Here is a 53293-nt window from a genome sequence, read left to right on the forward strand (position 1 = left end):
CGCGTACCGTTCCTCCTGTCCTTCGTCCTCCTGATCGTCGGCATGTTCGTCCGCCTCCGCGTATCAGAAAGCCCGATCTTCGCCGAAGCCGTGGCCAAAGAAAGCGCGCAAAGCACCAAGCGCAAAATCCCGCTGCTGGAGGTCCTGAAGCGTCCCAAGGCACTCATCATGATCATGTTTGCCGGTGCTGCAGGCTTCGGCCTCCAGGTTGTGCTGCCCACGTTCTCCGTGACATACGCAGTGTCAAAGGGCGCTCCGCAGCAGGGCGTGCTCTATGCCTTCGCGGGAGCCTCGGCCATCTCCATCCTGTTCGTCCTCCTGGGCGGCAGGTTATCCGACCGCTTCGGACGGCGCCCAGTGATGGTCACCGGATTGGCCCTGTTCATCCTTTACCTGTTCCCGATGTTCGGGATGCTCAGCTCAGGCAACGTCGCCCTGGTCTTCCTGGCGTTCACCGTGGCGCTGGTCCTGCACTCGTCCCTGTACGGACCCCTTGCAGCGTTCGTTTCAGAGCAGTTCGGCACCACCAACCGCTACACAGGTGCCGCCGTCGGCTACCAACTGGCAACCTTGATCGGCGCGGGGTTCACGCCCGGGATCGTCGCCGGACTCTATAAGGACGCAGGGCAGAGCATCATCCCCGTGGTGGTCTTCCTGTCCGCTATGTCCCTGGTGTCGATTGTCTTCATCCTGCTGACGCGGGAGTCTAAGAACAACGACCTCTCTACGGTCAGTTAGGAGAAAGCACCATGGACAACAACGGAGTTGGATCCTGGCTGCACCGCCGCCGAGCCAAGTCGGGGTCAAAAACAGCCTTGATTTCCGGCGCCCATGCCCTGAGCTACGAAGAGCTCGCCGAACGGACCGCCCTCTTGGCCGGTGCCCTCAAGAACAGGGGTGTGGCCAAAGGCGACCGGGTGGCCTACCTTGGCGAGAACCACCCATCCTTCGTGGAAACCTTCTTTGCCTGTGGGCTGATCGGAGCCATCTTCGTTCCGCTCAACACACGGCTCGCCGCACCCGAGCTTCAGTTCCAGCTGCAGGACTCCGGGGCACGGCTGCTGGTCAACGCCCACGCGCTGGAGGAGGTGGCCGCCGCGTCGCTGAAGGACACCGAGGTAACCCACTGTCTGGTGGTGGCTCCCGACGGCGGCCCCGAAAGGTCCGCGGTTAAGCTGCCCACCGGCGTCGAACACTATGGCGAGGTGATGGCCGCGGCGGCCGGAACGCCGGTGGACGAAGCCGTCACGCTGGACGACGCCGCCATGATCCTGTACACCTCCGGCACTACAGGGAAACCCAAGGGTGCGCTGCTGACGCACGGCAACATCACCTGGAACTGCATCAATACCGTGGTGGATATGGACTTGAGCCGCAACGACATAGCGCTCATGATTTCGCCGCTCTTCCACGTCGCATCCCTGGACATGGGTTTGCTCCCGATGCTGCTCAAGGGCGCCACGGTGGTCCTCGAATCCAAGTTCGACGCCGGTCGCGTCCTGAAACTGATCGGGCAGCACAAAGTCACCACCCTCAACGGCGTCCCCACCACCTTCCAGATGCTCTGCGACCATCCGGAATGGTCGACGGCGGACCTCAGCTCCCTGGACAAACTCACCTGCGGCGGTTCCGCCGTTCCGCAGCGGGTGTTGGACGCCTATGAGGAACGTGGCATCGGATTCACCGCCTGCTACGGCATGACCGAAACCGCGCCGGGAGCCACCATGCTCCCGGTCTCCGCCTCCAAGATGAAGGCCGGATCAGCGGGTTTGCCGCACTTCTTCACGGACGTTCGGATCGCCGACCCCATGGGTGGGCGCGCTCTTCCCGGCGAGGTGGGGGAGATCCAGATCTCCGGGCCCAACGTCATCAAGGAATACTGGAACCGGCCGGAGGCCACTGCCGACAGCTACGCGGACTCCTCCTGGTTCCGCTCGGGGGACATGGGACACCAGGACGAAGAAGGGTTCCTGTTCGTCTCGGACCGCATCAAGGACATGATCATTTCCGGCGGCGAGAACATCTACCCAGCGGAGGTGGAGGCTGCCATTGCGGAATTGCCCGCCGTGGGAAGCGTGGCCGTGATCGGAGTCGCCGACGACAAATGGGGCGAAGTCCCGAGGGCGATCGTGACTTTGCGGGAGGGCGCTGCCTTGACCGAAGAGCAGCTGCGCTCGCATCTGGACGGACGATTGGCGCGCTACAAGATCCCCAAGTCCGTGGTGTTCGTGGAAGAGATGCCGCGCACGGCCAGCGGCAAGATCCGCAAGACCGATCTCCGGAAGCAATTCGCACTGTGAGCGCTGTTCCGGAGACTTCCGGATCCTCCGCAGCGCCGAACAGACCGAGCTGGAGGCCGGATATGCCGTGGAACTTGAGGGCGGCGCCGGCCTGGTTCGGTGGAGATCGACGTCTTCAGCGTCGCCTAAGGAAACGATTCTTGGTGAAAAGCTAAATTACGCGGGAGCATTTTTTGGCGACATATTCCGTTACTGGGCTAAATCCGGGTTAATTTCTTCCATCGCCCTGCCTCATTGGCTCCGGGGGCACTACGATGAGCACGACTCATCACTGAGTACGACTCATCTCAATGATTCACACCTAGCCCGGGGGAAATACAAATGACCAGCTATCCGCAACAACCGCAACAGGCCCAGCCCTATGCTCCAGAGGCCGGCGAGCCGCCGCTGTGGGCTCCGTACTACGGCGCCCCGATCGGCGCAGCAGTCAAGCGATTCTTCAAGAAGTACACGGACTTCACCGGACGTGCGAGCCGCAGCGAGTACTGGTGGACGGCCCTCGCTTTGGGTGTTATTGGCCTTGTGCTTGAATTCATCTTCCTCGCACTGGCTGCCGCCGGCGCGACGGTTTCCGATGACGGAACGTTGGTCCCTGGCGCTGGTTTTGTTGTGGGGATTATTCTGCTCATCGCTTTCGGCCTGGCGGTCATTATCCCGTCTATCGCCCTGCTGGTACGTCGCCTTCACGACGGCAACTTCAGTGGATGGGTCGCACTGATTGGCTTGGTTCCTGGCTTGGGCGGCCTTGCGCTCTTCGTATTCGCGCTCTTGCCTTCCAACCCGGCCGGTCAGCGCTTCGACCAGCCGAAGGCGTAGTAACAACAGCACATAAGTAAAAGGGGGCGGCACGCGATGTGCCGCCCCTTTTGCATACCCGCACAACCACGCCGTGAAATGCTGTGGAGTGACGCGGACCGACCCCAACGACGAGGAGTGCCATGTCTACTGGAACCATCAAGCGCTGCGCCGTGGTTGGCGGCGGGATCATCGGGGTTGCCGTGGCGAGGGAACTTGCCAACACGCTGGACGACGTTCAGGTCACCGTCTACGAGAAGGAAGACCGCCTCGCCGCGCACCAGACGGGGCATAACTCGGGTGTGGTTCATGCAGGCCTCTACTACGAACCGGGCGGCCTGAAGGCTCGGCTCTGCCGCAGGGGAGTGGCACTGCTGCAAGAGTTCTGCGCGGCGAAGGGCCTTCCCTACGAGGCCTGCGGCAAACTGGTCATCGCCCAGTCGCCCGAGGAAGCGGGGCGGCTCGATACCATCTTCGCCCGAGCCACAGCCAACGGGGTTCCCGGCGCACGAATGCTGTACGGCGACCAAATACGCGAGGTGGAGCCGAACGCCGTCGGGCTTTCTGCTTTGCACTCGCCGGAAACGGCCATAGTCGACTATACGGCGATCACCAACGCACTGGCCGACGACGTCAGAGACTCGGGCGGGACCATCCGGCTGGGGCAGGAGGTCACCTCCCTTGAGCCGCGCAGCAGCGGCGTGGTGGTTCACACGAAGGACGGTGGAGAACACTACGACCTCGTGGTGGCGTGCGCCGGCCTGCAGTCCGATCGATTGGCCGAAGCCACGGGTGAGCCGGCCATGCCCCGGATCGTGCCGTTCTTCGGGCAGTATTTCCTTCTCGGCCAAGAATCCCGTCAGCAGGTAAAAGGTTTGATCTACCCGGTGCCAGACCCCAAGCACCCATTCCTGGGGGTTCACTTGACCAAGCGCATTGACGGCGAAATGATGCTTGGACCAAATGCCTTTATCTCCTTCGGGCGCGAGGCGTACGGGTGGAATACCGTGAATGTCCGCGACATCCTGAACTACGCGCTGTTCCCCGGTTTCTGGAATTTCGCCCGGCAGAATGTGCCGTCCGCTGTCCGCGAATTCCAGACGGTGGTCAGCCGCAAAAAGTTCATTCGCGAGGCCATGCGCTTTGTACCTTCACTGGAGGGCGCCACTGTCCTTCCCGGCACCCGCGGGGTGCGCGCCCAAGCGATGAACGGCGACGGGTCGTTGGTGGACGACTTTGTGATCGCACGACGCCGGGACACCGTGATGGTGCGCAACGCACCGTCACCGGGGGCTACGTCGTCCATGGCCATCGCGGAGTACATCGTGGAGCAGGCTTTGCGGGACTGATGCGGGACCGACAGTTAACAAGCCCGTGACGCGGCGGAAACGGTGCCCGAATCCAGGCTGGATACCGTTGCCGCATGATCGCATCATTGGCCTCGTTGGCCACCTCAATCGGCACCACCCTGGCGGCGTGGATCGAGGCCGCCTATGTTGTGGATTGCGCTGCCCCTGACGCAGCGGACGTTTCCGAAGCCGGACGCGGCACACCCACCGACTGGACCTGGCTCCCTGCCCTCAGCGGCGTTACGGTGGCCAGCGCGCAGGCCATCCAATCCCATGCGGAGATGGCTCGAACAAAGCCCTAGGAATCGCCGGAAAAGCTGCACAATGTTGCGTTGGGCACACTATTCGTTTCTCGCGGGTACTATGCCCTAAACTGCTTCACTGAGGTGCCGGTATAGGCACTATGCAGCAACGAAAGCGAACCCTCAATGGCTACTGATTACGACGCCCCGCGCAAGACAGAAGAAGAGTCTCCCGCCGAATCGCTTGAGGCCCTTCAGGCATCCCGTGGGAACAGCGCCCAGACTGCAGTCATCGACGTCGAGGAAAACGATACCGCCGAAGGAATCGACCTCCCCGGTGCCGATCTTTCCGGCGAAGAACTGACCGTTATTGTGGTCCCCGAGCAGTCCGACGAGTTCACGTGTGGTTCCTGCTTCCTGGTCCGTCACCGGTCCCAGATTGCGCTGGAAAAGAATGGCCTCAAGTTCTGCAAGGACTGCGAAGGCTAAGTAACGCCCGGGTCACGTTATCTTCGATCACGAACATGTGCGCGAAGACCCTCAAAACCGCCGGAAAATGCGGTTAAACACGCCTTCCGATCACCCTCCTGTGACCACTCGCCAGCCCTCTTAACGGTTATGCGCCGAAGCGGCCACAACCCCTCCAAACCCTCGCCTCCGCTCCTACTGTTGAAGTATCAACTTCGCCTGAAGGGGGCACAAAAAATGAGGAAAATTGGAGCGGGTGTGGCAGCGGTCCTGACAGCTGCCGGGCTCGGTCTGGTGGTACCGGGGCCAGCCTCGGCAGCATCATACTGCGGCATCATGTGGGGTTCGTTGGCTAAGGCCGACCCCGACATGAGCTCCGCCAACGTCACCAATGTCCGCGCCGGCCAGCAGCCCTGCTATGACCGCCTGGTGATCGACATGACCGGCAAGGTGGCCGGCTATTCAGTGCAGTACGTTCCGGTGGTCACCCAGGATGCAACGGGCTTCCCCATCCCGGTGCTCGGTGACGCGGACCTGCAAGTGGTGGTGACGGCGCCGTCGTACAACCAGTACAGCCAGCCCACCTACGTGCCGGCAGCCAAGGCAGAGCTGTCCAACGTATCGGGCTACCAGACATTCCGTCAGGTGGTCTTCGCGGGCAGCTTCGAGGGCACCACGAGCATTGGCCTGGGCGTCCGTGCCCGGCTTCCGTTCAGGGTTTTCACCTTGGACGGGCCCGACGGCGGGTCTCGCCTGGTGGTGGACGTCGCCCATCGCTGGTGACTGAGGTCGCCGAAAGACTGCCAGAACGCGCGAAAGCGGCCAGTTCGCCGGATAGCTCCGGCGAACTGGCCGCTTTTCGGCGTTCTCGCTGTGTTCCTACTCAGGCACCACCAAGGCCGGGGTGTCTTTGCGGATGGTTTCACCACGGAAGAAGCCGGGCCGGACACGGGACATGATCAGCATGACCACAGCGCCCAAAGCGAGGATTCCGATGCCAAGGACGAACACCAGTCCCACCCCGAAGATCTCCGAGCCACTGCCAAATTCAGGAGCCCAGCTGTCCACGGCGGTCTGCAGGAAGACCACGAACAGGCCGACTCCACCCAACAACGGGCAGACGAGTCGCAGGAAGAAGTTCCGGACGCTGGTGAACACGCTGTTGCGGAAGTACCACACGCAGGCGATGGCCGTCAGCCCGTAGTAGAAGCAGATCATCAGGCCGAGGGCCAAGATGGTGTCGTTCAGGACGTTTTCGCTGATCACGTGCATCACTGCGTAGAAACCCGCGGACAGGACGCCGGCCGCAATGGTGGCGAAGCCCGGCGTCGAGAATTTCTTGCTCATGTGGCTGAAGCGCTCAGGCAAGGCGCCGTAGTGCGCCATGGCCAGCAGGCTGCGCGAGGGCGAGGTGAACGTGGACTGCAGCGACGCCGCGGAGCTGGACAGCACCGCGAGTGACATCAGGATGGCGAACGGCCCCATCACCGGTGATGCCAGTGCGGTGAACACGTTGGCGTGGTTGTCGGCGTTGTTCAGGCCGATTCCGGTGTCTCCCACGCCGGCGAACATCATGGTGGCGATGGTGACCAGCAGGTAGATGCCCAAGACGATGACCGCTGTCAGCGTGCCTGCGAGGCCGGCGGTCTTCTTGCCGTTGGCTGTTTCCTCGTTCACGGTGAGGCAGACGTCCCAGCCCCAGTAGACGAAAATCGACAACGAGATGCCGGCAGCGATCTGACCGAAGGTTTCGATCTTGGTGACGTCAAACCAATCCCAACTGAACGGGACCGCGGTCTCTGACGTAGACCAGTTGGCGAACGCCATTCCTACGAACAGGCCCAGCACCAGCAGCTGGAATCCGACCAGACCGTACTGGACAATCTTGGTGGTGTGCAGGCCCCGGTAGCTGATCCAGACGGCCAGCGCCACGAAGACGAAGCAGGTGGCCACGTTGAGCAGCTTGTTCGAGGCGAGGTCGGCGAGCTCGGGCGAGCCCGTTGCCTGCGCCAGGAACAGGTAGAAGAAGTCCACTGCAACGCCGGCCAGGTTGGACAGGACGATGATATTTGCCGCGAGAAGACCCCAGCCACCCATCCAACCCACCCACGGGCCGAACGCTTTGGTGACCCAGGTGAACGTGGTGCCGCTGTCCGGCGAGTCTGCGTTAAGCTCCCGGTAGGCGAGCGATACCAGGATCATCGGGATGAAGCCGATCAGGAAGATCACAGGCAACTGCAGCCCGACTTCATTGACGGTTGGACCGAGCGCGCCGGTGAGGGTGTACGCCGGGGCGATGGTTGAAATGCCAAGAACGACGACGGCGAGGAGCCCCAGCTGCCCCGTCTTCAGTCCCTTGCCGCTAATGTCGTGCGACGGTGCGGGTGCACTGCCGCCGCGGCGGATTGTCTGGCTCATGTGAGGCCCTTTCTAGATGGCCGAAGGCTGCTGCTGCGTGATGCAGTGGATACCGCCGCCCCGGGCAAAGAGTTCGCGCGCGTCAACACTGACCACGCGTCGGCCGGGGTAGGCATCGGCGAGAATGCGGAGGGCTTTCTCGTCCATGGGGTCGTTGAAACTGCAGGCGATGACGTCGTCTGGGACGGCATGCACCTAGCGCTCACTCGAAGACTTCCTCGGGTTGGGCCTGTGCTGGCGCGGTGCCGAGTGGGGTTTTCAATCATGGTGGCAAATACTCCGTGAGACGACAATCACTAAATGAATAGCGTTCATTTAGTATGGCGGGAGTCACGCTTGAGCGCAAGAAGGGTCCACAATGCCATTCGTTTATGACTGGTGCGGGGTGGGCGTTGGCTGGGGTATACAGGAGGCCGCTAATAATGTCGGTGCCCTCTGGGAGAGTGTGGACATGGAGCAGATTCGGGAACGGCAAACGGGGGCAGCAGTCTCCGCTGCGCTTGTTCCTGCGCCAGTTCCTGCCTCTCTTCCGGGCGCATTGGCGGTCGATTCCGGGTGAGGTGCTCGGCTGACAGATCCACTCGTTGACGAATCCGGCCCCTCCGGTCCTATCAGCGGTGATCTGATCGATCAATTGCGGGCGCTGGAGGCGATGAAGTCGGCCATCGTTGCTTTGCAGGCGCGGATTGCCGTGGCTTTTGATCTGGCGCAACGCCAGGAACAAGCCGAGGCCGGTGTTCCTTCGTCCGAGCGAGGCCAGGGTGTCGGGTCGCAGGTGGCGTTGGCCCGGCGGGAGTCCCCGAACAAGGGTTCCCAGTTGCTCGGCCTCGCGAAGGCATTGGTGACGGAGATGCCGCGTACGTTGGCCGCGTTGGAGTCAGGTCAGCTCAACGAGTGGCGGGCCACCCTGCTCGTGAAAGAAACAGCCTGCCTCAGTGTCGAGGACCGGGCTGCGGTCGACGAGGACCTCGCAGCCGATACCGGTACGTTCGAGGGGAAGGGCGACAAAGCGATCGTTGCCGCGGCCAAAGCCGCCGCGTACCGGCGTGATCCGCGGTCGGTGGCCCAGCGTGCCAGTCATGCCGCGACCGAGCGGACCGTAAGCCTGCGTCCGGCGCCGGACACCATGACATATCTGACGGCCCTGCTTCCGGTCGCCCAGGGCGTGGCTGCCTACGCGGCTTTGACCCGGGCTGCTGATTCGGCTCGTTCCAGTGGGGATGTCCGGGGCCGTGGCCAGGTCATGGCGGATACCCTCGTCGAACGCATCACCGGCACATCCGGCGGCATCACAGGGGTAGATCTGCAGCTCGTCATGACCGACCGGACACTCTTTCAGGGCGACTCCGAACCAGCCCGCCTCAAAGGCTACGGAATCGTCCCGGCGGAATGGGCCAGAACGCTTATTGAAGCCGAAAGGGCGGCCCCATCAGTACACAAGCCGAAGGCAGGTCCCGAGTTCTCGCAGCAGCAGGGCCTGCAGCCGGGCTTCGGGTCCTTGCCGCACCAAAACTCGCGGACGGCACGGTCTGGGCCGCCGAGACAGGAAGTCGCGGGGAGGCCGTCGGGCATGGAAGTCCCGCCGACCGTAGCTTAGACGGTTCATCGAAACCCGCGACGACACCTGCCGCACTCCTTACTGCGACGCGCCCATCCGCCACATCGACCACGTCGTGCGGTGGCACTCCGGCGGGACTACTACAGTGACCAACCGGGCTGGACTTTGCGAAGCCTGCAACCACACCAAGGAAAACCCCGGCTGGACCGCGAGCCCGATCAACGGACATGTCCACACATTCGAACTCCGCACGCCCACGGGGCATGCCTACCGTTCCCAAGCCCCACCTTTGCCGGGGAGGGATCGCTCCGCAGGCGATGGGCGTGCCGTGGTTGATGCTTCGTCCGAAGATACGGATCGGGCCGTGCCAGACTTTGCCCGGCAAGAGCGGCAGAACCTTAACCGTTTTTAGGTCCCAGAGCCCACGCCTGGAGCGCTCTCTTGTCGGGGTGCCTACGAATCGGCGTCAGTCCACCATGGCGGGCATGGCAGGACCAATCCAGTCAGCTGCCTAGGGGAGTGTCGGCAGCGTGAGGATTTCGGCTCCGTCCTTAGTAATGGCAATCGTGTGCTCGCTGTGAGCCGTGCGGCAACCGGTGACGCTTCGGAGCGTCCATCCGTCGGCGTCAGTGACCAGTTCGGCGGTGTTGGCCATGACCCAGGGCTCCAGTGCAAGAAGCAGGCCGGGGCGCAGCTTGTATCCGCGACCGGGCCGTCCCATATTGGGTACGTGGGGATCCTGATGCATGGTTGAGCCGATGCCGTGGCCGCCGAACTCAGTGTTGACGGGGTAGCCGGCCTCGCTGAGGACTGAGCCGATGGCGTACGAGAGGTCGCCTATGCGGGCGCCGGGGCGGGCGGCTGCGATCCCTGCACGCAGGGCGCGTTCGGTCGCGTCAATCATGGCCACGCTTTGCGCAGGTTTGGATTCGCCCACGATGAAGCTGATGGCAGAGTCTGCAGCGACGCCGCGAAGGGAGACGGCGAGGTCGAGTGTCAGCAGGTCGCCGTCGGCGAGGGCGTAGTCCCTGGGCAAGCCGTGCAGGACGGCATCGTTGACTCCGGTACAGATGTAGTGGCCGAAGGGCCCGCGCCCGAAGGAAGGAGCGTAGTCGACGTAGCAAGATACGGCTCCCGCTTCAAGGATCATGACCTTTGCCCACTGGTCGATGTCCAAGAGGTTTGTCCCCACCGTGCAACGGCCCTTTAGGGTGTGCAAAATGTTGGCGACCAGAGCACCCGCCTCCTTTGCGCGGAGCAGTTCAGCTGGGCTAAGGATCTCGATCATGCGGCAACTTTCTCTCATGTGACCAATAACTATCCCGGCCATATTATCCCGGTATTAGAATTGGAGCCATGGTCAGGTTGCCGCTTACACCCGCAGAGGCCGAGCGCGGACAGCGTCTTGGTGCTCTTCTGCGTCGCGCTCGGGGCGAGCGCTCCATGTTGGAGACAGCGCTCGATGCCCGCGTCTCTCCCGAGACCCTGCGAAAAATCGAGTCCGGCCGCGTGGCAACCCCGGCCTTCCCCACTGTCGCTGCGATCGCCGATGTCCTGGGCCTTTCCCTCGATGAGGTGTGGGCTGAAATCAACCGGCCTGAACATGGTGTCGAGCCAGTTGGCGCCCGAAGAAACGCTCGGGAGTGGCTGGCCTCCTAGCCCTGGCGCTTGGGGCGGGCCCGTACGTGAAGGCGTTCGCCTTGCTGGCCGAACAGGGTAAGGAGCTCCACCGGCTCTGATGTGGCACTGGCAAACCAGTGCGGCGTGCGTGTGTCGAATTCCGCTACTTCGCCCGGCTTCAGGACAAAGTCTTTCTCTCCCAGCACCAGCCGCAGCTTGCCGTTGAGGATGTACATCCAGTCGTAGCCCTCATGCGATTGGGGTTCTGGAATCTCCTTGCCCGTCCCACTCTTCAGGACCATCTTGAACGCCTGGATTCCGCCGGGGCGTCGGGTGAGGGGGAGCGCGGTGCCCCAGTGATGCACGTGCGGCTTGAGATGGATGCGGGGGTCTCCTGTCTCCGGGGCGTCGATCAGTTCTTCTAGGGGGACCTGGTGCAGTCGCGCAATCGGAAGAAGGAGTTCGAGTGTTGGTTTTCGCTGTCCCGACTCCAGCCTTGAAAGCGTGCTGACAGAGATGCCTGTTGCCTCCGATGCTTCCGCGAGCGTTACGTTGCGTTGGGTGCGCATGGCGCGAAGGCGGGGACCGACGGCGTCGAGGAGTGAGCTGAAATCGGTAGTCATGCGTCCAGTTTGCCATAGCAGCAAAAATCCTTGCTGATACTGCCGGGGGTATCAAACCATGGAAGGAGCGGCATGCAGTCGCCCGAAAACCGTGGAGGCATAGTGAGTGAACAATCAAAACAGAGCCACATAGCTGAGGAATATGACGTCGTTGTGGTCGGAGGTGGCCCAGCTGGGTTAAGTGCGGCCGTCACGTTGGGAAGGGCCCTTCGGTCCGTCCTCGTTATCGACGCCGGCGAGCCGCGGAATGCGCCAGCTGCGGGCGTGCATGGGTTCCTGTCGAGGGACGGAATCAACCCTAAGGAACTACTGGCCCTGGGACGCGCAGAGGCCAGCCAGTATGGAGTCGACATTGTTAAGGGCGTCGCCGTTGCGGCACGTTCGACGGCGGACCCGGCCGTCGGCCCGGAACTGGCCTTCGAGGTGGACCTGGCCGATGGGCGGATGGTGGGGGCGCGCCGTTTGCTCGTCACCACCGGGCTGGTGGACAAACTGCCCGACGTGGAAGGCCTTCGCGAACGGTGGGGCAAAGATGTTCTGCACTGCCCCTACTGCCACGGTTGGGAGGTCCGGAACAAGGCCATTGGCATCCTGGGCTCCGGCCCCATGGCTTTGCACCAGACTCTTTTGTTCCGGCAGTGGAGCACCAATATCACCCTGTTCCTGAACGATGTTGTGGAGCCGACGGAAGAGCAGTGGGAGCAACTTGCTGCGCGTTCCATCACCGTAGTGGACGGCAAAGTGCGGTCCTTGGAAGTGAGCGACGACGTTCTGAGCGGAGTCGTACTGGCCTCCGGCACGGTAATCCCCGTGGAAGCTGTTGTCACCGGACCCCGCATGGAGGCACGGTCCGCAGTACTGGAATCCTTGGGAGTTCCGTCCGTCGAGCACCCCATGGGGGTAGGGACCCATGTCGAAGTGAATCCACAAGGCGGTGCCACGTCCGTGCCTGGTGTCTATGCGGCGGGCAACGTAACGGACCTGACCGGGCAGGTGATGGCGTCAGCCGCGGCAGGTGTCATGTCGGGAGCCCTTATCAACGCCGAGCTCATCACCGAGGAGACCGGCCTTGCTGTAGAGGCAGCACGGCTGTCAGCCGTGTCACGATGAGGGCTTGCCGTGTAGAACGGCGCCCTGACCCGACTCGCAGCGCCGCGGCGAAATCATCGGCAATGGTGGTGCTCCGTTGGCTGATCCAGCGCGATGTTGTGGTCGTTCCCAAGTCTTTTCGGCCGGAGCGGATGGCACAGAACCTGGATGTCTTCGACTTCACCCTGATGGAAGATCAGATGGGCCGGATCGCCATGCTCGATACCGGGGTCAGCTTGTTCTTCGATCACCGCGATCCGGCCATGGTCAGCTGGCTGGGCGGACGCAGGATCGACTGAATCCACCGCCCGGTCCCGAAAAACTGTCGACTTGCACCGCTGACAAGAGGACCATTAAAGGACAGCCGTTGAAGGAGGTTGGTATGTGCTACGCGTACTATGACGACTTCGAGCGGCGCACGAAGAAGGACTCCGCGCGCAAGCCCGAGATGCACACGTCTGATGCGAGCAAGGACGAAGCACCCGCAGGGAAGCGTCCGCAGACAGAAGGAACGCTGTGGACTTTCCTGGCCCGCCGTCGCAGGGATGTAGAGGTTCCCGAACCGAAGATCGACCGCATCCGCGAGAAAGTCTAGGCACGCCCTGGGCAGGACCGAAGAACACCGAAAAGCACGAAAGGCGCTGCGCCCGCAGTGCCTTTCGTGTTCGTAGAGCCTTTCGTGTTCGTAGAGCCTTTCGTGTTCACAGTGCCTGTCGTGTTCCTGGAGTGGAACAGGCTACCGCGCCAGCTCTGCCCGGAGCGGATACTTGGCGCCATCCAGAATCACCTGGAGGCAGACGCCGTTCGCCGGATTCAGCACGATGGGTGCCATGAGGTTCACCGTTGTTTTCTCCGGTGTCGGGTTGACCACCACCAACACCGTCATCTCCGAAAGGGAGGCAACGCCCAACGCCTCCAACACGTCAACCTGAACAGTGGGCTCGTAGTCAGGTACGTACACGGCGGCATCAGCCACGAACATGCGCACACGCGGTTCGGCAACTTCCAAGGCGTACAACCCCTCGGCGCCGTAAACACCGCGCAGGGAGAAACCCTCAGCCGACTCCAAACCCGGCATGGGGGCGGCAAACGTCAAAGTGTCGAACGCCAGTGCCGTGCTCATCGAAGGAAGTCCATGAGCGTCGGCTGCAGCACTTTGGCCGTGACGGCAAGCGCCACCTGGTAGTTGGTTTCCTGCAATTTCAAATCCATGACCGCCTTTCCCAAGTCCGTGTCTTCGACGCGGGCCCTTTGAGTTTCCAGCGTAGCCTTCATCCCTTCCAAAGAATCCTGGGCCTGGCCCAGGCGCGTTTGCCGCATGCCCACATCGGCCCTGCCATCGATCACCGTCTTGATCCGCTCGCCGATGGCGGCCAGCCGCGCGTTGGGATTCGCTCCGGAGCGGATGTCCGCGACGACGTCACTCACCAAGGCGAAGACGGAGCCGGCGCCGTCACCAAAGATGGCAGCGCCGTCGGAATCCACCCGGACGGTCCGTGCCGCATCAACGCGGCGTTCCACCGAGCTGCCGCCCGGGCCCACAAACGATGGGGGAGCGGTGTTGGTGAAAGCGCCCACGGTGTCCGAGCTGCCGGCGAAGACGTTGCGGCCCAAATACTGCGTGTTGGCTTGCGTGAGGAGGTCCTTGCCCAAGCCTTCAAGCTCGACGGCGATCGCCTCCTTTGCGGTGCTGTTGAGTGTTCCGGTGGAGGCTTGGACCACCAGGTCCCGAACCCGGTTGAGGATGTTGGTTGACTGGCCCAAGGCTGTGTCGGCGGCGGCCAGCCAGCCGTTGCCGTCGCTGATGTTGGTGCCGTACTGCGCGGCCGCGCTGAGCTGTGCGCGCATGGCGATGGCCTGCGCCGCGCCGGCGGGATCGTCCGACGGGCGGCTGATGTTCTTCAAGGTCATGGCCCGTTCCTGCAGCTCGGCGAGCCGGGACTGGGCAGACTGCAGGTTCCTCTGGGCAGAGGCTGACATCATCTGGTTGGTGACACGATTGAGCACGGCTTACCTTCCCACCAATCCGGTGCGGTTGATCAGGACATCCAGGGCTTCGTCGATGGCGGTCATCACGCGGGCCGCAGCCTGGTAGGCGTGCTGGCTGGCGAGCAGGGCAACATTTTCTTCGTCAAGGCTGACCGATGCACCGGAAGAACGCTGTCCGACGGCGGCCACACTCGCCGCGTCCGATAACTGGGAGTGCTGCTGGGCTGACCTGGAGGCCATGCCAATGCCGGCCACGACACCGCTCCAAAAGGTGTCGGGGGCGCCCGGGCCGGAACCGATCTGTGCCACGGCGTCGGCGATGCTGCCATCCAATGAGCCCGAGCCTGCCGCGCCTGTCGCGATTCCGGCTGCGTTCGTGGGAACCACACGGAGGGACAGTGCAACGGGAACTCCCGGTGTACTGGTGAAGAAATCCAGGTTGCCCACACCGCTGGAGGATTGGCCAGTTCGGTGGACGGCATTGACGTCGTTCATGAGCTGCGTGGCAAAAGCGTTGTAGGCCGCGGCTGCTTCAGCGATCGCTCCGCCCGTGCCAGCTCCTTTGCTTCCGGCGGCTGCGGGGGCCAGGAGTGACACCGCCCCGGCGAGTTGTCCGCCGTCGAGGTTTACTGCGACGCCGGAACGGTCCGCCCATTCCAGCTGGACCGGCTGCCCGGCCGCGCCCATGGAGGCCTGTCCCGCCAGCTTCAGTTCCCGGTGCGATGTGCCCGAGACCAAGGCGTTGCCACCGATGAACACGTCAGCGGTGCCGTCGGCATTTTCACGAACTGTGCCGCCCGCCAGCGCCGCTATGGATTCCGTCATCTGGTTCCGGGCATCGATGAGTTCGTTCGCGGAACCGCCGGATGCCAGCACGGAACGGATGGTGGCGTTGAGGTCGGCCACCCGGCCCGCCGCAGCGTTCAGTTCATCCACCGTGGCCGACGCTTCGCCGCGCAGACGGCTCCACTGGGAATCCAGCGCTTTATAGCCTGCGGAGACGGATTCGCTGAGCGTTGCGGCCGCTTCCAAGAGGACCGACGCCGGAGCGGACTCCCCGGGGTGGTTGGAGACTCCCTGCCACGATGCCCAAAGGGTGTGCAACGCCGTCGAGATCCCATGCGGGCCAGGTTCCTGCAGCGCATCTTCCAGCCGTTGCAGTTCCGTGGACCGGATTCCGGCGAAACCGGACTGTGCCGCGGTGCTTCGGACTCCGGCGTCGAGGAAGCTGCTGCCCAGCCGGGCAATCCCGTCGACAGAGACGCCTTGGCCGGCCTGGCCGGTGGTCGGGTTGAGCCCCACCGGCCTGGGTGCGCCGATGGCGGATTGTTCCAGCCGCTGCCGCGTGTAGCCGGCGGTGGTGGCGTTGGCGATGTTCTGCCCGGCCAGGTTGATGGCCTGTTGCGCTGCGGTGAGTCCACGGTATGCCGTGTTGAGTCCGCCGAAAGTGCTCACGTGAATGTCCTTTGCTGGTCCAACCGCTTGGTCAGAATTGCCGGTCGACGAGGTGGGCTGCCGACGATTCCCCGGTCCTGCCATGGGAGTCGTACGTACCCGCTGCAGGTTTCAGGTCGGCCAAGGTTTCCTGGGTGGATCGGACGGCCGCGCGAAGGAATTGCTCGTTGGCGTCACGGAGTTCCTTGATGGCAGCTGCCTGCTGGCGCATCGCCGTCACATGGGAGGTGAGGACTTCGGCCCAGGCAGGGTCCGGTGCTGCCGCAGCCAGTTCGGCCAACGAAGAATCCGCCGAGACGCCCCATTGCTCCGCCACGGCTGCGATCTCCACTGCGCGGGCGAGCCCTGCCTTGGAGACCCGGTCCAGGACCTGTTCCACTTCGCGGGTGCCGTGGGGCAGCCAGCGGGACTTCCCGGCCGTCAGCAGCAACTGCTCTTCTTCGAGCTTGAAGGTCAGGAGATCCAGGAGTTCGCGCTCGCGCCACAGCAGGGCTGACAGTTCATGGATGGCCACGGGGGTCAACTCCAGTTCTGGTCGGTTTCGGGTGCGGGATGTGATGGCGTACCTCCCGCCAACTCCCCACTAGCTATCGGCCGCCGGCGCGCTGTCGTTAGGCGGCCCCGTCCTTGTAACACTGAATTCTTTTCCCGAAGTTTTTCCTAACGCGTCCGTCAAGGGTTGTCGATAGTGGGGTGTGACGGCCCACGGATGGGCTGCCGCACCGTAAGTCCACATCATGGAGGAAATAACATGGGCATGCAGATCAACAACAACCTGATGGCGAACAACGCGTACCGCAACCTGAACGCCACGCAGGACACCCTGTCGAAGTCGATGGAGAAGCTCTCCAGCGGCCTGCGCATCAACCGTGCTGCGGACGACGCAGCCGGCCTTGCCATTTCGGAAGGCCTCAAGTCCCAGGTCAGCGGCTCCGCGGTTGCCGCACGTAACGCCCAGGACGGCATCAGCCTCATCCAGACCACCGAAGGTGCCCTCGGCGAGGTTCACTCCGTACTGCAGCGCATGCGCGACCTCGCAGTCCAGGGTGCATCCGACACCAACAACACGGCAGCACGTGACGCGATCAAGGATGAGGCCGACTCGCTGGGCAAGGAACTGGACCGCATCACCCAGTCCACCAACTTCAACGGCATCGACCTGCTCAAGGGTGGCTCCAAGAACATCCAGGTTGGCACCGCAGGTACGGCCAACGACACCATCGCCGTTACCCTCGGCGACGTTGCAACGGCTGCGGGCACCTTGTCCTCGGCCACCGGTGCCACCGGCTTCGACGTCAGCACCAACGCCGCAGCACAGACCACCATCACGGCTATCGACGCTGCGATCACCACGGTCTCGGCACAGCGTTCGGACCTCGGCGCCAACCAGAACCGTCTGGACCACGCGATCAAGACGCTGAACGTCTCCGGTGAAAACCTGCAGGCGGCACAGTCCCGCATCGCTGACACGGACATGGCCGCTGAAATGGTCAAGTACACCAAGGCCAACATCCTGTCCCAGGCAGGTACGGCAATGCTGGCCCAGGCGAACCAGTCCGGCCAGGGCGTTCTGTCCCTCCTGCGCTAAGCCTTCACCATCTACAGCCGCATGAGTTGACGTCGGCCGGCCGGGCCCCCTGCCCGGCCGACCGACGTCGGACATTTTTGAACTGCACGTCATCCGGAAGGGACACCCGTGGCAACTGCCATCGACGGCCTCGCGAGCGGCCTGAACACCACCGCGATCATCAACTCGCTGATGTCCGTCGAAGCCCTGCCGCAGACCCAGCTCAAGACCAAGCTGGCTTCCAACCAGACCATCATTTCCACGCTTCAGTCGTTCAACACCAAGCTCACGGCACTGAAGGGCGTGGCTTCCGGCAATGCCGCCGCGGGAGCCCTGAACCTCTTCACCGCTACCAGCAGCTCACCTTCGGTCACGGCGAAAACGACGACGGCGGCCGTCGGCGGGTCGATCGACCTCACCGTCACGCAGCTGGCCCAGACGCAGGTCAACGTTACTGCCGCAATGACCTCCTGGCCGACAGACGGCGCCGGAGCTCCTGCCCGGCTCACGATTGTGGATTCCACGGGTAAGAAGACCGAGATTGCTCCAGCGAGCACTTCCTTGGATGACGTGGTCTCGGCGATCAACGCAGCGTCCGGGGGCGCGCTGGCCGTGAAAGTACCGGCCGGGAACGGAACGTACCGCCTGCAACTGACAGCCGCCGCTTCGGGCGCGGCAGGTGCCTTCACCGCCTACCAGGGAACCTCCGCGCAGGTTACCGCCGGCACAGCGGTGGACTTGATGGCTGACCCGAGTGCCGCCGTCGTGAAGTCCGCCCAGGACGCGAAAGCGACACTGTACGCCGGAACGCCCGCCGCGCAGGTGCTGACGTCCGGCACCAACACCTTCGCCGATGTCCTTCCCGGTGTCTCAGTGACGGCGTCGGCCGTATCCACCGGCCCCGTGACGATCACTGTGGCGAGCGACGTCCCCGGCATTACCAAGAAGGCCGAAGAGCTGGTCAAGTCCGTCAACGACGTCCTGGGGTTCATCGCCATTTACACGGCGGTTTCCCAGACGACCGATGCCAAGGGTGCCACTGTTCCCAAGGCAGGTATCTTTACGGGCAATAGCACCGTCCGTGCCGTCAACGACCAAGTCCTCGCCTCGCTGTCCCGGCCGATCAACGGCAAGTCGCCGGCTGAGTACGGCATCAACATCACCAAAGACGGCGACTTCACGTTCGACGCCGAAAAGTTCTCCAAGGCCCTGGCTGCCGACCCCGCCGGAGCCCAAGCTGCCGTGCAAGGCCTCGCGGTACGTGTCGCAGACGCCGCGACGGCGGCCGCCGATCCGTACAGTGGGTCTGTGTCCGGCCTCATCAAGGGGCGCGAGTCTGAAGTCCGCGATCTCGGCAACAGGATCGCGGACTGGGACCAGCGCCTGATCACACGCCGCGCCACCCTCCAAGCCGTGTACACCAACATGGAAGTGATGCTGGGCGGGCTCCAGTCCCAGTCGGCCTGGCTGTCCGGCCAGATTTCCAGCCTCTCTAAGCAGTCCACAGGAGAATAAGCCATGACTTACAGTGCACTCCGCGCGCAACAACTCTCCCGTTACAACGACGACGCCGTCCTGTCCGCACCGCCCGCGCGGCTGCTCACCATGCTGTACGACCGACTCCTGCTGGACCTCAAGCGCGCCCAACTCGCGCAGGAGTCCACCAGCTGGGACGTGGCCCGCGAGAACCTGTTGCACGCCCAAGCCATCGTGGCCGAGCTCCGGGCCACCCTCCGGACCGATGCCTGGGACGGGGCAGCTTCGCTGGCGAGCATTTACGACTACTCCATGGAAGCGCTGATCGGCGCCAACATCTACCGCGACGTGGAGCGAACCAAGGAGTGCATTGAGCTCCTCGAACCGCTGCGCCAGGGCTGGCATGAAGCCGCGGCGCAGTTGTCGGCAGAGACGCCGGCCACCGCTGTTCCGAGCGGCAGGGCACTTGGTGTCGCCTGATCCCTGGTCCGCGATTCTGGACGGCTTCGAACGCGACATAGCCTTGGCCGTTTCCGGAAAGGTTGTTCCGCCGTGGACGCCGCCTTTGGACGCAGGGCCCTTGCCGGCGTCGTTGGCTGACCGCGCCCGCCGGGTCTTGGACGCCCAAGCGGACGCGGTCGCCATCCTCAATCGCGCAAAGCACGACGCCGGCACTCAGCTCAGTGCCATCGACGCCGTGCCGTCGGGGCCGGGCTCGGACCGTCCGCTGCTGCTGGACGTGCGCGGCTGACCCAACTGGCTGGCATTAGTGGTTGTTCCGAGGCCGCTGAACAACCACTAATGCGAGCTACTTTGGGCTGCCCAGGAATTCCCGTGCTGCTGTCACCAGTGCCTCGGTGCCGGCGGTCAGCGTCGGCTGGATGATGGGCGCAAAGTACGGCGAGTGGTTGGACGGAATATCCTCCGGAAGCCGGCCTGTTTCGGCCCAATCCTTGAAGTAGGACGCATCCACTCCGCCCAGGAACCAGAAGACCAGGGGAGCGCCAGCAGCGGTTGCGAGCTCTCCAACGTCTTCGCTGCCGGACACGGGACCCGGATCAATGATCTTGGCGTCGCCGAATTTCGCACGGAACGCCGCTGTTACCCTCCCGGCGGCAGACTCGTCATTGACTGTCAGCGGGAAGCGCTCCTCGTAGTCGAACTCCGGTTCCTTCGGTGACCCGGACGCCGTCGATTCGCTACGCACAATGCGCTCGATCGAGCCCAGGATCTTCTCCCTGATGGGATCGCTGAACGTGCGGATGCTCAGTCCCAGGGTGGCGGTCTCGGGAATGATGTTGTTCTTGGACCCCGAGTGGATCTGTCCAACGGTCACGACGGCAGAATCGCTGGCCGCAAGCTCACGGGACACGATTCCCTGCAAGCGAACGGTTGCTGAGGCCGCCATCAGCACCGGATCAATGGTGGTTTCCGGCCGGGAACCGTGACCGCCACGGCCATGCAGGGTCACGTTGAGGGAGTCCGCGGACGCCATGGTGACGCCGGGCCGGATGCCGAACCATCCTGCGGGAAACGGCGCCACATGCTGGCCCAGGACGACGTCGGGCTTCGGGACGAGGCCGTAAAGACCGTCGGCAACCATTGTTTGGGCGCCACCGCCCCATTCTTCGGCCGGCTGGAACACCGCAATGAGGGTGCCTTGCCAATCCTGCTTTTGGCCCGCGAGGGCCTCCACTGCGCCCACGAGGCAGCTCACATGGACGTCGTGCCCGCAGGCGTGCATGACTGGAACGTCTTTGCCTTCATGATCGACGCCGACTGCCATGCTTGCGTAGTCCAGGCCGGTAGCCTCCTTGACGGGCAGCCCGTCCATGTCCGCACGGAGCATGACCACCGGTCCTGGCCCGTTGTCGAGGACACCCACAACGCCGGTTTTTCCTACGTTGCGATGCACGGTGAAGCCCAGGTTTTCGAGGTGCCCGGCCACGATCCCGGCTGTCCGGACCTCTTGAAAGGAAAGTTCGGGGTTCGAGTGCAGGTCTTTGTAAAGCTCTTCGAGGTCAATGGTCATGGGTTTGCCCTTTTCGTTCGACGCCGTCCGTTTGGCCAGTGTATCCACACGAATATCTTCGCGGGCTGGGAAAAGCCGGGCACACTGGGTGGCATGAATGATTCCGAATCAGTGACGACGCAGATATCCACGGTGGAGGATTGGACGCTGGCTCTGGCGGAGTCCACTGGTTCTCCTGGCGGTGGTGCCGGGACAGGGGTGATGCTGGCCATCGCCGCGTCCCTGACCTCCATGGTGGCTGGGTACACGGAAGGAGGCCACGCGGAGTTGGCAGACCTTCACGGGCGGTCCCGGGCGCTGCGTGAAACCGCCCTGCACCTGGCCGATGAAGACGCCGCGGCTTCCAAGGCCTTCGGCGCTGCATTCCGGCTGGCCCCTGGCCCTGAACGTGAAGACGCGATTCACCGGGCATCCGTGGATGCGGCGAAGGCCTCCGCTGTATTGGGCGAGCGGGCCATCGAAGCCATTGAAGACCTGGGGTGGCTGGCAGAAAACGGCAATCCCGCGCTGATAGCTGACGTCGTAGTGGCCTTCGGAGCGCTCAGGGCGGCGATCGCCGGTGCGCGTACCAACGTCAGTTTCGACCTTTCCTCCCTCACCTCGGCTGGGGCCGACCTGGAGAAAGTTCGGGAAGATCACCCACACCTCTGGGAAACCGTCAACCGGCTGAGCAAAGCCCTGGATCGAATTGACGAGCTGACGGCAAGCGTGGACGGTAAGGCGGCACCGACCACGGCAGGTTCTTAAAAGCGCACCACGTTTGCAAAATTAGCCTGCCAATTTTGCTAACGGGCTTTTGAACACTGCCGATAGCTGATGCTGAGCAGGGATCGCTCGAGGCATGGCCACGGATTGGCCTTACGACACCACCAGGCAGGACTTTGTGCTTGAATCCGTGACTTCCGCCGCCTTGGCAAGCGCCCTGGACGCGCTTTCCTTGCGCCAGCGCACCATCGCGAACAACATCGCGAACGTGAACACCCCCAACTACCAGGCCAAACGGGTCTCCTTCGAAGATCAGTTGGCGGCCTCGGTGCGCTCCAGTGACGGCACGGTGAAGGCCTCGATCTCCCCGTCCGATGAGCCAACCCGGACAGACGGCAACAACGTCAACCTGGACACCGAAACCCTGTCCAACATTGACACCGTGCTCCGCTACCAGTTCGCCTCGAGGGCCGCAGCCGGCGAATTCACCTCCCTCCGCACCGCGTTGAGGACCAACTGATGACCTTCGACGCAATCGGAATCGCCGGCTCGGCGCTGACCGTCCACCGCAAATGGCTGGATGCGGTCTCGGACAACCTTGCCAATATGAACAACGCATCGCGGACCGACGGCGCGGCTTTCCGTGCCCGCTACGTCGAGGCCGCCGAGGGCAACAACGGTGACGGCGTGTACGTCAAGAGCACACCACTCGGTGACGGTGAGGGCAGGATCGTCCATCAACCGGACCACCCCTTGGCTGACGCCGACGGCAACGTCCGGTACCCGGACATCGACATGGCAGAGCAAATGGGCACTTTGATCATCGCCCAGCGCGGATACCAGGCCAACGCACAAGTGGTGGACAGGGCCCGCGAGACGTACCTGGCCGCCCTCGAGATAGGAAAATCCTGATGGCCTTGGGCCCTCTTGAAGCCATCCAAGGTGTCACCGGCACCGGCTACGTCGGCGCTGGAAGGGTGGGAACGGCACAGCCAGCCTCCACCGGCGGCGACTTCGGCACCGCCCTGACTGGCGCCGTCGACAATTTGCAGTCACTGCAGTCAACGTCCAAGGAACTGGCGGTGTCCGCGGTGACGGGCAACCTGGACGACATTCACAAAGCAACCCTTGCGTCGACGCGCGCCCAGGTCACGTTCGAGCTGGTGGCCGCCGTGCGGAACAAGGGCATTGACGCGTTCAACGAGATCATGAGGATGCAGGCCTGATGCCACCCGGGATTTCCCAGTTCTTCCGCAAGCTTGGCAGCGGCATCCAAGCGTTCTCGCCCGCGCAGCGGACCCTCGCGATCCTGGGCGTGGCCGTGCTGGTCCTTGGCGGCGTCGCGCTGACGGCATGGCTGGGAAAGCCTGCCTACTCGCCGCTGTTTTCCGGGTTGAAGGACACTGACGCCAACAGCATCGTGGAGCAGCTCCGCAAGGACAACATTCCCTACGAGCTGAGCAACGGCGGCTCCACCATCCTGGTCCCGGAAGACAAGGTATACGACGAGCGCCTCAAGGCTGCCGCCGCGGGGCTCCCGTCAGCTGCGGCCACCGGCTATTCCCTGCTGGACAAACTGGGCGTCACATCCTCCGAGTTCCAGCAGTCGGTCACGTACAAGCGGGCCCTTGAGGGCGAACTCAGCACCACGGTCCAGGCGATGGACGGCGTCAAGAGCGCAGCGGTCCGGCTCGCGATCCCTGAGAAGTCGGTCTTCGTTGACACCACCCCGGAGGCCACGGCGTCCGTGTTCGTGGAAACCCAACCCGGCACCACGTTGTCCTCGGACAAGGTCCAGGCCATTGTGCACTTGACGTCGGCGGCCATCGAGAACCTGAAACCCACCAACGTCTCGGTTGTCGATTCACAGGGCAACGTCCTCTCCACTGTGGGCGCGGGAGCCACGGGGTCCTCTTCCAAGCAGGCCGCCGACTACCAGCAGCGCACCTCGGACGCCGTCCGGGCAGTCCTGGACAGCGTGGTGGGTCCAGGAAACGCCACTGTGGCCGTCGCAGCAGATGTCACAGCCGAATCCGCCCAGCAGCGCAGCGAAACGTTCACACCCGCCGCAGACACCCCTGCCCTGAGCGAAACCACCAAGACTGAAAAGTACACCGGCACCGGTGGCGGCGCCGCGGGCGTCCTGGGCCCGGACAACATCGCAGTCCCGGGCGGCACTGAAGGCAACGGAAGCTACGACTCCAGCGACACCACCAAGAACAACGCCGTCAACAAAGTCACCGAAGACCGGACCATCCCGCAAGGAGCCGTGAAGCGCCAGACCATTTCCGTGGCCATCAACCAAGCCGCGGCGGGCGGCGTCAACGTGGACTCGGTCCGCGCACTGGTCACCTCCGCGGCCGGGATAGATGCCGCCAGGGGGGACGTGGTCACTGTGGAGGTCCTCCCGTTCAGTACCGCCGCGGCAGACAAGGCAGCCGAAGCCCTCGGTGCTGCGCAGGCGGACGCGGAAGCAGCCAAGGATGCCGCGCTGATGAACACGCTCATTCTTGCCGGCAGCATCATGTTGGCTGCCATCGCACTCATCGTGGCGGTGCTCATCACCCTCAAGCGCCGCCAGCGCCGTGAGCCTGTGGACCTCGGCGAACGGACCGATTACGACGCCTTGCCGGAAGCCATTCCGACGCCGGCACTCACCGGACCGCCGACCACCGCCATCGAACTGAGCTCCATCCAGCCGCCGACCCCGATCGCACCCACTCCCGCGTTGCCGCTCCCGGGTTCGGAGGCACTGGACGGCGAGCTGAAGCGTGCCCAGATCGAAGCCATGGTGGCGGACAATCCGGCTCGCACGGCCGAGTACCTGCGCGGACTCATGGATGAAAGGCAATCCGTATGAGCCACACCGTCCCGGAAGCCTCGGCATTGAACGGAGTGCAGAAGGTGGCGGTGGTGCTCATGCAGATGAGTCCCACCAGCGCAGCCTCGGTCATGGCCCAATTCTCGGAAACCGAAGCCGAGGACATTGCCGCTGAAATCGTCCGGCTCCGCCGTGTGTCCTCAGTAGTGGCGGACCACGTCATCAACGAGTTCCACGGACTGGCCGTCAGCGGTCGCCGGACTGCCCGCGGTGGCCAGGAATTCGCCGTCGGACTCCTCGAAGCGTCCTTCGGCGCAGACAAAGCCGCTGGATTCATGGATCGCCTCGCGTCCACCATGGCCGGGAAGTCCTTCGAATTCCTGGAAATGATGGATCCCGGCCAGATCCTGGCGCTGATCGACGGGGAACTGCCGCAGACCATCGCCCTGGTCCTCGCCCACCTGCGGCCGGGCAAGGCCTCCGCGGTGATGTCCGGCCTGGGTGATACGCAGCGGATCGAGGTTGCCCGGTGCATCGCCACCATGGGCTCCGCCTCCCCCGAAGCGGTGGGCATCGTGGCCGAGACCCTCAAGATCCGGGCCGGCGCTGTGATGTCGCAGCGGAAATCCAACGAGATCGTCGGCGGCATCCAACCCCTGGTGGACATCATCAACCGCTCCGACGTCACCACAGAACGCTCGGTCCTGGACGGCCTGGGCACCCTCGACCCTGAGCTCGCCACTGAAGTCCGCGCACGCATGCTCACGTTCGTGGACATCGTGAAGCTGGAACCGCGGGACATCCAGCAGATCCTCCGTGGGGTCAGCGCCAACGTCCTGGCCGTGGCCATGAAGGGCGCCCCACCGGTGGTCCTGGACACCGTCCGCGCCAACATGTCAGGCCGCAACCTCGAAATCCTCGAGTCCGAGATGGCCGCGTCCGGCCCCGTCCGGGCCTCGCAGGTGGAAGAAGCGCGGGCCGAGATTGTCCGATCCATCCGCGAGCTCGAAGCCGAAGGCGCGATCGTGGTCCGGCGTGGAGACGAGGATGACTTTGTCTACTGAGCACTTCACTCGCGTCACATTCCCGTCGGTTGCCTCCGCCGACCGTTCCAGCGAATCCGACCGTGGCTTCGTCCAAGGGCACGCCGCCGGTTACGCCGCAGGGATGCAAGCCGCAGCCGCTGAACAGCTCCACCTCCAAGCCAGGTTGCGCGCTGAGCATGAGGAAACGCTCGACGCCGGCCGCTCGGCTGTGGCTCGGGCCGTCCAGCTTCTGCAGGCAGCGGCCAACGCGGCGCAGCGACGTCAGGAAGTCGCCATGGACGAAGTTCAGGATGTGCTGGCCGCCGGAGCAATCGAACTCGCTGAGGCGATCCTTGGCTACGAACTTGCACAGGGGCAGAACACCGCGCGGGCCGCGCTGGAACGCGCGCTGGGAACGCAAGGGCGCGGCAGCACCGGCGTCGAACACGTCACCCAAGTACGCCTCAACCCGGGCGACCTCGCCACGCTCGCGGCCTCCGGCGTCGTGGACGTTGCCGGAGTTGAGCTGAAGGCCGATGCCGCGCTCAACCCGGGCGACGCCGTCGGGGAGTACCCTGACGGCTGGATCGATGCCCGCATCGGCTCCGCACTGGAACGGGCCAGGCAAGCGCTGCTCGGGGTGGAGCGGTGACGGCGTACCGGCCGCACGCAGGGCGCTTCCACGCAGCCGTGGCCGTAGCCGCTCCGCAACGCGTCGGGACGGTCACCTCCGTCCTCGGCCTGGGCCTTGAGATCGCGGGGCTGAACTGCGCGGTGGGTGAGCTGATCACGGTCGGCTCGGGGGTTGAAACCCTCGACGCCGAAGTGGTCGCCTCGGTCAGTGGGGCTGTGCGGTGCATGCCCCTGGGCCGTTTGACCGGAGTTGCCGCCGGAGCTCCCGCGCGGGCAAAAGGCACCCCTATGCTGGTGCCCACAGGTACCGGGCTGTTCGGCAGGGTGCTTGATGCCCTGGGCCGGCCGATCGATGGCAAGGGGCCGCTGCCGCCTTCCCTGCGCGTCCCGCTGGACCAGGAAGCACCGTCCGCCATGAGCAGGGCACGCATCGACACGCCCCTGCAGACCGGAGTCCGCGTCCTGGACACCATGACCACGTTGGGTCGTGGGCAACGCATGGGCCTGTTCGCAGGGTCCGGCGTGGGCAAATCCTCGCTGTTGTCCATGGTGGCCCGCGGAACCGACGCTGAAGTCTCCGTGATTGCCCTGGTGGGGGAGCGCGGCCGTGAAGTCCGCGAATTCCTCGAGGATGACCTCGGACCCGAAGGCCTGGCCCGCTCCGTAGTGGTGGTTGCCACCTCCGACGAACCCGCCCTCATGCGGCTCCGGGCTGCCGTCACCGCCACCCGCATCGCCGAGTCCTTCCGTGAAGCCGGCAAGGACGTGGTGCTCATGATGGACTCCCTCACCCGGGTGGCCATGGCGCAGCGCGAGATCGGCCTCTCCGCAGGTGAGCCACCAGCAACGCGCGGCTACCCGCCGTCGACCTTCTCCGTCCTGGCTCGGCTTCTGGAACGCGCCGGAACCGCGGAAACCGGCTCCGTCACGGGAATCTACACCGTCCTGGTGGACGGCGACGACCACAACGAACCCATCGCCGACGCAGCCCGCTCCATCCTGGACGGCCACGTGGTCCTGGACCGGAAACTCGCCGTCACCGGACACTTTCCCTCCGTGGATGTCCTGGGCTCGGTGTCGCGCGTGGCGTCCAAAGTGAACCCGCGGGAGCACACGGCGCTCGCCATCACGCTCCGGAAGGTGCTGGCGGCGAGGCGCAGCGCGCAGGACCTGATCGACGTCGGCGCCTACCGGCACGGCAGCAATCCGCTGGTGGATGCCGCCCTGGACCACGAGGCCGCGATCAACCAGTTCCTGCGGCAGCCCATGGACGAATCGACGCACCACAGCGATGCCTGGGCACAGCTTTCCCGACTTTCAGCGCACTTTGGACACTTTGAAGGAGCCGCGTGAACCGACAATTTTCCCTGGCCGGGCTCTTGAGGCTGCGGCAAGCCGAACAGAAATCTGCGGAAAGCGGGTTGGCAGCAGCCAACTCGAGGTCGGCGTCGTTGCGTGTGCGGCGGGCGGAAGCCCGTGAAGCCTTGGCAGAATCCGCCGGGAACGCCGGCGATTCAGCGTCCCTGCTGGCTATCGCCGCCGCACGCGCATCGTCGCAAAGCATGCTCGCGGAGCTGGAAGCCCTGGCCGCGAGCGCCGAGGCGGAAGCTGCCGGGGCGCGGGCCGAATACACGGAGGCCAAGCGCAGGGCCGTGGGACTGGAGAAGCTCGAAGTCCGGCACGACGCCGAGTACGCCGCAACCGTGCTCCGTGCCGAGCAAGGTGTCCTGGACGAGATTGCCTCCACGGCGTGGCATAGGAAGGCCGGCTCATGAGCATGACCGAGGCCATCGGGCGAATCCACAGCATCGAAGCCTCGCTGCAGCAGTTGGCCCAGGGCACACGTGCTTCCACGGCTTCCTCGCCGGCTTCAAACGCCGCGACTGCGGCCGACGCGGCGTCGTTTGCTTCGGCTTTGAGCAGTGCCATGGGGACTTCCTCGGCCGGTTCCGTGACCTCTGGTTCCTTGGCCTCCGGGCTGGGCTCAGTGGGCCTTAACTCGTTGTTGCCAGCTGCTGGAAGTACGATGGCGACCGCTGGGGCGGCGGCGGTCGGCACCAGCGGCGGATCCGTTTCGGGTGACGCCGTGGTTGCAGCGGCCAAGAAGTACATCGGCGTGCCTTACGTTTGGGGCGGAACGAATCCAGCGGTGGGCATGGATTGCTCCGGCTTTGTGCAGCGGGTTTTCAAGGATCTGGGTGTTGAGCTTCCACGCGTCGTCAGCGACCAAATGCAGAAGGGTACTCCCGTCGCTTCCCTGGCTGAGGCGAAGCCCGGGGACCTCCTTGTCAGCTACGGCGGCGAGCACATCTCCATCTATCTGGGCAACGGCAAAGCCATCGACGCTCCCGTGCCCGGCCAGACCATCCAGATCCGGGACGCTTGGGAGAAGTACTCCAACCTGACCTCGATTCGCCGCATCGTCCCTGCTGGGGGTTCGTGATGCAGGCGGTGGTGGGAGGTCCGGCCGGTGGATCCGTTGGCCGAGGCGGATTGGGGGCCGGGAGTACCGGAGTTTTACGATCGGAGAGCGCCCGTGGAGTTTTGGACTCCGGGAGTGCCGGGGCCCGACGCGCTGGGCTGGCACTCTTTGCCGGCGGGTCTTCAAACGCCGGAGCATTCGACGCCGTGATGGCTACCGAACAGGCTCCGGTTTCCCCTTCCAAGGATTCGCAGCCCGCTCCCGGGGCGCAGGAATTCCTCGGAGTGCAGGTAGCTCTCGGAGCACAGCCTGTTTTTAGTTCGGGGCCGAGCAATTCGGAGCTCTCGCACGAAATGGGAGCACTCGGGACCAGGCCGGCAGTGGACCCGGCTGCCCGATTCGATGCCCCGCTGCAGGGTGTGCCGGGCGCACGGCATGTTTCGCAGCCAACCCCCGAATCGGGCGCACCCGCGAGCTCTGGGAACGCGGGGAGGGCGGCGGGTGTCGTCGGCCCTCAGCCAACTCAGCCAACTCTGCCAACCCCTTCAGACGATGCTGGGGGAGCCCCGAATTATGGGCATGGGACGTCGTTTGCTGCCCGATTCGATGCCCTGCTGCAGGATGTGCCGCGCGCACGGCATGTTTCGCAGCCAACCCCCGAATCGGGCGCACCCGCGACCTCTGGGAACCCGGGGAGCGCCGCGGGTGTCGTCGGCCCTCAGCCAACTCAGCCAACTCTGCCAACTCAGCCAACTCTGCCTACTCTGCCTACCCCTTCAGACGATGCTGGGGGAGCCCCTAACCCTGGGCCTGGGACGTCGTTTGCTGCCCGATTCGATGCTCTGCTGCAGGATGTGCCGCGCGCACGGCATGTTTCGCAGCCAACCCTCGAATCGGGCGCACCCGCGACCTCTGGGGACGCGGGGAGTGCCGCGGGTGTCGTCGGCCCTCAGCCAACTCAGCCAACTCAGCCAACCCCTTCAGACGATGCTGGGGGAGCCCCGAACCTTGGGCCTGGGACGTCGTTTGCTGCCCATTTCGATGCCCCGCTGCAGGATGTGCCGGGCGCACGGCATGTTTCGCAGCAAACCCCCGAATCGGGCGCACCCGCGACCTCCGGGAACGCGGGGAGCGCGGCGGGTGCTGGCCTGCCCGGCCTGACGGGGAGTGCCGCGGGTGTCGTCGGCCCTCAGCCAACTCAGCCAACTCTGCCAACCCCTTCAGACGATGCTGGGGGAGCCCCGAACCCTGGGCCCGGGACGTCGTTTGCTGCCCACTTCGATGCCCCGCTGCAGGATGTGCCGCGCGCACGGCATGTTTCGCAGCCAACCCCCGAATCGGGCACCCAGCCGGCGCCCCAAACCCAGCCGGCGCCCCAAACCCAGCCGGCGCCCCAAACCCAGCCGGCGCCCCAACCCCAGCCGGCGCCCCAAACCCAGCCGGCGCCCCAAACCCAGCCGGCGCCCCACACCACCCCGGCCCTGCAGCCTCCACCGCCCCAGCCCATCACGCCCCCTCTGACTTCTGCGGCACCACCCGTACCCCTGTCCACGCCACCCCAGCCCGCCCTCGCTCCTCAACTTCTCATGCCACTCTTTTCACTGGTGTCGGCGGCACCGGGGGAACACGTGATGACGCTGCGGGTGGCCCCGGACGACCTTGGACCCCTCACGGTCAGGGCACACGTCGACGCCGCGGGCGTGCGGATCGAACTGTTCGCACCCGGGGACGCCGGCAGGGAAGCGGTGCGGCATGTCCTTCCGGAGCTGCGGCGAAGCCTCGAAGACTCCGGGGCGAGCCTGAGCCTTTCTCCGCAAAACAGCCCGCCCGATGCTGGAAAGGACCCCGGCCAAGGCAGCGGCAGAGATCCCGGTCAAGGAACAGGGCAGGGCGCCGGACCCGGAAGCGGAACACGTGACCCGGATGCCCGGCTCCGAGGCTCCACGAAGGCCGGCTCCGGCGAGGCAGTGCCTGAAGGGGCCGATGCCCAACCGCAGCTGCCACCCGGCGTCGTACGCGGACCGAGCAGCCCAAACCGCCTGGACATCCTGGTCTGAAGAAGGAGACGAGCATGACAACTATTCCCGCAATAGCGGCCAACAACGGCGCAGCGTCGGGCAGCGCACCAAGAACCCCGGTCAAGTCCATGGATTCGGAGGTCTTCATGTCTTTGCTGGTGACGCAGCTGAGGTACCAGGACCCCAGCGCACCCATGGACACCAACCAGATGATGAGCCAATCGGTGCAGCTTTCCATGATGGAGAAGATGACCGAGCTGACGGCAGGTGCCAAGGAGAGCTTCTCGCTGCAGATGCGTACCGCTGCGGCGCAGATCATCGGGACCCACGTGAGCTACACCCTGGCCGACGGGACCAAGGGCGATGGGGTCGCCGGCGCGGTCTCCTTTGCCGATGGTGTTCCGACGGTGACCGTGGGTAGCGCCAAGGTGCCGTTGGACCTGATCACCGGCATGACTGCCTCGCACGCAACCACCCCTCCCACCAGCTGATTCCCACTAACTTCACCCGAAGAAAGGCAACACCATGCTCCGTTCGCTGTACTCCGGAATTTCCGGCCTCCGCGCCCACCAGACCATGCTGGACGTCACCGGCAACAACATTGCCAACGTCAACACCACCGGCTACAAGACGTCGTCGGCGCAGTTCCAGGACACGCTCTCGCAGATGACGCAGGGCGCGGCCGGTCCGCAGCAGGATGTGGGCGGTTCCAACCCGGCACAGGTGGGCCTGGGCGTCCGCGTTGCCGGCGTCAGCACCAACTTCGGCCAGGGCTCATCGCAGAGCACCGGCCGCGGCACTGACCTGATGATTTCGGGCGAGGGCTTCTTCGTTACCGGCAAGGGCACGCAGCAGTACTACACACGTGCCGGCAACTTCCAGATGGACGCTGCGGGCCGCTTGGTCAGTCCCGACGGCGGCATCCTCCAGGGCTGGAAGGCCACCGGCGGTGTGGTGAACACGGGCGGAGCCACGGGGCCTATCACGTTGTCCCCGGACACCACCGCCCCGGCGGTTGCTACGACCACCGCCACCCTTGGCGGCAACTTGCCGTCGGACGCAGCCGTGGGGACCTCGGTTGAGCGCCAGGTCAAGGTGTTCGACGCCAACGGAGCAGAACGCAGCCTTACCCTGACGTTCAGCCGCTCAGCCACTGGCTGGAACGTGGCAGGTGCGGACGCCAACGGTGCTACCGGCGCCTCCACCCTCACCTTCGCCAACGGCGCACTGACGTCCGCTGGGACCATGACGGTTGGCGGAATCACTGTGAACATGGGGGCTGTCACCGGCTTCGCGCAGCTGAACACGCTGGCTGTCACCGGTCAGAACGGCGCCGAAGCCGGCGAACTGGATTCCTTCACCCTGGCCGGCGACGGTTCCTTGATCGGTTCCTTCAGCAACGGCGCCAAGGAAGTCCTGGCGCGCGTGGCCCTGGCCCGCTTCACCAACCCCGAAGGCCTCGAGAAGGCCGGCGGCTCCACCTACGTTGCCACGGCCAACTCCGGTGCCGCCCAGCTGGGCGGCGCAGGTGAAGGAGGACTTGGTTCGCTGACCTCGGGTTCGCTGGAGATGTCCAACGTGGACCTGTCGCAGGAGTTCACCAACCTGATCGTGGCGCAGCGTGGGTTCCAGGCCAATGCCCGCATCATTACCACCTCCGATGAGGTCTTGCAGGAACTGAGCAACCTGAAGCGCTAACCGCCCGGAGAAAGTGACTGTCTTCCGTGCCCTCACCGCTCGCCGGCAGCTGGCCGGTCAGGGCACGGCGGGACGTCCTTCCCGCCGTGGCTACCCACTCCAGCACGGCGGCTGCCGTCACCTGTGCGTTCCCCGTTGCCGATCACAAGGTTGAAGGTGATGGCCCGCAGCAGCGCGCATTTGTGCCGTATCTGGCACATGCCATGCGTTCAGTGGCGACGGTCGTGGTTCCGACGCAGGCGTTAAGCCCGGCGTGGAAGGCGGTGATCCGGCCGCCTTCCTAACGCCGCGCCCTCTGTGGCCGACAGTAGGGGAAAGAACCACCTCCCCCAGCCAAAGCAGACCAGACCATGATCGTTGTCACCCGCCTGAACGGCACACGCTTCGCCGTGAATCCGGACATCCTTGAACGGATCCATGAGAGTCCGGACACCCATCTGGTGACGCTCGACGGCGCCGCTTACGTTGTGCGGGAATCGCTCGCCGAGGTGGTGGAGCTGATCGCGAATTATCGCGCGAGTGTGCTTCGCCGCGCCCACGACCTTCCTGCGGTGACGGGTTACCCCCTTAGCCTGGTCCGGTCGCCGGAGCCGGAGGAGCCTGCGAAAGACCCGGAACCCAACCACCCGAACGGAAGGTAGTCCATGACAATCGTCGGCCTGCTGCTGGCCTTTGCATCCGTGGTGGCCATGGTCACCCTGGAGCATGCGAACCTCATGTCGCTGCTCCTGCCCGCTCCCATGATCCTGGTCTTCGGGGCCACCATCGCCGTGGGGTTGGCCGGAAACACCTTCCAAGATGTCCTCCAGGCGTTCAAGGACGTTCCCAAAGCTTTCATCGGTAAGCCCGCCAAGCCAACGGAGAGCATTGACGAGCTGGTCCGTCTCGCGGAGAAAGCCCGCAGCGACGGCCTGCTGTCCCTCGAGGAGGAGGCCAACAACGCCAAGGACCCGTTCCTGCAGCGCTCTCTCCAGAACATCGCCGACGGCACCGATGCCGAGGAACTCCGTCTCCTGATGGAGGATGAGATCGACACCAAAATGCGAGCAGACCACGTTTCCTCCAAGTTCTTCGCCGCGCTGGGCGGGTATGCGCCCACCATCGGCATCATCGGAACCGTGGTCTCGTTGACCCACGTCCTGGAAAACCTGTCCTCGCCCGATCATCTGGGCCCGATGATCGCCGCAGCCTTCGTGGCCACCTTGTGGGGCCTGTTGTCCGCGAACTTCATCTGGCTGCCGCTCAGTGCCAAGCTCAAGCGCCTGTCCGAGTTGGACATTGAGCGCATGACGCTCCTCATGGAGGGGTTGTTGGCGGTGCAGAACGGCACCCAACCGCTGCTGCTGGCTGAACGGCTCCGAGCCATGGCTCCTGCCGAGGCGAAGGGCAAGCCGAAGCAAGCCAAGGACAAAGCGGACGACGGCGGCAAGCCCGGTAAGCTTTCGGCGTCCAGGGCAGCATGAGGTCGCGCAGGAGGCGCGGCTCCCAGCCCGAAGAGCACCACGTCGACGAACGCTGGATGGCTTCCTACATGGACATGGTCACCGTGCTGATGTGCATGTTCATTGTGCTGTTCGCCATGTCCTCGGTGGACCAGGTCAAGTTTGAGAAACTGCGCAATTCCTTGGCCACGGGTTTCGGCACGGAGATCAGCCAAAAAGTGGACACTGCCAGTGGCGTTGTGGTGCCGGCCGAACTCGCTACGTCCAATGGCGAGGGTTTCTCGGCGTTGGACCTGGCCATCAAGGAGGCTGACAAGCTCACAGCCTTGCAAGGGGCCATGCAGTCCAAACTGGAAGCGCAGGGTTTGGCGGCCAATGTGCAGTTCGTGGTGGGGGAGCGCGGGTTGACGGTGAAGCTCGTGGGCTCCCAGACGTTCTTCCAGCCGGACATGCCTGACCTCACGCCCAAGGCCGTCCAGATCCTGAACACCATCGCTCCCACTGTGGTGGGGTCCGGCCTGGAGGTCATGGTGGAGGGCCACGCTGCCAAGGGCATCACGGCTTTCGCTTCCACCTGGGAGCTTTCGGCAGCGCGGTCGGTCAATGTCCTGCGGTATTTCGTTGACAACTCGGGCATGCCGCCCGGACGGATCGGCGCAGTGGCATTCGGTGCTGCCCGCCAGGTGACGGATGATTCCACGGAGGAGTTGATGGAGCTGAACCGTCGAGTGGACGTGGTGTTGCTGTCCGCCAGCCCGGAGGATGTCCGTGCGTTGATCCCGGGCGCCATTGAAGCGCAGACCCAGGAATCAGCGGCGGCAGCAAAGGCCGCAAAGTAGCCTCCGTGCGGTCACCGGATAGTCCTTCGGAGAATGCCTTACGTCCGGTGCTGTCCTGCCGATAGTGCCGTCCGTGGGAGAACAGGAAGATCGCGCGGCAGGGCGCCAGCGCACGGTGGATGTCTATGACTTTCGCCGACCCACCACTTTGCCGCGCCAGCACAGCCGCGTGCTGGAAGTGGCGTTTGAGACCTTCGCCCGGCAGTGGGGTACGCAGCTGACCGCCAAGGTCCGGCTGAAGTCCACGGCCACGCTGGAACAGCTGAGCATGCAGAGCTACGACGAGTACTCTGCGTCCCTGCCTTCCGTCACCTCCATGGTGTTGTGCAGGATCGACGGCAGCGAGTCCCGCCTGGTGATCCAGTTCCCCGCAACGGCTGCGCTGTCCTGGCTGAGCCGGATGCTGGGCGGTTCTACGGATACTGCGGTTCCGGAGCGGAAATTCACGCAGATCGAACACGCGCTGGTTTCCCGCATGGTGGAGGAAGTGTTGGAGGACCTCCGGTATTCGTTGGGTAACCTCCTGACCCAGGCTGTGACCATGGATGGCGTCCAGTACAACTCCCAGTTCGCCCAGGCTGCTGCGCCGTCGGAACTCATGATCGTGGCCTCCTTCAGTGTCAACGTGGGCGAGAACCACTGTGCCGCCACCTTGGCCATTCCCGCCGACGTCCTCCTCTCCCGCCTTGGAGACGTAAACCCCACCGTCCACAGCGTGGACAACGAGGCACTGGTCCGTACGCAACTGGCGCAGGTCCCGGTGGACGTTGCCGTCCAGCTGACCCCCGCACCGGTGACTCCCGCGCAGATCCTGGGGCTCGCCGTCGGCGATGTCCTGCCGCTGCCGCACCTGGAGAACCGGCCGTTCGACGTCACCATCAACGGCACCCGCCTGGCCACCGCCGCGGCTGCCCGTCACGGCGCCCGCGCCGCCGCCGTCATCGTCACAACCGAGGAGCACCAGCGATGAGCAACATCTTGACCCTTCAGGCGGCCGCTGCCGAACGCCTTGCCCGTAACCTTCCCAGTGCCTCCACGCTGCGCGTCGCGGGCATCGTGCCGGCTCAGGATGCGGCCGCGTACGCATCCCCGGCAATGACCGCCACCTTCGTGGGCGCCTCGACGGCGGACTTCGCCGTGCTGCTGGTGGACCGTTCGTTCCTGGCCGCCGCAGGCGGTTCCGGGCTGGTGGGTGCCGTACAGGCCGGCGATGTCCTGCGTCCCGCCTTGGAACAGGCCGCGTCAGCATTCGACGCCGGCGTGCTGGGGGAGGTGCGCGAGGAGGACGCCGCAGGGCTTTTGTCCGACCCCGCAACCGCCGTTTTCGAACTCAACGACGGCGCTGCCCCCTTTGGCTGGTTCGCCGTGCGGGTGCGGGACAACGGTGCTGTGCCGGACCCCGGCTTCCGGAGCAGCCAGGACAGTGACATGGCCGCCCGGTTGGGCCTCATCAGCAACGTGGAAATGGCGCTGACGGTGGAAATCGGGCGAACCCGGATGTCCGTCCGGGACGCGCTGGCACTGGAACCGGGACGCGTCATTGAGCTGGACCGCTCGGCCGGGGCCCCAGCCGATGTTTTGCTGAACGGCCGGCTGATCGCCCATGGCGAGGTAGTGGTGGTGGACCAGGACTACGCCGTCCGCATCACCCGCATCTTGGACGGGTCAGAGGGAACGTTCTAGATGGACTCATTCATCCTCGGGCTGCGTGTGCTCGTGGCTTTGGGCGCCGTGCTGGGGCTGATCTGGTTCGTCCAGAAGCGCCTCGGCAAAGGCAAGGGCCGACGACGCGCCGACGCTGCCCTCACGGTGGTCAGCCGCCAGGTCGTGGGACAAAAAGCCTCAGTGGTGGTGGTCGATGCCGGGGACAAGCGCTTCCTGCTCGGCGTCACGGAGCATGCGGTCACCGTACTCCACAGCAGTGACGCTCCTGTTGTTGTTGCGGAGACCGCCGAAACTGAGGAGGAGCAGTCGTCGGCGAGCTTCGCTGAGCTGTTCCGGCAGGCCTCGGGCGAACCGCGTGCGACGCCTCGCGCTGATCCGCTCGGTCCCGTGACGGGATCGCTGCCCGTACTGCGCCGGCGCAGTGAACTCCACCGTGGCAGCCAGCCGCACCGCGCGGTTGATCCCGCCCGACAGGCTGCGCCCCTCCACGGCTCCATCCTGTCCGCCTCCACCTGGCGCCAAGCCTCGGACGCCATCAGGGGACGCCGCAATTGATTCGTTCCGCTGGTTCGGGCCTGGCCCGCCGGAGATCGCATTGCGTGCCGCCACTTTGGTCCGTAGTGGGGGTTGTGCTGCTCACGGCAGCTTTGCTCTGGCTTGGAATGGCTGCCGGCCACGCCACACCCATTGACCCCACCCAGCCGACGCCGCCAACCCCTCCCGCAGCACCGGAATCCGGCGGAAACGTCAGTATCGACATCAACGGCTTGGACGGGACACCCTCCACGGCCGTCGTGACACTCATCGGAATCACGCTGCTCTCGGTGGCCCCGGCGCTGCTGCTGATGATGACGTCCTTCACCAAGATCTTCGTGGTGTTGGCCATGACCCGGAACGCTCTGTCCCTGCCGGCCATTCCGCCCAACCAGGTCCTGGCGGGACTGGCCCTGTTCCTCTCCTTGTTTGTCATGTGGCCCGTGGTCTCGGATATCAACACCGTTGCCGTGCAGCCTTACCTGAACGGCGGACTGGATTTCAACGGAGCCATGTCCGCTGGGTGGTCGCCGCTGCAGCACTTCATGTTGGCCCACACCCGTGAGGAGGACATCGCCCTGATGACCCGGGCCGCGAAGATGGACAACCCGGCAGACCCGGAGTCCGTCCCGTTCCAGACGCTGGTCCCGGCGTTCATGATTTCCGAGCTCAGGGCCGCGTTCATCATCGGATTTGTCATCTTCATCCCGTTCCTGGTGATCGACCTCGTGGTCTCGGCGGCCTTGATGTCCATGGGCATGATGATGCTCCCGCCGGTGATGATCTCCCTGCCGTTCAAGGTCCTGTTGTTTGTCCTGGTGGACGGTTGGGGACTGGTGATTACGTCCCTGATCCAGAGCTATTCGAGCGGCTGATGGATACCAATGCAGTCCTGGACATCTGCCTCCAGGCCATGATCGTCGCGGCGAAACTTGCTGCGCCTACCCTCATCACCGCCTTGGTGGTCGGCCTTGCCATTTCCCTCCTGCAATCCATCACCCAGCTGCAGGAAGCCACCCTGTCCTTCGTCCCCAAGGCTGTGGCTGTCGCTATCGCCTTGGTGGTCTGCGGCCATTGGATGATCTCGGAAATGGTCGCGTTCACCAATGAGCTGTTCGCACGCATCCCAGGGCTGATCGGCGGAGCGTGAGGTGGACATTCCCATCGACCAGTCGTGGATCCAGGTCCTGCTGCTGGCATCGGTCCGCATGACGGCTTTCCTGGTGGTGGCCCCGCCCTTCGCCCACCATGCCATCCCGGCCCGCGTCAAGGCGATGCTGGGGATCGGCCTGGGCCTGGCGATCTCCCAGCGGCTGTCTGCGGACGCCGTTCCGGCGGACACTGCCGGGTTCGTCGTTGCCGTCGTCCTGGAATTGGTCACAGGCTTGGCCCTCGGTTTCCTGGTGATGGTGATCTTCGCTGCGATCCAGTCCGCCGGCAGCCTGGTGGATCTCTTCAGCGGTTTCCAGATGGCCCAGGCGTTCGACCCGCAAATGATGGTCAACGGTGCCCAGTTCACCCGGCTCATGCAGATGGCGGCCCTCGCCCTGCTCTTTGCCTCGGACGGTTACCAGATGGTCATCGGCGGCCTCACCGGGAGCTTCAACGCGTTGCCGCTGGCGGGCGGGATCGACCTTAGCCAGCCTTTCGAAGCCATGGTCGGTGCCGTGACCGGGATGTTCTTGGCCGCAGTCCAGATCGCCGGCCCGCTCCTGGTGGTGCTGGTGCTGGCCGACGTAGGACTTGGGCTCCTCACCCGCGTCGCCCCGGCCCTCAACGCCTTCGCACTGGGTTTCCCCCTGAAGATCTTCATCACCCTGGCGCTGGCCGGTTTCCTGTTCCTGGCCCTGCCCAGGCTCGTAGCAACCCTCGCCGAGCAAGCGGCCAATACTTTGATGGGGGTGGGCTGAATGGCGGATTCACAGGAAAAAACCGAGCAGGCCACGGACAAACGCATGCGCGAGGTCCGTGAAAAGGGCCAGCTCTCCAGATCGCAGGACCTCATGGCGTGGCTGGCCGTGGGCGCCGCTGCCGCGATGCTCCCGGCAACCATCGACCACGCCTCCAACGCCGCCGTGGACCAGCTCTTCACCGTGAAGAGCGTCATCGCCGAACCCGACCCCGCCAAAGCCGTGGCCGCCCTCGAAGGAGGGCTGGGTTCCCTGGCCGGAATCCTGGGGCCGCTGCTCCTGGTCGTCACCGTGGTGGTGCTGGCCGGATCAGCGTTGCAGGGCGGCATCCGGTTCAAGAAGTTCCGTGCCGAGTTCGAGCATTTCAACCTGCTCGCGGGCTTCAAGAGGATGTTCGGTGGCCAGGCACTCTGGGGAGGGGTCAAAGCGTTGCTGAAGACCGCCGTCGTGGGTCTTGTCCTGTACGCCGTGGTGCAGGGGCTGATGCCCGTGCTGTTGACGGCCGGCGGACTGCCGGTTGCCGGCGTGCTCGCGGCCGCTGCCGGCGGCATCGGCGCGCTCATCCAGTTTGCCGTGGCCGCGGGCCTGGTGTTGGCAGCGGCGGACATCTTTGTGGTGATGCGCCGCAACCGCAAGAAGACCCGGATGTCCAAGAAGGAAGTCCAGGACGAGAACAAAAACACCGACGGCGACCCCCTCATCAAATCGCAGCGGCGGTCCCGCCAGCTCAGCATGAGCCGCAACCGCATGATCGGCGCGATCGGGGACGCCGACGTGGTGCTGGTCAACCCGACGCACGTGGCAGTTGCGTTGAAGTACGACGCCGGCAAATCGGCACCTCGCGTCGTCGCCAAGGGGTCGGGGCTCATCGCTGCCCGCATCAGGGAGGAAGCCGAAACCAAGGGAGTGCCCATGGTCCAAGACATCCCCCTGGCGCGGGCCCTGCACTCAGCCTGCGAGCTGGGCCAGGAGATTCCGGTTGAGCTGTATCGCTCCGTGGCGGCCGTGCTGGCCTTTGTGATGTCGCTGAAGACGCGGGGCACTGCACGGGGCATCCACCAGATGAAAGAGAGCTTCCAGCCATGAGCAACAACAAGTTCGCCCGGCTTTCAGTACCGGTGGGAATCGTGGGAATCGTCCTGCTGCTGGTAGTTCCGCTGCCGGCCCCGCTGCTCGACTTCCTGATTGTCTGCAACATCCTGCTGGCTCTCCTGATTCTGTTGACCAGCATGTTCGTGAAGAAGCCCCTGGATTTCTCGGTCTTCCCGTCCCTGTTGCTCGTTGCCACACTGTTCCGTCTGGGACTCAACGTCGCGTCCACGCGCCTGGTGCTGGGCCAGGGATTCGCAGGGCAAGTCATTGAGGCCTTCGGCAAAGTCACGGTAGGCGGCTCGCTGATCATTGGCGCCGTGGTGTTCCTCATCCTGGTGGTGATCCAATTCGTGGTGGTCACCAAGGGCGCCGAACGTGTTGCCGAGGTGGGCGCACGCTTCACCCTGGACGCCATGCCCGGCAAGCAGATGGCCATCGACGCCGACCTCAACGCCGGACTCATCACCGATGCCGAGGCCCGGAAACGCCGGGCCGAAGTCTCTGCCGAGGCCGACTTCTACGGCGCCATGGATGGTGCGTCCAAGTTCGTGAAGGGCGATGCCATCGCCGGCATCATCATTATCATCATCAACTTTGTAGGTGGCATCGCCATTGGCGTGCTGCAGCGCGGCATGGACGCCGGAGATGCCCTCAACACCTACGGCCTCCTGACCATGGGCGACGGCCTGGTCACCCAGATCCCGGCCCTCCTCATGGCTGTCTCCACCGGCATGATCGTTACGCGGTCCAATGCTGAAGAGGACATGGGCCGCACGGCTTCCTCGCAGCTGATGCAATCGCCCAACGCCCTGCTGATTGCCGGGCTGGCGGCCGGGAGCATGGCCCTCATTCCAGGGATGCCCATTCTTCCGTTCGTGGTGGTGGGAGCACTGTTGGTCCTCGCTTCGCGGCGCGTAGCCACACAACAGAAGCTCCACGCGGAAGCCCAGGAAGCGGAGAACGCTGCTGCCGTCATCGGGGACGAGGACCCCAACGAACGGCTCATGGAAGACATGCGCGTCCATCCTGTCGAGATCCTGCTGGCTCCCGATCTGGTGGACATCGTCTCCGGCGCCTCCGATGACCTGCTGGCCCGTGTCCGGTCCTTGCGCCACAAGATCGCCATGGAGCTCGGGCTCGTGGTTCCGCCCGTCCGGACCCGGGACGCGATGGACCTTCCACCGTCCACGTACGCCATCCGCATCGCCGGCGTCGAGGCTGGAAGGGGAGTGGCGCCGTCGGGCAAGCTCCTCGCCCTAGGCGAGTTCCTGGATGCCTTGCCCGGAACCGCAACCGTGGAACCCGTCTTCGGGCTGTCCGGCAAGTGGGTTCCCACGGAGATGCGGCACAGTGCGGAAATGACCGGCGCCACCGTGATCGATCGGGTGTCCGTATTGGTGACGCACCTGTCCTCGATCATCTCGGCCAACGCGGCGCGGCTCCTGACCCGTGAGGACGTCCGCGTGCTCACCGAAGGGGTCCGTAAGCAGAGTCCGTCCGCCGTGGAGGAACTCACGCCAAGCCTGCTGTCCTTGGCCGAGATCCAGCGCGTGTTGCAGGGCCTCCTGGAGGAGCAGGTTCCCATCAACGATCTCCCACGGATATACGAGGCACTGGCGTTGCGGGCCAAGGTCTCCACCGATCCTGAGGCGCTCATCGAGTCTGCACGGCACTCCCTCGGGCCGGTGCTGGCGAACAAGTACCTCGATGGCGCTGCGCTCAACGTGGTCATGATCGACCCCCTGCTGGAACAGTCCATGCTGGAGGACATGCGCCCGGCCGAAGGTGGCACACAAATTGTCATGGGTCAGGCGAAGCTCGACGGCGTCCTCACCTCGCTTAAGTCCGCGGTCGACGGCGCTGCCGCCGCGGGACGGGAAGCTGTGCTGGTGTGCGCGCCGGCCTTGCGTCCAGCCATCCGCCGCCTCGTGGCCGCTCCCGACGGCGGTGTTCCCGTCTTGTCGTACCGCGAAGTGACGTCCGCCAACATCCGCATCGAGACGGTGGGGGTGGTCCGTTATGCAGAAGCGCTACAAGCTTAGCGGCGCGTCGCTGGAAGCCATCAAGGAAAAAGCCCTGCAGCAGTACGGGCCAGGGGCGCGGATCATTGCAGCCGAGAAAGTCACCAACCCGGGCATTGTGGGCTTGTTCGCAGCTGCCAGGTTCGAGGCGACGGTGGAGGTTGCAGAGGTTGCGGTCGCTGCTCCGGTTACTCCGGCCGGCCCTGTTCACGAGCTGCATGGTCCGGCTATAGCAGCCCTGCTGGAACGTGCCGACGCAGCCGAACTCGAGTTCCACAAGCCCGCCCCCGCGCCGGTTTCCACGGCCTCGCCGGACTTCGCAGGCCTGCTGGAACAGCTGGGCAAGGAACTCCAGCCAGCTTCGCCGGCGCCACCCGTGCCCCTTCAGGTGACGTTGCCGCCGTCGGCCGCTGTCCCCGTTCCGGTCCCTGCCCCGATGACGGGCGACGGAAACCTCATCATGCTCTTGGGCCTCGGGGACGACGCCCTCGGACCCGCCTTGGCGATGTCCATCGCTGCAGGTGGCTCGGACGTACGCACCGCCGGCGAGCTCAGCGCCTTCGGTCACCTCCACGTGCAGGGCAGGCAAGGCGCGACGGCGGCTCGCGCCCAGGCGGTGCTGACCGGACAGACCGTGGTGGTGGCCTTCGGGCTCGGACGGCCGCGCGACGTCCCGGCGACGGCCGCCCACATCGCGAGCCTCGCCGCCGACCAGCTCTGGATCGTCGCGGACGCCCGGCACAAGCACGAGGACACCAGGATTTGGGTGCAGGCCCTCCAAGGCTTACTGGCGGGGGAGTCTGCGGCAGTGAGCGCGCTCGCCGTCATTGGTGCGTCAGAAACAGCAAGTCCGGAGACGATTGATGGACTCGGCATTCCCGTTGGCTGGGTCGACGGCAATCCGGCCACCGCGCCGGCCTTCGGAAAGGTACATTGAAAGCATGTTGGTACTGACGCGTAAGCCGGGCGAAAAGATCATGATTGGCGATGACATTGTCATTACCGTCATGGAAGGGCGTGGCGACGGTGTTCGGATCGGAATCGAAGCGCCCCGTGGTGTGTCCATCCAACGGAGCGAGGTAGTGGAAGCGATAGCCGCAGCCAACCTTGCCGCAACCCAGGCCGGCCCCGACGCCGAAGAGCTCCTGGCCGCCCTCCGTCCCCCTGCTCCCTCCGCCTAGCACCCTCTCTCACGTCCCGCCCCCTTTGGTGGACGCTCTTTCACGTCCTGTCGCCTTTTGGTGGTCGCTCTTTCACGTCCTGTCGCCTTTTGGTGGTCGCTCTTTCACGTCCTGTCGCCTTTTGGTGGTCGCTCTTTCACGTCCTGTCGCCTTTTGGTGGTCGCTCTTTCACGTCCTGTCGCCTTTTGGTGGTCGCTCTTTCACGTCCTGTCGCCTTTTGGTGGTCGCTCTTTCACGTCCCGTCGCCTTTTGGTGGACGCTCGCTCACGTCCCGTCCCCTTTTGGTGGACGCTCGCTCACGTCCCGTCGACTGGCATTAACGTACTCGCTATTCTGGGGCTTGCAGGCGGAAGTCGAAGGGGCTGGAGTCCATGGGCTACTTCATTCTGGTCATCGCACAGACGGTCGCGTTGCCCATCGTCGCCGCCAGCTTCGAACTCGCCATCAATGGCGGCGATCCTGTCTTAGTATTCGGCAAATGGTGGGTGTTTTGGGGTGTCGGCACACGGCTGGTTGTTGCGGGCGTAGCGCAGGTCTCGGGCAAGGGCCCGACCGCTGCGATCCTCGGTGCCCCCATCCCGACGGTCCAGGAAAAGCAACTGACCCGGGAACTAGGTATGGCCAACGTGGGTATGGGGCTCGCGGGTCTTCTCGCACTGGTACCGGGTTGGGCGCTTCCCTCGGGGCTTGCCGGCGGCGCCTTCCTTCTCATCGCGGGCATCATGCACGTACCCAAGAAGAATAAGAACGCCAAGGAAGCGCTGGCCACCTGGACTGACCTCATCGTTGGAGCCGCCGTGTTGGTCCTTGCAGCCTACGTTCTATTCCGAGCCGGTGCCGGCTGAAGGCAGTGGGATGTGAGAGAGCGTCCGCCAGAAGGCAGTGGGATGTGAGAGAGCGTCCGCCAGAAGGCAGTGGGATGTGAGAGAGCGTCCGCCAGAAGGGGCGGGATGTGAGAGAGCGTCCGGCAGAAGGGGGCGGGATGTGAGAGGGGGATGGACCGGAAGCTAGCCCAGCCCCAGGAAGTCCCGGAGCGTCGGCAGGGTGGCACCCTGTACCGCAGCGATCGCGCGGTGGACATTCGCATCTCGAGCCAGGAGCGCCAGATCGTCAGAACCACCAAAACCATCGGAGCCAGCCAGGTCAGGACCAGCGTCGAGCTGCGGACTCTGGGAGACCGTACCGGAGCCCAAAGGCCCCTGCAGCAGCGAGACATTGGCCGCAACGGCGTGGTCAATCTCCCCCAGCAATGCAGTCATTCCGCGTCGGTGATCCTCGAGAAGTTCGGGCCACATGCCGGGCGGTGCGATCGAAATGAGGGCTGGAAGCGTCAAGCGGTCCGGAGCTTTCCATTCGGAGGCAAGGGCCGAGGCTTCGACTCCGCGTGCCAAGGACTCAAACCGGAGATTTTCGAGGACTTTTTCGAGCTCGGCCGCAGTGAAGTTCAGCCGGTGCCAGTTGCCTGCCCGGAGATGCAGGAGCTGCGTTTCGAGCAGGAAAAGCAAGAAATCAAGTTGCCTTCGCTCGCGCCACAGCGTTGCCGATAGCTCGTCCGCCCCCACGGTTCCCCAATTCGTTTTATGGCCCGCCAAAATCACGATTTGGCAGGGTTTATGTTTACTTCAGTTGAGCGTACACGCAGAGTCGATTTCAGGTGGTATGTTCACTGAACACATACCTGAATGAAGTCCCATAACGTCGCTGCGATTGGTCTCTAAGCGTCCTTTCGGAACTACGCATCCCAGGTCCTTGCAACTCAATAATCCGGTCTCATGGGGGGACTCACTTTTGAATCGCGAACAGCGCAACGAGCTGGTGTTGCAGCACCTTCCGCTCGTTGGTTACTTGGTCTCTGACCTCTGCGCGCGCGCCTCGCATTTGTCGCGCGACGATTTTGCTTCTGTTGGCTCCGTGGCGCTCATTACGTCAGCTGATTCCTTCGACCCGGACCTGGGTGTTCCGTTCGGCGCGTTTGCCCGCCGGCGGATCGTAGGGGCGTTCGCGGACGAAATGCGGGCCGGGGATTGGGCCACCCGCTCAGCGCGCAAACGAATCAAGGAAACTTTGGCTATCCAGGAGACCTTAACGGGTGTGCTGGGACGGGGACCGAGCGTTGCCGAGATGGCCTCGGCCCTGGGCGTCGAGCGCAGTTACGTCGAGGCAGCCATGGCCGATGCTGCACGGACCCTGACCTCGCTCGACGAGGTTGTGGTGGACACTGTGGCGTCGACTGCTGAATCGCCGGAACACTCCGTCCTGGCCGACGAGCGCATCAAGTACCTTCGGGCCGCCGTCGAGGCCTTGCCTGAAAAGATGCGCTTCGTGATCCAGGAGATCTACCTGGCTGGGCGGTCCGTTAAGGAGCTCGCCGAGGAGCTGGGTTCCACCCATGCCGCAGTGTCGCAGCAGCGGGCCGAGGGAATCCGACTCATGCGCGACGGCCTGGCCGCCCACTACGCCGACACGCCGGATCAGGTCTTCGAACCTGAATCGAGGATCACCGCGCGGCGTCGGAATGATTATCTTTCCGCGCTGGCCACGGCGACCACCGGAGGGATCACCCGCGGCCTGGGCCTGGGCACTTCGCTCAACAGCGCCGTCTAGAACAGCGCCGTCCAGGCAAAGGAAGGCCGGGCCGCTGAGCGACCCGGCCTTTCGGTTTTTGGCACCAGTACTACTGCGCCTTCGGCACACGCCGGAGTACGACGGCGGCAAGCACTGCCGCTCCAGCCATCAGGACCAGCCCAATCGCCGCAGTGATGTGGACGCCGGATTCGAAAGCGACCCGGGCGGCGGCGGTGAGTGCTTCCGACAAAGGAGCCGGGAGCGCGGAGGCTGCATCAACAGCGCCTGCCAGTGTTTCCCCGGACTTCCCTGCGGCTTCGGTGGAGACGCCGTCCGGAATGATGAGGTTGTGCTGGTAGGACGCGGTGAGGATGGAGCCCAGCACGGCCGTTCCCAGCAGTGAACCCAGCTCGTAGCCGGTCTCGGAGATGGCCGATGCCGCGCCGGACTTGGCTGCCGGAACGGATGCAAGGATGAGGTCGTTGGAGATGGTCTCCGCTGCACCCACACCCACGGCCAGTACCGTCAGGGCTGACAGCAGGAAGACCGGGCCGCTGCCGTGGTCGCCCACGACGGCAATCAGGTACCCCACGGCGCTCAGCGTCAGTCCGCCGGCCACGACGAATCCTGGCCGCACGCGCTTGACCAACGGCACCACCAGCAGACCTGCGATCACTGTTGCCAAGAGTGCCGGAATCATGGCGATACCTGCCTCCATGGGGGACTGCCCCTCCACCAGTTGCAGGTGCTGTGCGAAGAAGTAGATGAAGCCCGTCATGGAGAACAGGGACAGCACGTTGGCTACGATTGCCGTGCTGAAGACCTTGTTCTTGAACAGGCTGACGTCCAGCATGGGGTTGTCGATCCTCTGCTGCCGACGGACGAAGAGGACACCCATCACCAATCCGAAGAGCATGAAGGCTGCGGCGGATGCCCCGAATCCGTGGACGGCGAATTCCTTGATGCCGTAGACGAACGGCGCCATGGTGAACACCGACAGGGCAATGCTCGGCACATCCACGCGGCCCGGGTTGGCGTCCTTGGACTCCGGAATCAGTACCCGGCCAAAGGCGAGGAGCGGCAGCAGGAGGAAGGTTGCCACCAGGAAGACGGCGCCCCACCAGAAGTGTTCCACCAGCCAACCGCCGAAGATCGGGCCCAAGGCAGCGCCACCGGAGAAGCCGGCAGCCCAGACTGCGATCGCGAGCCGGCGCCGGTTGGGATCGGTGAAGATGTTCCGGATCAGGGACAACGTGGACGGCATCAGCATTGCGCCGAAGACGCCAAGGGCGGCGCGGCCGGCTATGAGCCATTCAGCGGAAGGCGCGAACGCCGTAGCAGCCGAAACCGCCGCGAAGCCGGTGCTGCCGATCAGGAGCAGCCGCCGTCGTCCTACCCTGTCGCCGAGGTTGCCCATGGAGACGAGGAGTGCGGCCAGCACCAGCGGATAAGCGTCGACGATCCACAGAAGCTGCACGCCACCTACGTCCAGGGAGCGGGCAATTTCCGGCAGGGCGAACGTGAGCGCGGTGTTGTCGACGGCCACCAGCAGCACCGGGAACATCAGGAGTGCAAGGGCCGTCCAGTCACGCCACGGTGCTGCCGGACCCGTGGTGGGCTGAGCGGAACGGGGTGCTTGGGTTGAGGACGGCGAGAACATGGTTCTTACTGTACCGTCCAGACGGTATAGTTTCAAATAGGTCCCCCAGTAAGCCTTTAGGGAATGATGTACACATGCCACGAAAACCAGTTGCCCGGGACGCCGTCCTGGATGCCTACGAAGCCCTCCTTATCGAGGTAGGGGAGCGCGCCGCCACGCTTGACGCCGTCGCCAAGCGGGCAGGGGTGTCCAAGGGCGGGCTGCTCTACCACTTCCCCAACAAGGAAGCCCTGATCAGCGCCCTGTTGGAGCGCCTGGATCTGTTGGCGAAGGAAGACATCGAACAGATGAAGGCTGCGCCGGACGGTTCAGCCGCATACTTCATCCGCTCCTCGCTATGGGCCGGTACTCCCATGGACCGCGCTTTCGTAGCCGCCACCCGCCTGGCCGAGGTAGCCCATGAAGAGACCAGGCGCAGGTTCGCCGGCATCCAGCAACAGTGGCTGGACGTCCTGGCGGAGGACGTTGGCCCGGAAGTCGCGAAGGCCGTCAGTTACATGGGCGACGGCCTGTATTTCAACGCAATGTTTGAGGGCGGTCAGGGAGACGGCAACGCCGGGCGGGAGGCCGACGTCGAGATCCTGCTGGGAGTCTTGGACCGCCTGCGGAAGTAGCGGGACATCCATTTGCGGCGGCGCCCGCCGCGTAGGACAATTAACCCTTGTGGCCTGCCCTGATCGGGGCCGCGTACAACTGAACATGCCTTTGATCTGCGGCGGGAGAGTCCTGCAAGCACGTGATGCAGGCGCCGTAGGAGCAAACCCTCCCCAGGAATCTCTCAGGCCCACGCACCGCCGCGGCGAGGCAACTCTGGAAAGCAGCAGACGTCCCCGGACGTTGTGCTCACCGACGGTGCAAGCGTGTTTGTTCAAACAACGCGCGGAAACTCTCAGGTCCAATACAGAGCGGGGAGGAACCCGAGCCACTGTGGCGTACCCAACGCCGCCCAAGTATTGGAGTTCCTTCGTGACGGTTAGTTCTGCCTCCACCACCTTCGTCGATCGGCATATCGGCGCCCGCCGCCAGGCCGACATTGAGACCATGCTCAAGTCCGTCGGCTACGACACCGTCGATTCGCTGGTCGACACCGCCGTTCCGAACGACATCCGCCAGGACGTCGCCCTCACCTTGCAGAACGCGCTGAGCGAAGTTGAGGTCCTTGCCGAGCTGCGCAAGCTCGCCTCCAAGAACAAGACGGCCGTCCAGATGATCGGCCAGGGCTACTACGACACCATCACCCCGCCGGTCATCCGCCGCAACATCCTTGAATCCCCGGCCTGGTACACCGCTTACACCCCGTACCAGCCCGAAATCTCGCAGGGCCGCCTTGAAGCACTCCTGAACTTCCAGACCATGGTGCAGGACCTCGTTGGCCTGCCGATCGCCAACGCCTCCCTGCTGGACGAAGCAACCGCCGTGGCCGAAGCCGTCCTCATGATGCGCCGCGCCAACAAGAACAAGGCCGTGCAGGACGGCAAGACTGTGCTCGACGCAGACTGCCTGCCGCAGACCATCGCCATCGTGAAGGGGCGCGCCGAGGCTCTCGGCTTCGAGGTTGAGGTTGCCGATCTTTCAGCCGGCCTTCCGGAAGGTGCCATCAACGGCGTCGTCCTCCAGCAGCCCGGTGTTTCCGGCCGCGTCTTCGACCACTCCGCCGTCATTGCCGAGGCCAAGGAACGTGGCGCACTGGTCACCGTTGCCGCCGACCTCCTTTCCCTGACGCTCATCACCCCTCCGGGTGAGCAGGGCGCCGACATCGCTGTGGGTTCCGCCCAGCGCCTGGGTGTTCCGCTGTTCTTCGGCGGCCCGCACGCGGCCTACATGGCCGTCCAGAAGGGTCTCGAGCGTTCCATGCCGGGCCGCTTGGTGGGCGTTTCCAAGGACGACGCCGGTGTCCCCGCCTACCGTCTGGCACTGCAGACCCGCGAACAGCACATCCGCCGCGAGAAGGCCACGTCCAACATCTGCACCGCGCAGGCGCTGCTGGCCATCGTCGCTTCGATGTACGCCGTCTACCACGGCCCCGAAGGCCTGAAAGCGATCGCCGAGACCGCCCACAGCCACGCCCGCACGCTCGCAGCGTCCCTGAAGGCTGCCGGCGTCGAGGTCCTCCACGGTTCGTTCTTCGACACCATCACCGTCCGCGTCCCGGGCAAGGCAGCAGAGATCGTCGCCGCCGCCGAGGCCAAGGGCATCAACCTGCGTGGCATCGATGCTGACACTGTTGGCATCTCCGTTGATGAGACGACGACGGCGGCGGTTGTGGCCGACGTCGCGGGCGTGTTTGGCGCTTCGGTCACCGAAGCCGCTGAGGGCTTTGCGCTCGAAGGTTCCGTTGAGCGCACCAGCGATTTCATGCAGCACCCGGTGTTCAACACCCACCGTTCCGAAACCCAGCTCCTGCGCTACATCCGCAAGCTCTCTGACCGCGACCTCGCGCTGGACCGCACCATGATCCCGCTCGGTTCCTGCACCATGAAGCTCAACGCCACTGCCGAGATGGAAGCCATTTCCTGGCCGGAGTTCGCCTCCATCCATCCGTTCGCTCCGGATTCCCAGACCGAGGGCTGGCGTGAGCTCATCAGCGACCTCGAAGCCCAGCTGACCGAAATCACGGGCTACGACCAAGTCTCCATCCAGCCCAACGCCGGTTCCCAGGGCGAGCTCGCGGGCCTGCTGGCCATCCGCGGCTACCACCTCTCCAACGGCGACGACCAGCGCAACGTCTGCCTCATCCCCGCTTCCGCGCACGGCACCAACGCAGCCTCGGCTGTGCTGGCCGGGATGAAGGTCGTGGTGGTGGCCACCGCTCCCGATGGCACCATCGACCATGTTGACCTCAAGAACAAGATCGAAGCCCACCGCGACGCCCTTTCGGCCATCATGATCACCTACCCGTCCACGCACGGTGTCTACGACGCCGACGTCCGCGAAGTCTGCGATGCCATCCACGAGGCCGGCGGCCAGGTCTACATCGACGGCGCCAACCTCAACGCGCTCGTGGGCCTGGCCCAGCCGGGCAAGTTCGGCGGCGACGTATCGCACCTGAACCTGCACAAGACCTTCTGCATCCCGCACGGTGGCGGCGGACCCGGCGTTGGCCCGGTCGCAGCTAAGGCGCACCTTGCGCCGTTCATGCCCGGTGACGCAGCATCCTGGACCGAAGGCAACGACGTCCCGATCTCGGCATCACGATTCGGTTCCGCCGGTGTCCTCCCGATCTCCTGGGCCTACGTAAAGCTCATGGGCGGCCAGGGCCTCACCGAAGCCACCAAGTCCGCGCTGCTGGCCGCCAACTACATCGCTTCCCGCCTCAACGACCACTTCCCGGTGCTCTACACAGGTGAAGGCGGCCTCGTAGCCCACGAGTGCATCCTGGACCTCCGTGAACTGACCGCAAAGACCGGCGTCACCGCCGAAGACGTGGCCAAGCGCCTCATCGACTTCGGCTTCCACGCTCCCACCCTGGCCTTCCCGGTAGCCGGCACGCTGATGGTGGAACCCACCGAGTCCGAAGACCTCGTGGAGATTGATCGCTTCATCGAAGCCATGATCACCATCCGCAAGGAGATCGACCAGGTGGCCAACGGCGACTTCGCCGTGGAGAACTCGCCGCTGCGCAAGGCACCCCACACGGCTGCCGCCGTCGTAACTTCTGATTGGGACCGCGCTTACCCGCGCGAGCAGGCCGCCTTCCCGGTCCACCACCTCAAGCAGGACAAGTACTTCCCGCCCGTCGGCCGCATCGACGGCGCAGCAGGAGACCGCAACCTGGTCTGCTCGTGCCCGCCGATCGAAGACTTCGAAAACTAAGGACTGGCCATGACTGAGAACTACACCGCTCTCTACGAAGAGCACAAGAAGCTCGGCGCGTCCTTCACCGACTTCGGTGGCTGGCAGATGCCGCTCAAGTACTCCTCCGAGCTGGCCGAGCACCATGCAGTCCGCAAGTCCGCAGGCTTGTTCGACCTCTCCCACATGGGCGAAGTTTGGGTCACCGGTCCCGAGGCCGCCGCGTTCCTCGACTACGCCCTGGTGGGCAAGATCTCCGCCATGGCCGAGGGCAAAGCCAAGTACTCGCTGATCTGCCAGGAAGACGGCGGCATCATCGACGACCTCATCACCTACCGGCGCGGTCCGGAAAAGTTCCTGGTGGTGCCGAACGCCGGCAACGCGAAAGTTGTGGCTGACGCCCTTGCCGAGCGGGCGGCCGGTTTTGATGTCCTGGTTAAGGACGCCTCTGCCGAGACCTCGCTGATCGCTGTCCAGGGTCCGCGCGCGGAAGCCATCCTCTTGCGCCTCATGCCCGCCGAGCAGCACGCCTTGGTCACCGAGCTGAAGTACTACGCGGCAGTCGAGGTCGGGTTCACGTTCGACGGCGGCACCCAGGAACTGCTGTTGGCGCGCACCGGTTACACCGGCGAAGACGGCTTCGAGATCTTCGTGGCCAACGACTCCGCAGCTGCCCTGTGGCAGGCCATCGCGGAGACTGCAGAAGAAGGCGAGCTTACCCCCGCCGGCCTCGCCTCCCGCGACTCCTTGCGCCTCGAAGCCGGCATGCCTCTTTACGGCAACGAACTCTCCCGCGAAGGAAACCCCTTCGCCGCAGGGCTCGGACCCGCGGTGGCACTGTCCAAAGAAAGCGACTTCGTCGGCAAAGACGCACTCGCTGCCCTGAAGGCAGACGGCGCAGGCTCCACCAGTGGTCGCAAGCTCGTCGGCCTCAAAGGCCTGGGCCGCAGGGCCGGACGTGGTCACTACCCGGTCCTCAAGGACGGCGCAGTGGTTGGCGAAGTCACCTCCGGCCAGCCCAGCCCCACGCTCGGCTACCCGGTAGCGTTGGCGTATGTTGACGTCGAGCACACTGAGCTTGGCACCGCCCTGGACATTGACCTGCGCGGTAAGAGCGAGCCGTTCGAAGTCGTCGCACTGCCGTTCTACAAGCGCACCAAATAAGAGTTTTTGTACACATAACGCCCTTATGAAGCCTCTTTGAGGGCATCAGCTGTACAAAAACTCCATGGTTTTTCATTCACCACACGAAAAGGAAACAGAATGCCCAAAGTAGCGCCCGAACTTCAGTACTCCGACGAGCACGAGTGGGTCTCCCGCGGCGAGGGAAACCTCGTGTCCGTTGGTATCTCCGAGGTTGCCACCGACGCACTGGGTGACATCGTGTACGTTGACCTGCCCGAGGTCGGTTCGACTGTGACCGCAGGCGCGACCTGTGGCGAAGTTGAGTCCACCAAGTCCGTCTCGGACCTGTACTCGCCCGTCACTGGTGAGGTCACGGAGATCAACGACGCCGTTGTTTCGGACCCGGCCCTGATCAACAACGATCCCTACGGTGCCGGCTGGCTGTTCAAGGTTGCCGCTGAGTCCGAGGGCCCGCTGCTCTCGGCGGAGGAGTACGCCTCCAAGAATGGCGGAGACCTCTCCTAATTCCAGCGCCCGAGTCCGATTCGGGGGTTCACTGCGGACCGTGCCGTTCCCACGGCATGTTCTGCAGCAAGACCCCGAACCGGAGGCAGCAGGGCGTAGCGTGGGATTGTAGAACTGAATAGTATTGCGACGCCGGGTTGCCGCCTTTGGGGGCCATCCGGCGTCGTGCTTCGGTCGTCTTCCGCCACAAGCGGGGGAGGCCATCCGGCAGGACCATCTGCCGGACCGTTTCAAGCTGTATTAAGGGATCCCGACCATGGCTGTTGGTGTTTTCGATCTGTTCTCTGTGGGTATTGGTCCGTCGAGTTCGCATACTGTGGGGCCGATGCGGGCTGCTGCTGTGTTTGCTGGTGAGTTGAAGGACGCTGGTGTTCTGGGCTCGGTGGCGTCGTTGCGGGTTGATTTGTATGGGTCGTTGGCTGCGACGGGGCGTGGTCACGGGACCATGACGGCCACGCTGTTGGGCTTGGAGGGTTACCACCCCGAGCTGATTCTGCCTGATGAGGTGGAGGAGCGGCTGGCTGGGATTGCGGAGAGCGGTGTGTTGAACCTTGCTGGTGCTTCGGGTGGGGGTGTGGAGTTGCCGTATGCGGTGGAGGATATGGTGTTGCATCCGTTGACGGTGTTGCCGCGGCATAC

Annotated in this window: 59 protein-coding genes, 2 pseudogenes and 1 riboswitch (1 of these 62 only partly in view); of the genes and pseudogenes, 50 read left to right on the forward strand and 11 right to left on the reverse strand. The window is 64.3% G+C overall.

What is annotated here, in order from left to right; translation table 11 throughout:
• The 7 genes from FQP90_RS18415 to FQP90_RS18445 form a co-directional block, all read left to right on the forward strand.
• On the forward strand, positions 1-738 hold the 3' portion of the coding sequence (locus FQP90_RS18415; RefSeq protein ID WP_144652516.1) for an MFS transporter. 588 nt of this gene lie to the left of the window's left edge; the window shows 738 of its 1326 coding nt (coding positions 589-1326); the start codon falls outside the window, past its left edge; it ends in the stop codon at positions 736-738.
• A gap of 11 nt (positions 739-749) precedes the next feature.
• Positions 750-2300, forward strand: a complete 1551-nt coding sequence (gene menE / locus FQP90_RS18420; protein WP_144652517.1) for an o-succinylbenzoate--CoA ligase — start codon at positions 750-752, stop codon at positions 2298-2300.
• A 321-nt stretch (positions 2301-2621) separates the two neighbouring features.
• Positions 2622-3116, forward strand: coding sequence for a DUF805 domain-containing protein (locus FQP90_RS18425; RefSeq protein ID WP_144652518.1), 495 nt, complete (start codon positions 2622-2624; stop codon positions 3114-3116).
• Positions 3117-3238: 122 nt separating this feature from the next.
• Complete coding sequence (lhgO, locus tag FQP90_RS18430; protein ID WP_144652519.1) at positions 3239-4444, forward strand: L-2-hydroxyglutarate oxidase; 1206 nt, start codon at positions 3239-3241, stop codon at positions 4442-4444.
• A gap of 74 nt (positions 4445-4518) precedes the next feature.
• A complete protein-coding gene (locus tag FQP90_RS18435; protein ID WP_144652520.1) occupies positions 4519-4746 on the forward strand; it encodes a hypothetical protein in 228 nt (75 codons plus the stop codon).
• A gap of 126 nt (positions 4747-4872) precedes the next feature.
• Positions 4873-5175 (forward strand): DUF4193 domain-containing protein, encoded by a 303-nt coding sequence (locus FQP90_RS18440; protein ID WP_090820569.1) that lies wholly within the window; start codon positions 4873-4875, stop codon positions 5173-5175.
• Positions 5176-5391: 216 nt separating this feature from the next.
• On the forward strand, positions 5392-5937 hold the full coding sequence (locus FQP90_RS18445; protein ID WP_144652521.1) for an AMIN-like domain-containing (lipo)protein: 546 nt from the start codon (positions 5392-5394) through the stop codon (positions 5935-5937).
• Between the two features lie 96 nt (positions 5938-6033).
• On the opposite strand, the gene FQP90_RS18450 is transcribed toward FQP90_RS18445, so the two are convergent.
• On the reverse strand, positions 6034-7572 hold the full coding sequence (locus FQP90_RS18450) for an APC family permease (RefSeq protein WP_144652522.1): 1539 nt from the start codon (positions 7570-7572) through the stop codon (positions 6034-6036).
• Between the two features lie 12 nt (positions 7573-7584).
• Positions 7585-7746, reverse strand: a pseudogene (locus FQP90_RS18455) (agmatine deiminase family protein); the annotation flags it as partial.
• Between the two features lie 394 nt (positions 7747-8140).
• Here FQP90_RS18455 and FQP90_RS18460 point away from each other — a divergent pair.
• Positions 8141-9347, forward strand: a pseudogene (locus FQP90_RS18460) (HNH endonuclease); the annotation flags it as partial.
• 294 nt (positions 9348-9641) lie between these two features.
• On the opposite strand, the gene map reads toward FQP90_RS18460, so the two are convergent.
• Positions 9642-10418, reverse strand: a complete 777-nt coding sequence (gene map, locus FQP90_RS18465; RefSeq protein ID WP_144652523.1) for a type I methionyl aminopeptidase — start codon at positions 10416-10418, stop codon at positions 9642-9644.
• Between the two features lie 68 nt (positions 10419-10486).
• Here map and FQP90_RS18470 point away from each other — a divergent pair, with 68 nt between their 5' ends.
• Entirely contained in the window at positions 10487-10789 is a 303-nt protein-coding gene (locus FQP90_RS18470) for a helix-turn-helix domain-containing protein (RefSeq protein ID WP_144652524.1), read from the forward strand.
• Here the strand turns inward: FQP90_RS18470 and FQP90_RS18475 are convergent.
• Positions 10786-11373: a helix-turn-helix domain-containing protein gene (locus tag FQP90_RS18475; RefSeq protein ID WP_144652525.1), complete on the reverse strand. Its 588-nt coding sequence runs from the start codon at positions 11371-11373 to the stop codon at positions 10786-10788. The two genes, FQP90_RS18470 and FQP90_RS18475, sit on opposite strands and share 4 nt — an antisense overlap.
• A gap of 102 nt (positions 11374-11475) precedes the next feature.
• Between FQP90_RS18475 and FQP90_RS18480 the strand changes: the two genes are divergently transcribed.
• From FQP90_RS18480 to FQP90_RS18490, 3 genes are all read left to right on the forward strand, one after another.
• Positions 11476-12483 (forward strand): NAD(P)/FAD-dependent oxidoreductase, encoded by a 1008-nt coding sequence (locus tag FQP90_RS18480; RefSeq protein ID WP_244296847.1) that lies wholly within the window; start codon positions 11476-11478, stop codon positions 12481-12483.
• A 62-nt stretch (positions 12484-12545) separates the two neighbouring features.
• Positions 12546-12761: an aldo/keto reductase gene (locus FQP90_RS18485; RefSeq protein ID WP_244296849.1), complete on the forward strand. Its 216-nt coding sequence runs from the start codon at positions 12546-12548 to the stop codon at positions 12759-12761.
• Positions 12762-12844: 83 nt separating this feature from the next.
• On the forward strand, positions 12845-13057 hold the full coding sequence (locus tag FQP90_RS18490) for a hypothetical protein (protein WP_144652527.1): 213 nt from the start codon (positions 12845-12847) through the stop codon (positions 13055-13057).
• A gap of 141 nt (positions 13058-13198) precedes the next feature.
• Here the strand turns inward: FQP90_RS18490 and FQP90_RS18495 are convergent, their stop codons facing one another.
• Genes FQP90_RS18495 through FQP90_RS18510 form a run of 4 tightly spaced genes read right to left on the reverse strand, consistent with a single transcriptional unit; the run spans position 13199 to position 16420 of the window.
• A complete protein-coding gene (locus FQP90_RS18495) occupies positions 13199-13585 on the reverse strand; it encodes a flagellar assembly protein FliW (protein WP_144652528.1) in 387 nt (128 codons plus the stop codon).
• Entirely contained in the window at positions 13582-14469 is an 888-nt protein-coding gene (flgL, locus tag FQP90_RS18500; RefSeq protein ID WP_144652529.1) for a flagellar hook-associated protein FlgL, read from the reverse strand. Before flgL ends, FQP90_RS18495 begins: the two co-directional genes overlap by 4 nt.
• 3 nt (positions 14470-14472) lie before the next feature.
• Complete coding sequence (gene flgK / locus FQP90_RS18505; protein WP_144652530.1) at positions 14473-15906, reverse strand: flagellar hook-associated protein FlgK; 1434 nt, start codon at positions 15904-15906, stop codon at positions 14473-14475.
• Positions 15907-15937: 31 nt separating this feature from the next.
• Positions 15938-16420: a flagellar protein FlgN gene (locus FQP90_RS18510; RefSeq protein ID WP_144652531.1), complete on the reverse strand. Its 483-nt coding sequence runs from the start codon at positions 16418-16420 to the stop codon at positions 15938-15940.
• A gap of 237 nt (positions 16421-16657) precedes the next feature.
• Here FQP90_RS18510 and FQP90_RS18515 point away from each other — a divergent pair, with 237 nt between their 5' ends.
• From FQP90_RS18515 to FQP90_RS18530, 4 genes are all read left to right on the forward strand, one after another.
• Positions 16658-17494 (forward strand): flagellin N-terminal helical domain-containing protein, encoded by an 837-nt coding sequence (locus FQP90_RS18515; protein ID WP_278251948.1) that lies wholly within the window; start codon positions 16658-16660, stop codon positions 17492-17494.
• Positions 17495-17602: 108 nt separating this feature from the next.
• Entirely contained in the window at positions 17603-18988 is a 1386-nt protein-coding gene (fliD, locus tag FQP90_RS18520) for a flagellar filament capping protein FliD (protein ID WP_144652532.1), read from the forward strand.
• Between the two features lie 3 nt (positions 18989-18991).
• Positions 18992-19429: a flagellar export chaperone FliS gene (gene fliS, locus FQP90_RS18525; protein WP_144652533.1), complete on the forward strand. Its 438-nt coding sequence runs from the start codon at positions 18992-18994 to the stop codon at positions 19427-19429.
• The gene (locus tag FQP90_RS18530) at positions 19419-19700 is read left to right on the forward strand and encodes a hypothetical protein (RefSeq protein ID WP_144652534.1); all 282 of its coding nucleotides are present in this window, start codon (positions 19419-19421) and stop codon (positions 19698-19700) included. The genes fliS and FQP90_RS18530 overlap by 11 nt, the downstream gene beginning before the upstream one ends.
• Positions 19701-19757: 57 nt before the next feature.
• Here FQP90_RS18530 and FQP90_RS18535 read toward each other — a convergent pair whose 3' ends face one another.
• The gene (locus tag FQP90_RS18535) at positions 19758-20981 is read right to left on the reverse strand and encodes an amidohydrolase (RefSeq protein ID WP_144652574.1); all 1224 of its coding nucleotides are present in this window, start codon (positions 20979-20981) and stop codon (positions 19758-19760) included.
• 93 nt (positions 20982-21074) lie between these two features.
• Here FQP90_RS18535 and FQP90_RS18540 point away from each other — a divergent pair, with 93 nt between their 5' ends.
• The 28 genes from FQP90_RS18540 to FQP90_RS18680 all read left to right on the forward strand — a co-directional run bounded on the left by FQP90_RS18540 (position 21075) and on the right by FQP90_RS18680 (position 43832).
• Complete coding sequence (locus tag FQP90_RS18540) at positions 21075-21728, forward strand: cyclodeaminase/cyclohydrolase family protein (RefSeq protein ID WP_144652535.1); 654 nt, start codon at positions 21075-21077, stop codon at positions 21726-21728.
• A 136-nt stretch (positions 21729-21864) separates the two neighbouring features.
• On the forward strand, positions 21865-22206 hold the full coding sequence (locus tag FQP90_RS18545) for a flagellar basal body rod protein FlgB (protein ID WP_144652575.1): 342 nt from the start codon (positions 21865-21867) through the stop codon (positions 22204-22206).
• Positions 22206-22598 (forward strand): flagellar basal body rod protein FlgC, encoded by a 393-nt coding sequence (locus FQP90_RS18550; RefSeq protein ID WP_144652536.1) that lies wholly within the window; start codon positions 22206-22208, stop codon positions 22596-22598. The genes FQP90_RS18545 and FQP90_RS18550 overlap by 1 nt, the downstream gene beginning before the upstream one ends.
• Positions 22598-22912, forward strand: coding sequence for a flagellar hook-basal body complex protein FliE (locus FQP90_RS18555; protein ID WP_144652537.1), 315 nt, complete (start codon positions 22598-22600; stop codon positions 22910-22912). The genes FQP90_RS18550 and FQP90_RS18555 overlap by 1 nt, the downstream gene beginning before the upstream one ends.
• On the forward strand, positions 22912-24546 hold the full coding sequence (gene fliF, locus FQP90_RS18560; RefSeq protein WP_144652538.1) for a flagellar basal-body MS-ring/collar protein FliF: 1635 nt from the start codon (positions 22912-22914) through the stop codon (positions 24544-24546). The genes FQP90_RS18555 and fliF overlap by 1 nt, the downstream gene beginning before the upstream one ends.
• Positions 24543-25571, forward strand: a complete 1029-nt coding sequence (gene fliG / locus FQP90_RS18565) for a flagellar motor switch protein FliG (protein ID WP_144652539.1) — start codon at positions 24543-24545, stop codon at positions 25569-25571. Before fliF ends, fliG begins: the two co-directional genes overlap by 4 nt.
• Positions 25555-26184, forward strand: a complete 630-nt coding sequence (locus FQP90_RS18570; protein ID WP_144652540.1) for a FliH/SctL family protein — start codon at positions 25555-25557, stop codon at positions 26182-26184. The genes fliG and FQP90_RS18570 overlap by 17 nt, the downstream gene beginning before the upstream one ends.
• Positions 26181-27518, forward strand: coding sequence for a FliI/YscN family ATPase (locus FQP90_RS18575; RefSeq protein ID WP_144652541.1), 1338 nt, complete (start codon positions 26181-26183; stop codon positions 27516-27518). Before FQP90_RS18570 ends, FQP90_RS18575 begins: the two co-directional genes overlap by 4 nt.
• The gene (locus tag FQP90_RS18580; RefSeq protein WP_144652542.1) at positions 27515-27940 is read left to right on the forward strand and encodes a flagellar FliJ family protein; all 426 of its coding nucleotides are present in this window, start codon (positions 27515-27517) and stop codon (positions 27938-27940) included. Before FQP90_RS18575 ends, FQP90_RS18580 begins: the two co-directional genes overlap by 4 nt.
• Positions 27937-28608, forward strand: a complete 672-nt coding sequence (locus FQP90_RS23800; RefSeq protein WP_144652543.1) for a C40 family peptidase — start codon at positions 27937-27939, stop codon at positions 28606-28608. Before FQP90_RS18580 ends, FQP90_RS23800 begins: the two co-directional genes overlap by 4 nt.
• A 1565-nt stretch (positions 28609-30173) precedes the next feature.
• Complete coding sequence (locus FQP90_RS18595) at positions 30174-30644, forward strand: flagellar hook-length control protein FliK (RefSeq protein ID WP_144652545.1); 471 nt, start codon at positions 30174-30176, stop codon at positions 30642-30644.
• Positions 30645-30658: 14 nt separating this feature from the next.
• Positions 30659-31096: a flagellar hook assembly protein FlgD gene (locus tag FQP90_RS18600; protein WP_144652546.1), complete on the forward strand. Its 438-nt coding sequence runs from the start codon at positions 30659-30661 to the stop codon at positions 31094-31096.
• A gap of 34 nt (positions 31097-31130) precedes the next feature.
• Positions 31131-32303: a flagellar hook protein FlgE gene (locus tag FQP90_RS18605; RefSeq protein WP_144652547.1), complete on the forward strand. Its 1173-nt coding sequence runs from the start codon at positions 31131-31133 to the stop codon at positions 32301-32303.
• Between the two features lie 26 nt (positions 32304-32329).
• Positions 32330-32587 (forward strand): hypothetical protein, encoded by a 258-nt coding sequence (locus tag FQP90_RS18610; protein ID WP_144652548.1) that lies wholly within the window; start codon positions 32330-32332, stop codon positions 32585-32587.
• Between the two features lie 66 nt (positions 32588-32653).
• Positions 32654-32944, forward strand: a complete 291-nt coding sequence (locus tag FQP90_RS18615) for a flagellar FlbD family protein (RefSeq protein ID WP_144652549.1) — start codon at positions 32654-32656, stop codon at positions 32942-32944.
• 3 nt (positions 32945-32947) lie between these two features.
• Entirely contained in the window at positions 32948-33766 is an 819-nt protein-coding gene (locus FQP90_RS18620; protein ID WP_144652550.1) for a motility protein A, read from the forward strand.
• A complete protein-coding gene (locus FQP90_RS18625; RefSeq protein ID WP_144652551.1) occupies positions 33763-34584 on the forward strand; it encodes an OmpA/MotB family protein in 822 nt (273 codons plus the stop codon). Before FQP90_RS18620 ends, FQP90_RS18625 begins: the two co-directional genes overlap by 4 nt.
• Positions 34585-34657: 73 nt before the next feature.
• Positions 34658-35554: a flagellar motor switch protein FliM gene (locus tag FQP90_RS18630; RefSeq protein ID WP_144652552.1), complete on the forward strand. Its 897-nt coding sequence runs from the start codon at positions 34658-34660 to the stop codon at positions 35552-35554.
• Positions 35551-36267: a flagellar motor switch protein FliN gene (gene fliN / locus FQP90_RS18635; protein ID WP_144652553.1), complete on the forward strand. Its 717-nt coding sequence runs from the start codon at positions 35551-35553 to the stop codon at positions 36265-36267. Before FQP90_RS18630 ends, fliN begins: the two co-directional genes overlap by 4 nt.
• Complete coding sequence (gene fliO, locus FQP90_RS18640; protein WP_144652554.1) at positions 36268-36804, forward strand: flagellar biosynthetic protein FliO; 537 nt, start codon at positions 36268-36270, stop codon at positions 36802-36804.
• A 107-nt stretch (positions 36805-36911) separates the two neighbouring features.
• Positions 36912-37658 carry a flagellar type III secretion system pore protein FliP gene (gene fliP, locus FQP90_RS18645; protein ID WP_144652576.1) on the forward strand — a complete coding sequence of 249 codons (747 nt, stop codon included), beginning with the start codon at positions 36912-36914 and terminating at the stop codon, positions 37656-37658.
• The gene (fliQ, locus tag FQP90_RS18650; protein ID WP_144652555.1) at positions 37658-37933 is read left to right on the forward strand and encodes a flagellar biosynthesis protein FliQ; all 276 of its coding nucleotides are present in this window, start codon (positions 37658-37660) and stop codon (positions 37931-37933) included. The genes fliP and fliQ overlap by 1 nt, the downstream gene beginning before the upstream one ends.
• Position 37934: 1 nt before the next feature.
• Positions 37935-38693: a flagellar biosynthetic protein FliR gene (locus FQP90_RS18655; RefSeq protein ID WP_144652556.1), complete on the forward strand. Its 759-nt coding sequence runs from the start codon at positions 37935-37937 to the stop codon at positions 38691-38693.
• Entirely contained in the window at positions 38694-39779 is a 1086-nt protein-coding gene (locus FQP90_RS18660) for an EscU/YscU/HrcU family type III secretion system export apparatus switch protein (RefSeq protein ID WP_144652557.1), read from the forward strand.
• The gene (locus tag FQP90_RS18665; protein ID WP_144652558.1) at positions 39776-41827 is read left to right on the forward strand and encodes a flagellar biosynthesis protein FlhA; all 2052 of its coding nucleotides are present in this window, start codon (positions 39776-39778) and stop codon (positions 41825-41827) included. The genes FQP90_RS18660 and FQP90_RS18665 overlap by 4 nt, the downstream gene beginning before the upstream one ends.
• A complete protein-coding gene (locus FQP90_RS18670) occupies positions 41805-42743 on the forward strand; it encodes a hypothetical protein (RefSeq protein WP_144652559.1) in 939 nt (312 codons plus the stop codon). Before FQP90_RS18665 ends, FQP90_RS18670 begins: the two co-directional genes overlap by 23 nt.
• Positions 42744-42747: 4 nt before the next feature.
• On the forward strand, positions 42748-42987 hold the full coding sequence (gene csrA / locus FQP90_RS18675) for a carbon storage regulator CsrA (protein ID WP_144652560.1): 240 nt from the start codon (positions 42748-42750) through the stop codon (positions 42985-42987).
• Positions 42988-43358: 371 nt separating this feature from the next.
• Positions 43359-43832: a hypothetical protein gene (locus FQP90_RS18680; protein ID WP_144652561.1), complete on the forward strand. Its 474-nt coding sequence runs from the start codon at positions 43359-43361 to the stop codon at positions 43830-43832.
• Between the two features lie 162 nt (positions 43833-43994).
• Here FQP90_RS18680 and FQP90_RS18685 read toward each other — a convergent pair whose 3' ends face one another.
• Positions 43995-44492: a hypothetical protein gene (locus FQP90_RS18685; RefSeq protein WP_144652562.1), complete on the reverse strand. Its 498-nt coding sequence runs from the start codon at positions 44490-44492 to the stop codon at positions 43995-43997.
• A gap of 283 nt (positions 44493-44775) precedes the next feature.
• Here FQP90_RS18685 and FQP90_RS18690 point away from each other — a divergent pair, with 283 nt between their 5' ends.
• Positions 44776-45591: a sigma-70 family RNA polymerase sigma factor gene (locus FQP90_RS18690; RefSeq protein ID WP_144652563.1), complete on the forward strand. Its 816-nt coding sequence runs from the start codon at positions 44776-44778 to the stop codon at positions 45589-45591.
• A 70-nt stretch (positions 45592-45661) separates the two neighbouring features.
• Here FQP90_RS18690 and FQP90_RS18695 read toward each other — a convergent pair whose 3' ends face one another.
• Positions 45662-47212: an MFS transporter gene (locus tag FQP90_RS18695; RefSeq protein ID WP_144652564.1), complete on the reverse strand. Its 1551-nt coding sequence runs from the start codon at positions 47210-47212 to the stop codon at positions 45662-45664.
• A gap of 74 nt (positions 47213-47286) precedes the next feature.
• On the opposite strand from FQP90_RS18695, the gene FQP90_RS18700 reads away from it, so the two are divergent.
• The 5 genes from FQP90_RS18700 to FQP90_RS18720 all read left to right on the forward strand — a co-directional run.
• Positions 47287-47826, forward strand: a complete 540-nt coding sequence (locus FQP90_RS18700; RefSeq protein WP_144652565.1) for a TetR/AcrR family transcriptional regulator — start codon at positions 47287-47289, stop codon at positions 47824-47826.
• Positions 47827-47918: 92 nt separating this feature from the next.
• Positions 47919-48016: riboswitch (glycine riboswitch) on the forward strand.
• A gap of 162 nt (positions 48017-48178) precedes the next feature.
• A complete protein-coding gene (gcvP, locus tag FQP90_RS18705) occupies positions 48179-51025 on the forward strand; it encodes an aminomethyl-transferring glycine dehydrogenase (RefSeq protein ID WP_144652566.1) in 2847 nt (948 codons plus the stop codon).
• A 9-nt stretch (positions 51026-51034) separates the two neighbouring features.
• Positions 51035-52168: a glycine cleavage system aminomethyltransferase GcvT gene (gene gcvT / locus FQP90_RS18710; protein ID WP_144652567.1), complete on the forward strand. Its 1134-nt coding sequence runs from the start codon at positions 51035-51037 to the stop codon at positions 52166-52168.
• A gap of 99 nt (positions 52169-52267) precedes the next feature.
• Entirely contained in the window at positions 52268-52654 is a 387-nt protein-coding gene (gene gcvH / locus FQP90_RS18715) for a glycine cleavage system protein GcvH (RefSeq protein WP_144652568.1), read from the forward strand.
• 256 nt (positions 52655-52910) lie between these two features.
• The coding region (locus tag FQP90_RS18720; RefSeq protein WP_280115993.1) for a serine dehydratase beta chain at positions 52911-53293 on the forward strand (383 nt) is incomplete at its 3' end.

This window comes from Paenarthrobacter nitroguajacolicus (assembly GCF_007786235.1).
Classification (GTDB): domain Bacteria; phylum Actinomycetota; class Actinomycetes; order Actinomycetales; family Micrococcaceae; genus Arthrobacter; species Arthrobacter nitroguajacolicus_A.

Excerpts from the sequence above, each read along its gene's own strand:
- menE (WP_144652517.1), top strand. The coding sequence starts at position 750 with ATGGACAACAACGGAGTTGGATCCTGGCTGCACCGCCGCCGAGCCAAG.
- FQP90_RS18425 (WP_144652518.1), top strand. The coding sequence starts at position 2,622 with ATGACCAGCTATCCGCAACAACCGCAACAGGCCCAGCCCTATGCTCCA.
- lhgO (WP_144652519.1), top strand. The coding sequence starts at position 3,239 with ATGTCTACTGGAACCATCAAGCGCTGCGCCGTGGTTGGCGGCGGGATC.
- FQP90_RS18435 (WP_144652520.1), top strand. The coding sequence starts at position 4,519 with ATGATCGCATCATTGGCCTCGTTGGCCACCTCAATCGGCACCACCCTG.
- FQP90_RS18440 (WP_090820569.1), top strand. The coding sequence starts at position 4,873 with ATGGCTACTGATTACGACGCCCCGCGCAAGACAGAAGAAGAGTCTCCC.
- FQP90_RS18445 (WP_144652521.1), top strand. The coding sequence starts at position 5,392 with ATGAGGAAAATTGGAGCGGGTGTGGCAGCGGTCCTGACAGCTGCCGGG.
- FQP90_RS18450 (WP_144652522.1), bottom strand. The coding sequence starts at position 7,572 with ATGAGCCAGACAATCCGCCGCGGCGGCAGTGCACCCGCACCGTCGCAC.
- map (WP_144652523.1), bottom strand. The coding sequence starts at position 10,418 with ATGATCGAGATCCTTAGCCCAGCTGAACTGCTCCGCGCAAAGGAGGCG.
- FQP90_RS18470 (WP_144652524.1), top strand. The coding sequence starts at position 10,487 with ATGGTCAGGTTGCCGCTTACACCCGCAGAGGCCGAGCGCGGACAGCGT.
- FQP90_RS18475 (WP_144652525.1), bottom strand. The coding sequence starts at position 11,373 with ATGACTACCGATTTCAGCTCACTCCTCGACGCCGTCGGTCCCCGCCTT.
- FQP90_RS18485 (WP_244296849.1), top strand. The coding sequence starts at position 12,546 with ATGGTGGTGCTCCGTTGGCTGATCCAGCGCGATGTTGTGGTCGTTCCC.
- FQP90_RS18490 (WP_144652527.1), top strand. The coding sequence starts at position 12,845 with ATGTGCTACGCGTACTATGACGACTTCGAGCGGCGCACGAAGAAGGAC.
- FQP90_RS18495 (WP_144652528.1), bottom strand. The coding sequence starts at position 13,585 with ATGAGCACGGCACTGGCGTTCGACACTTTGACGTTTGCCGCCCCCATG.
- FQP90_RS18515 (WP_278251948.1), top strand. The coding sequence starts at position 16,658 with ATGGGCATGCAGATCAACAACAACCTGATGGCGAACAACGCGTACCGC.
- fliS (WP_144652533.1), top strand. The coding sequence starts at position 18,992 with ATGACTTACAGTGCACTCCGCGCGCAACAACTCTCCCGTTACAACGAC.
- FQP90_RS18535 (WP_144652574.1), bottom strand. The coding sequence starts at position 20,981 with ATGACCATTGACCTCGAAGAGCTTTACAAAGACCTGCACTCGAACCCC.
- FQP90_RS18540 (WP_144652535.1), top strand. The coding sequence starts at position 21,075 with ATGAATGATTCCGAATCAGTGACGACGCAGATATCCACGGTGGAGGAT.
- FQP90_RS18550 (WP_144652536.1), top strand. The coding sequence starts at position 22,206 with ATGACCTTCGACGCAATCGGAATCGCCGGCTCGGCGCTGACCGTCCAC.
- FQP90_RS18555 (WP_144652537.1), top strand. The coding sequence starts at position 22,598 with ATGGCCTTGGGCCCTCTTGAAGCCATCCAAGGTGTCACCGGCACCGGC.
- fliF (WP_144652538.1), top strand. The coding sequence starts at position 22,912 with ATGCCACCCGGGATTTCCCAGTTCTTCCGCAAGCTTGGCAGCGGCATC.
- fliG (WP_144652539.1), top strand. The coding sequence starts at position 24,543 with ATGAGCCACACCGTCCCGGAAGCCTCGGCATTGAACGGAGTGCAGAAG.
- FQP90_RS18570 (WP_144652540.1), top strand. The coding sequence starts at position 25,555 with ATGACTTTGTCTACTGAGCACTTCACTCGCGTCACATTCCCGTCGGTT.
- FQP90_RS23800 (WP_144652543.1), top strand. The coding sequence starts at position 27,937 with ATGAGCATGACCGAGGCCATCGGGCGAATCCACAGCATCGAAGCCTCG.
- FQP90_RS18595 (WP_144652545.1), top strand. The coding sequence starts at position 30,174 with ATGCCACTCTTTTCACTGGTGTCGGCGGCACCGGGGGAACACGTGATG.
- FQP90_RS18600 (WP_144652546.1), top strand. The coding sequence starts at position 30,659 with ATGACAACTATTCCCGCAATAGCGGCCAACAACGGCGCAGCGTCGGGC.
- FQP90_RS18605 (WP_144652547.1), top strand. The coding sequence starts at position 31,131 with ATGCTCCGTTCGCTGTACTCCGGAATTTCCGGCCTCCGCGCCCACCAG.
- FQP90_RS18615 (WP_144652549.1), top strand. The coding sequence starts at position 32,654 with ATGATCGTTGTCACCCGCCTGAACGGCACACGCTTCGCCGTGAATCCG.
- FQP90_RS18620 (WP_144652550.1), top strand. The coding sequence starts at position 32,948 with ATGACAATCGTCGGCCTGCTGCTGGCCTTTGCATCCGTGGTGGCCATG.
- FQP90_RS18625 (WP_144652551.1), top strand. The coding sequence starts at position 33,763 with ATGAGGTCGCGCAGGAGGCGCGGCTCCCAGCCCGAAGAGCACCACGTC.
- fliN (WP_144652553.1), top strand. The coding sequence starts at position 35,551 with ATGAGCAACATCTTGACCCTTCAGGCGGCCGCTGCCGAACGCCTTGCC.
- fliO (WP_144652554.1), top strand. The coding sequence starts at position 36,268 with ATGGACTCATTCATCCTCGGGCTGCGTGTGCTCGTGGCTTTGGGCGCC.
- fliP (WP_144652576.1), top strand. The coding sequence starts at position 36,912 with ATGGCTGCCGGCCACGCCACACCCATTGACCCCACCCAGCCGACGCCG.
- fliQ (WP_144652555.1), top strand. The coding sequence starts at position 37,658 with ATGGATACCAATGCAGTCCTGGACATCTGCCTCCAGGCCATGATCGTC.
- FQP90_RS18660 (WP_144652557.1), top strand. The coding sequence starts at position 38,694 with ATGGCGGATTCACAGGAAAAAACCGAGCAGGCCACGGACAAACGCATG.
- FQP90_RS18665 (WP_144652558.1), top strand. The coding sequence starts at position 39,776 with ATGAGCAACAACAAGTTCGCCCGGCTTTCAGTACCGGTGGGAATCGTG.
- FQP90_RS18670 (WP_144652559.1), top strand. The coding sequence starts at position 41,805 with ATGCAGAAGCGCTACAAGCTTAGCGGCGCGTCGCTGGAAGCCATCAAG.
- csrA (WP_144652560.1), top strand. The coding sequence starts at position 42,748 with ATGTTGGTACTGACGCGTAAGCCGGGCGAAAAGATCATGATTGGCGAT.
- FQP90_RS18680 (WP_144652561.1), top strand. The coding sequence starts at position 43,359 with ATGGGCTACTTCATTCTGGTCATCGCACAGACGGTCGCGTTGCCCATC.
- FQP90_RS18695 (WP_144652564.1), bottom strand. The coding sequence starts at position 47,212 with ATGTTCTCGCCGTCCTCAACCCAAGCACCCCGTTCCGCTCAGCCCACC.
- FQP90_RS18700 (WP_144652565.1), top strand. The coding sequence starts at position 47,287 with ATGCCACGAAAACCAGTTGCCCGGGACGCCGTCCTGGATGCCTACGAA.
- gcvT (WP_144652567.1), top strand. The coding sequence starts at position 51,035 with ATGACTGAGAACTACACCGCTCTCTACGAAGAGCACAAGAAGCTCGGC.
- gcvH (WP_144652568.1), top strand. The coding sequence starts at position 52,268 with ATGCCCAAAGTAGCGCCCGAACTTCAGTACTCCGACGAGCACGAGTGG.